Below are 53789 nucleotides of genomic sequence, written 5' to 3'. Positions count from 1 at the left end.
GCCCGAGGAGCTCCCTCCCTGGCGGGTGGGAGCTCCTCGGGCACCTTGTGCCCCAGCCCTCTTAGAACAGCGAGTGCAGGAGCTTGTTCGGCGAACCTGTAAGAGGGTTCTGGACCTTCCCGCTCGTCGCGTTGTTCACCAGCGCGTTCCGGACCTGGGCCGGGGTCGCGGTCGGGTGAGTAGCGAGGTAGAGCGCTGCCACGCCCGCTGTGTGCGGGGTTGCCATGGACGTGCCCGAGATGGTGTTCGTGGCGGTGTCGTTGTCCTTCCACGCCGACGTGATGTCCACGCCTGGGGCGAACAGGTCCAGGCATGTTCCGTAGTTGGAGAACGACGCGCGGCTGTCCGTCTTGTCCGTCGCGCCGACCGTGATCGCCTCGGGGACACGGGCGGGCGAGTAGTTGCACGCGTTCGCGGGCAGGCCCAGGATCGGAAGCCCGTTGCCCGCGGCGATCGAGTAGCTGACGCCGGAGCCGATCGACTTCTTCACTGCGTTGTCGAGCGAGGCGCTGGCGCTTCCGCCGAGGCTCATGTTGGCGACGGCCGGCTTCTTGGCGTTGGCCGTCACCCAGTCGACGCCCTCGATGACACCGGCAGTGGTGCCTGAGCCGTCGCAGTCCAGGACGCGGACGGCGATCAGCTTGGCGCCCTTGGCGACGCCGTACGTCTTGCCGCCGACCGTGCCCGCCACATGGGTGCCGTGGCCCTGGCAGTCCTGGCCGTTGCGGCCGTCGCCCACTACGTCCTTGCCGACCGCCGCTCGACCGCCGAACTCGCTGTGGGAGGTACGGATTCCGGTGTCGATGATGTACGCGTTCACGTTCGAAGCGGACGTGCTGTGCGCGTATGTTTTGGACAGCGGCAGGCTCCGCTGGTCGACCCGGTCGAGACCCCAGGTTGCGTTGGACTGGGTCTCGTTGAGCCGCACGATCGAGTTCTGCTCGACGTACGCCACGCGCGGGTCGGCCGCGAGCGCCTTCGCCTTCGCCCCTGACAAGGAGGCGGAGAAGCCCTGAAGGACATTGCGGTAGGTGTGCCTGGGGGTGACGCCGAGATCGGCGGCGTCGGTGCTGCCGTCCTTCAGGACGACGATCCAGCTGTTCTGCACAGCGGTTACGGAGGGGGCGAGACGAAGATCGCCAATGATCGCGCCTTGCGCGGTGGGGGAGACGGCGAACTGAAGACCGGTCGCAACGGCGAGCGCGGATATCAGCGCTCCCATGCGACGGGCAGTGACTCTCATCCCGTGCACCTGACCTTTCGTTGACCTGGCTACGGACAAGTACGGTCGTGCATGGTGCCAGGACGGGCGGTTGTGCGAACCAGAGCCCCGTAGTGTGACGTACGACACAAGGTCGCAGCTGGTTAGTAATTACCCCTGAAACAAAGGGATTTGGGCCATCACCATGACGTGTGGATCTTGTGCGTGCGCCTCACCTATCCGAAATGCGGGCCAAGCTGCGCAGGGCCGGATCAGCAATGTTGATCTTCCACGGGCTTGTCATGTCGCCCCGGCGAACTGACGAGTCGCCGGCCTGCCGATCGTCGACTTGGCTCTTTCGGATGTCGTCGATGAGTACCTCCTCGGTGAGGCCGGCAATCTTCAGCGTGAGCTCACCGGCGTGGCTGCGCAGCGAGTGGGCCCACTGATTTCCGGCGCAGTCTCACGAGGCGCAATTGGGCAGCTGCCGCGCCCTGGCCGCGTGCCGGCATGGGCGGCGGACGGACGCTGCGTGCCTGCCTCGGCCGCCACCCGGAGCGCGCCCGCCGTCGAGCCGCCATAAACCTGAGGGGCTTCGCGCAGCAGCCCTTCAGGGCTGGCGAAAACATTGACCGACCAGGAGTCAATGGCGGGTGCTGACGCGCGCGAGCTGACTTGGCCCGTCCCCACTTACGTGCTTCAAACGGCCCCTTCTGGCACTGAGGCGCAGGCGGAATGTGCGCCGGTTCGCTGGGTCTGGCGCTGATCCGGCCCCGAGCTTGCTGCCAGCCCGGCTGGGTGTGCCCCGGGCCGAGCCGTGCGATGGGAGCTGTCCTGGACGCATGGTTCTGCCGGACCCTTCGTCGTCACCTGACCGCCAGCGCGTCCGTCGATGTCGCCGCGGCCTGCACCGTCGGCGAAATCATGTTGAGAATCGGCGCCTACGGTTGGTGGCGGTTGTGCGTCGGCGTAGGGGAGGCGGAGGAGGAGCCCGGGTCGCATCGTTCTCGCTGAGATCGAGGGCTTCGGGGAGTTCGGGGGTGCCTGTATCGGGAAGTCACCCGATTCCGCGTCCCGTGTCGCAGGGTCGTCTCAGGGCGTCACCCTCAGGAACGCAAACGGTGCTAAAAACTAGCTATGAAGGGATTTTTTGGCCTAAAGCATCATGAATCGCATCGTCTCTTCGCTGACCCGGCACGTAATCAAGGTGAGTCCGCAGGCTCATGGCTGCGCTCTTTGCTGAATCTGCGGAGCGCCGCTGGACAGGTGTTCGTTCTGCAGATCGTCATCGTGGCGCTGCTGGTTGCGGCCGCGGTGACGGCCCTGGTGCTCCAGGCAGGGCGCGACAGTACGCGGGAGGCCGAGCGCCAGGCGCTGACAGCGGCAGAGACTTTCGCGAACGCCCCGGGCACAGCCCAGGCATTGAGCAGCCGGGATCCGGCAGCCGTGCTGCAGCCGCGTGCCGAAGCGGCCCGGAAGAGGGCCAACGTGACCTTCATCGTTGTCATGGACACCAGCGGAATTCGCTATACGCACCCCGACCCGAAACGGATCGGGCAGAAGTTCATCGGCACCATCGAACCGTCCTTGGAAGGCGGCACCACCATCGAGCGGGCACGCGGGCTGCCCCTGCCCGAGGGCAGCGGCCCGGTCATCCAGGCGGTGGTGCCGGTGACCGATAGCCGTGGCTCGGTCGTCGGCCTGGTGTCCGCCGGAATCAAGGTCCACAAGGTGACCAGCCTTTCCGCACGGCAGCTGCCGATCATCTTCGGTGCCGGGGCGGCCGCGCTCGCTCTGTCCATCTTGGGGACGGCGCTGGTGGCCAGGCGGCTGCTCAGGCAGACGCACGGCCTGGGCCCGGCGGAGATGACGCGGATGTACGAGCACCACGACGCAGTGCTGCACGCGGTCCGGGAGGGGGTGCTGATCATCGGTGCCGACGGGCGGCTGCTGCTGGCCAACGACGAGGCGCGGCGGCTGCTGGAGCTCCCGGTGGATTCGGAGCAGCGGCAGGTGGCGGAACTGAAGTTGGATGCGGATACGGCTCGGCTGCTGGCATCGGGTGAGCCGACCACAGATGGAGTGCACCGCGCAGGGGATCGGTTGCTGGCGGTCAATATGCGACCCACAGCCCCGTACGGCGGCCCAGCGGGCTGGGTGGTGACGTTGCGGGACACCACAGAGCTGGAAGCCGTCTCCGGGCGGGCGACGGTGGCGCGGGAGCGGCTGACACTCCTGTACGACGCAGGGGTGCGGATCGGCAGCACGCTGGACGTGGTGCGCACCGCGCAGGAGATGGCGGATGTGGCGACCCCGCGGTTCGCCGACATCGTCACCGTCGATCTGCTGGAACCGGTGGCGCGGGGGGAAGAGCCGGCCAGGACGGCGGGTATGCGACGTACGGCAATCAGCGGCGGACCCCAGGAACGGGAGGGGCTCTACCCGGTCGGCGAGCTGATCACATTCTCGAGGGCGGCGCCGCAGGCGCGGGCCCTGGAGGCAGGGCAGGCAGTGCTGGAGAGCGACCTGCGACAAGCGCGAGGGTGGCGGGAACAGGACCCTGACGGGGCCTGCAGGGCACTGGAGCAAGGGGTGCATTCGCTGGTGACGGTGCCGCTCCAGGCGCGTGGTGTGTTGCTGGGAATGACGAACTTCTGGCGCACGGGGGATTCGCCGCCGTTCAAGGAGGAGGACCTTTCCCTGGCGGAGGAGCTGGCAGCGAGGGCGGCCGTGGCAATCGACAACGCCCGCCGCTTCACCCGGGAGCACACGATGGCAGTGACCCTGCAGCGGAGCCTGTTGCCGCACGGGGTACCGGAACAGGACGCGTTGGAGGTGGCGTGGCGGTATCTGCCGGCTGAAGCCGCAGTGGGCGGGGACTGGTTCGATGTCATCCCGCTGCCCGGGGCCCGGGTGGCGCTGGTGGTCGGTGACGTGGTCGGCCACGGATTGCACGCGGCGGCAACGATGGGGCGGCTGCGCACCGCGGTACACAATTTCTCCGCCCTGGACCTACCGCCGGACGAGCTGCTCGGGCGCTTGGACGACCTGGTCAGCCGCATCGACAGCGACGAGAGCACCGGCGACGGCCCGCAGGGCCACACCGAAGCGGTCACGGGGGCGACCTGCCTGTACGCGATCTACGACTCCGTCACGGGAGTGTGCACGACGGCGCGAGCAGGACACCCGGGACCGGCGGTGGTGTATCCGGACGGGACCGTGGCCTATCCGGAAGTGCCGGCTTCGCCGCCTCTCGGCCTGGGCAATCACCCCTTCGAAACCATCGAGTTGCACCTACCCGAGGGCTCACGACTTGTGCTGTTCACCGACGGGCTGATCGAGAACCGCGATCGGGACATCGATGCCGGGCTGGACCTGCTGCGCGGGGCGTTGCAGAGGGCGGGGCACACTCCGGAGGAGACGTGTCAGGCGGCGATCGACACGATGCTGCCGGCGCACCCGGCCGATGACATCGCGCTGTTGGTGGCGCGCACCCGGTTGCTCGATCCGTCGAGGGTGGCGCACTGGGAGGTGTTGCCGGATCCGGCGGCGGTGGCCCCGGTGCGTGCGGAGTGCGGGGCGAAACTGCAGGAGTGGGGACTGGGGGACATCGGGTTCACCACGGAACTCATCCTCAGCGAGCTGATCACCAACGCGATCCGATACGGCTCGCCGCCGATCAGGGTGCGGCTGCTGCACCACCGCAGCCTGATCTGCGAGGTGTCGGACGGATCCAGCACCTCGCCACGTGTGCGAAGGGCGACGACAACGGACGAGGGCGGACGTGGGCTGTTCCTGGTGGCGCAGTTCGCTGAGCGGTGGGGCACGCGGTACACGCCGGGTGGCAAAGTCATCTGGGCTGAACAATCGCTGCACGACGGTGCCGCTGCCACAACGAGCGACACACTCACCGAAGCCCTTCTCGACCAGTTCGACGATCCCACCCTCTGATCCGCGGGAACCAACGGCGCTCCAGCAGGAACTGACCGCATTCGCGGCCGACCTCCTGCAGTCCGCCTCACGCGGTGACCACCCCGAGCTCGCCGAACCGCTCCGACGACTGGCTGCGGCGCTGCACTGACTACGCTTGCACGGCTTTGAGCCTCGGGTGCTGGCGCACTCGAGCCGGAGCCGGTATTTGCCATGGAAACGAAGGCGATGCTGCGCCCCCACGTCTTGGAATGCAAGGGTCAAAGATGGTGTGTCTTTGGCATGACCGGGTGCCGTAACGGCAGCTGACGTCAGCTCACCGGATGGTTTGACTGGCAAGACCCTTCGGTGCCCGTCGCAGGGTCTCCTGCTCGGTCTTCAGTTCCAGGACCCGAGCCCTGAGCTGCATGCTCTTCTCTTCCAATACCGGTCGAGGGCCCCCTGGCCGGGCTGCGACGTCTGCCGGGACTACCAGACACCGTCGATGACCTCTTCGAAGGTGAGGTTCCACTGTGAGTCTTCGCCAGTGAATGGGAGCGGGTCGAACTCGGTGATCTGAGCGCGCGCAGAGCGTATACGCGTTCCTTGAGATCCCCGCCGTCTTCCCCGAGTCCTTGGCGCAGAGCCTCGAACTTGGGTCAGCACCTTCTTTGTCGCGCATCAGCTCTGCGTAGTGGTTGACGGCCTGATCCTGAAGCTCAGTCTTGGTCGACGTTACGACGGTCAGCGCCGAACTGCCGATCACATCGGTTCCAGTACTCCGAACAGCTTGGGACCGCTGGTCTCCAGCGACATCATCTGCTCGGGCAGCTGGCGCAGGGCCCGCTCCCGCTGATCCTTCTTGCCAACCTTCGGGGGCGTGGCAGCGTACTCACCAAGGACCGCTTCGTCCAGGTGCTCCAAAGCGTTCCGGGCGTCTCTCGGCGCCCCGTTCTCCGGCGGTGCGGGTTCTTCGCGCGCCTTGGCCATGCCTTGACACAGCGCTGATAATCGCGGGATGCAACGCGCGATCAACTCCCATATCCAGGCCGGGGCGTCCATGTCCGGTCGGGACCGACTACCGTCTCTGACGGGGCTCCGTTTCTGGGCGGCTCTGCTGGTCGTCCTGTACCACCTGTCCCGTCAGGTCGGGGAGATACCAGGGCTCAGTCAGACCGTCTGGTACGGCCGCAGTGGGGTCACCTTCTTCTTCGTACTGTCCGGGTTCGTCCTGGCCTGGACCTATGACGGGGCGACGGTTCCGGCGAAGGTGTTCCTGTGGCGGCGCTTCGCCCGGATCTGGCCGCTCATGGTGGTCACGAGCGCGGCGTCAGTCGGAGCGTGGCTCTGGCTGGGCAAGGCGGTGTCCGCGAAAGCCGTGGTCGCGAACCTGTTCCTCGTGCACGCCTGGATCCCGGAGACCGTGTTCCTCAAGGGTGCCAACCCCGCCGCCTGGTCCCTCAGTGACGAGGCCTGGTTCTACCTCGTCTTTCCTCTGCTGATAGTTCTCCCGGTCTTCCACTCGGCCCGTGGCCGACGCTGGATCTGGGCGCTGACCTGCGTCGGCGTGGTCGCGGTCTGGCTGAGCGGGGCCCTGGTCACCGATGCGCCCACTCGGGTGTGGCTTCTCGACTACCTGCCCATGACGCGCATGCTCCAGTTCGTGCTCGGGGTCGCCGCGGGTCTCGCCGTGGCCCGCGGCTGGCGGCCCCCCGTCGGCCTGTGGACCGCGGTGGCACTCGTCGCCGCCTGGCACCTGGCGCTGATCCCTTGGTCGCAGTCGGCACCCGATGGGCTTTGGTACGGCGCCATGCACGCCTCGCAACTGCTGGCCACCCCCATCTTCGCACTGCTCGTCGCCGCGGCCGCCCGCGCCGACCTCGACGGCCGCCGCACCGGGCTGACCGGCCGGTGGTCCGTACGCCTCGGCCACTGGTCCTTCGCCTGGTACCTCATCCACGAGATCGTCATCCGCACATGGCTCGGCCTCCATGGCCGACCGGAGGGCCTCCTCGACACCGCACTCGTCTGGCTCGCGGTGATCGCGGTCAGCCAGGCCCTGGCCGGCTGCGCCTACCACTGGGTGGAGCACCCCCTGGAACGGCGGCTGCGGGCAGCGGGCCCCCAGCCCCGCCGTCGCACCGGGCCCCCCGCCGACTCCGCTGCGCACCCACTCGCTCATCCTCGTGCCGCTGAACAGGCGACCAAGGGGACGGTCGGTCCGTAGACCCGTTCTACCGTGACGTCTGCGCGTGCCGGTCCGGGGACGGACTTCAGGGCTGCTCGCAGGCGGTGTCCGTCAGTGATGTCCCGTCTCGATCCGGTCGAGGCCAATGGGCCGGCACGAGCAGACGTCACGGCCGACGGCGATGAGTGCGTAGGGGTCTGGGCCTGCTCGCCAGAGGATCGCCCTTCGCAGTTGACTGACCGGGACCGGCTACACCAACGTCTTGGCGATTCAATGCGCCCCGCCGTCGCCTCCGGCCTGCGGGGAAGATGATGAGGCCCTGCCGGACGAAACGTTCGGCGCGGTCGTCGCTGCCCAGTCCTTCACCGGCGAGGCACGAGCCTGGAGTTCGCTCACGGCATGGACCACGCGGTGGCCTCTCGGTGTGGACCGGAGCCCGCCCTTGCACCTCACTACCTCGCTCGGCGACTGACTGGAACATCAGGCCCGCGATGGGCCTTGTGCCGCTGGCCGCAGCGAATCCACCACGAGATCCAGCAGCCGTCCCGTCAGCTCCGGGCTGTTGTCGGCAGTCGTGGGCAGGAAGACTCCGAGGAGCATCATCGTGACCTCCTTCGGCTCGACATGTGCCCTCAGGGCGCCGGACTCCGCCCCGGCGTCGAGGATCACCGCGATTGCCGCAGTGATCCGTTCCCGGGTGGCCGGCGTCGCCATGGTGCCCTTGCGGCCCAGCTCCTGGCGGAGGTCATGGCGCTGGTGGTGATCGTCAGTCAGATGAAACACCCGGTGCGATCACTCATTGCAGGGCTCCTGTCGCCTCCTTGCGGGCGCCGGGATAGCGCCACCGCTGCTACCACCCTGCTACCTTGTTGTGGTGAGTAGAGACAGGCAGCAGACCCAGCTCCGCTTGGCCCCCGACCTCCTTGCCGCCGGGATAGGCTCCGCAGCCGCCTGGGGGCTGGACTTCAATAGGTACGTGGAGCGGATCATCTCCGAGGGTACGACTGGTGCGCGTTCGGCCGGGATGGTTGCTGCCCAGTGCCTGATCGACACCCACGGGGACTTCCTCGACGGCCTGGAGGCCGATCTCGATGCCCAGTACACCCCTGCGTCGCAGGATCGGGGCGCCGCTGCGTGAGTATGTCTCTGCATGTTGATCTGTCCTGGATCCTGGAAGTCGCCGAACGGGCCGGCCGGTTTGACCCGACTCCTGACGATCTCGGTGTCCCGCTTGCCGCAGTCGCGCGCCATCGGGCGGAACTCCTTGAGCAGCCCGTCTACGGCGGCGCTTATGCCCGCGCCGCCGCCCTCGTCCACACGCTCGGCCGTTGCCGCTGGTTGGAGCGCTCCAATCTCACCGTCGCCAGTGCCGTGGCAGTCATGTACCTCAATGCCAGCGGTGTCCCCGTTGACCCGGACCGCGAGCAACTCGACGCCCTGGCGCGGGAGCTGTACAACCCGCGCTGTACTGTCGCCGGCGTTGCCGAGCAGCTGCGCACCTGGGCCCGGTAGTCCCAGCTCGGACGCCAGGAGCAAGCAACCTGCCGGTGGGTTCTGAAGGTTCATCGATGGTGGTGTGCGCCGGGGTCGTGTTCTGCGACGTGCGTGGCGACCGCGTCGACGCCGGGGCGGCCGCGCCTCTCCAGGGACCGGATGGAGGTGTGGTGTGAGTGGGCCTGCAACGTGGGGTGGAGGTGCCGCCTTCGGCGTCGTGCCCCAGGGCGTTGTAGCGGAGGCGGTGCGGGGTCCAGCGGTCCAGGTCCTTGATGTCCTCGGGAGCCGAGCACGGCCGGTCTCCGGGAAGGTGTCCGGTGTCGGGGTCCCGGTCGGGGCCTTGCGATCGGCCCGAGGGGAACGACGCGATGAGCGCCAACGCCCCCGGTTGCGCAGCTAAGGGGCTGCCCGGGGTGTGGCGGTTGCCGGCTCAGGTGGCGGGCGGGGCTGTCGCGTGCCGCGTCTGTTCGGTCAGGACGGTGGTGGCGCGTTCCAGGAGTTCGCAGAGTGAGGCGTGTTCTGCGGGCGTGAACGCGTTCGTGAGCGCGTCTTCGAGGACGATCACCTCCTGGTAGGCGTGGTCGAACAGCGCCCGGCCCTCATCGGTGAGGGTGGCGATCTGCACCTTGCCGTGCACCGGGGATGTCTCGCGGTGGATGAGTTCCTTGTTCTCCATGTTGGTCAGCACGCTGCTCATGGTCTGCTGCGTCACCCCGCAGGAGCGGGCCAGTTGGGCGCCGGACATGCCGCCTTCACGCGAGAGGATCAACAGCACGGTGTACTGCGTCATGGTCAGCCCGTAGGCGCGCAGTACTGCCTCGTGGTGCGCCATCAGTGCCTGCTCCGACCGCTTGATCCGGGTGCAGAGGTCGTTCTCGATCGGGGCTTCCACGGTGTACTCCTATCCATTGACAGGTTTCTGCGTTGACTCAGGAACCTTACATGCGTACTGTTCTCGATTGTAAGGATACTGAGTCAACGCAGAGGGCTGTAACCATGAAGGCTGTCCTTCTCGACGCCGATGACCGCTATCGGATCGCCGAAGTCGATGAACCCACCCCCGGCCCGGGCCAAGTGGCGATCCGGGTGGCCTACGCCGGCATCCAGTGGGGTGACACGATGGTCAGGGACGGCCACTTCCCCTTACCGCGCCCCTTCGTCCCGGGGTTCGAAGCATCCGGGCACATCATCGCGGTCGGCGCGGGTGTCGACACACATCGTGTCGGTGAGGCCGTCACCGCGCTGACCACCTCGGGCGCCTACGCCGAGGTGGTCCTGGCATCCGCCACGCTCACCTTCGGCATCGGCAGCATGCCGCTGAGAACAGCCGCAGGTCTCGGGTGGGGCGCGCCGACCGCCTACGACTTGGTCAACACCGCCGCGCAAGTGCGGCCCGGCGAAAGCGTGCTGATCCACGCCGCCGCCGGCTCGGTCGGCACACTCGCCGCCCAGTTCGCCCGACTGGCCGGAGCAGACCGGATCATCGGTGTGGTCGGCACTGCCGAAAGGGCCGGCTACGCAGCACAGTTCGGGTACGACCAGCTCCTGCTCCGCGAGGAGTTCCCGGCCAAGTTCGGCGACGAGAAGCCCAACGTCATCCTCGACCCGGTCGGTGGGCCGACCCGCACCGCCGGCCTCGAGCAGCTCGCAGCACACGGCCGGCTGGTGGCATACGGCAATCTCGCCACGTACGAACCCGTCCTGGTCAACGCGAACGACCTTCTCATGCACGGCAAATCGCTCCTGACCTACAACAGCAACCTGCTCAGTCGGACCTACCCCGAGCGGCTCGCCGACAGCGCCCGCCGCGCACTGCGCCTCGTCGCCGAGGGCACTGTCCGCGTGGACATCACCACCGAGTACGCCTTCGGGGACCTGGCTGTGGCCGTGCAGCACCTCGCCGAGGGCGCAACCCATGGCAAGAGCATCCTCCGCGTCGTCTGACAACTCGCGGAAAGCGCCTGAGGCGATCGGCGAAGTCCCCATGGCATCGCCCAGTGTCGGGGTGCTGTGGGGACGGGCATCATTGTCCGGGCGCCAGAAGTACGCGAGGCGTGGCAGCGGTCGCCGCGCGCCGGGATGGTGCACCCTACGGGCTTGGGCGTGTTCTGAAAGTGGGGCACGATGGGGTCGACCGCGTACCGATCGAAAGAAGTCTCGTGGTTGACCCCGTGCTGAAGCACGCCCTGAGCCATCTCCGCTTCGTGAAGTCGCAGCAGCCGTTCAATGCCGACCCCGTGGATTTCGCTGACTGGCGGGAGAGGGTCGCGGGGGCCTTGGACGCGTTGGTCTGCGTGCTCGTCTTCGAAGAGGACCGTGCCAGGGCCCGAGCAGAGGCAGCAGCGGCGCTGGAACAGGCTACAGAGGCGCGTCAGACGCCCCACCGCTTCTTGCCGTCCATGAGCAACCGCCACCCGCAGCAGTCTGATCTCATTTGATGCCTCGGACAGGGCCTACTCGCCGAGGATCCGCTCCCACAGCAGCCCGTCCCGCCAGCTTCCGTCGAGAAGGATCGAGGAGTGCGCGACGCCGTACGGGCTGAACCCGTTGCGGCGCAGCACCCGCTGCGACGGCAGATTCTCCAGATTGGTGGACGCCTCGGCGCGGTGCAGCCCGAGTTCGTCCGTCATCACCCGGAGGGCAAGCCCGACGGCTTGCCCGGCGTGTCCTTGATTCTGGGCGACGCTCGCGATCCAGTATCCGACGGAGCCGCGGCGCAGGTGCGGCTGCGGCAGGATGCCTCCGACGGTGACCTGCCCGATCACCAGGTCGTCGGCGAGCACCACGCCCGGCCAGACCGTGCCGGCCCGGTGTCCGGCCAGCAGGCTGTCGATCCGTTCCGCCTGGCCCTCCGGGGTGAAGAAGCCGGCCGGCTGGGCCGGTTCCCATGGCCGGAAAGCCTCGAAGTCCCGCACCCGATGCGCGGCTATCGGGGCGGCGTCGGTGGGCTCGATCAGACGGATCCTGGTGCTGCTGCTCATGGGCTGATCCTCGTCGTGGCGCGTCGGCTGAGTCGGCCAGCCTATGCGGGGGTGCCCGCGCCGCCGAGACTCACTGCTCGCCGGAGGATCGAGTCGATCGCGCAGCTCGTGTTCTCGCCCAACAAGTCCGGATACTGGGTGTCGAGCCGGCACTGAATACGCCCGAGCCCGCCGCGAAGGCCGCCTCACCGGCAGCGGGACTGATGTCCTGGACCGGATCGGGATGAGCTGGGGAAGACTTCCCGAAGCATCCGGACTCTCTTGACAGCGGTCCCGTGCTGATGGAGCACCTGAGGGCCTGTGACGAGCGGGGCCGCCGCCCCCACCCTTCGTCGGCAGCCTTTGGCTCCAGTGCCGGCGGGGCATTGACCTGGCCACCCGGGCAGGAAGCGGGGCCCCTGAGCCCGGGCTGCTCGTCCGATTTCCGGTCCTGGGGTTTGGTAAATGGTGGAGGCGTAGCTCATGGGGGCGTCTTCGATGAAGAAGCGGGAGTTGCGGTGGAAGAACAGGCGTCCCTCTTCGTGGACGATGCGTTCCTTCGAGAGCCCTCAGCGCGGGGCGGCAGACCGCGCCCGTGGATGACGACGCCGATAGGTGCCTGCCCGGCGCGCAGCCAGTCGTGGCGCGAGCAGTTGAGGACCCTGCCGCGGAGGCCGGTGCCCGTCAGGCAGTTGTTGAGGCCGAGGCCGCCTTCGACCGTGAAGCCCGGGCCCGGCACCAGGGCCCCGCCGCGCTGCCGCGGTTCTCAATCCGCTCGAGCGAAGCCGAGAGCCTGGGGAAGAGCCGTCCGGCCACCCGTGCACGGGAGTTCTGTTTCCCCGGTACGCGAGCCGGCTCCCTGATCGGGATCGGGGAGCCCGCGTGGTCGCTACCTCTGTCTGCTGTTCATGCCTGACGCAGTGCGGAGCGGCCCGCGAAGCGCGCCGAGTGGCCCAACTCCTCTTCGATCCTGATGAGTTGGTTGTACTTCGCGGTGCGGTCGGAGCGGGAGAGCGAGCCGGTCTTGATCTGACCGCAGCCGGTCGCCACCGCCAGATCCGCGATGGTGGTGTCTTCCGTCTCGCCCGAGCGGTGCGACATGACAGCTGTCCAGCCCGCTTGGTGGGCGGTGGTGACCGCGGCCAGCGCCTCGGTCAGGGTCCCGATCTGATTGACCTTGACCAGGACCGAGTTGCCGACGCCGGTGCGGATGCCCTCGCGCAGGAGTGTCTCGTTGGTGCAGAACACGTCGTCGCCGGTGAGCTGGCAGCGGTCGCCGACGCGGGCGGTCAGCTCGCGCCAGCCGTCCAGGTCGTTCTCCGCCATCGGGTCCTCGATGGAGAGGACCGGGTAGGCGTCGATGAGTTTGGCCAGGTAGTCGGCGTTCTGGGAGGGAGTGCGGCGCACTCCCTCGCCCGCGTAGTCGTACACCCCGTCGCGGAAGAACTCCGATGACGCCGGGTCCATGATCAGGCCGATGTCCGTGCCGGGGCGGTAGCCGGTGCGCTCGATGGCGGTCATCACGAAGTCGAGCGCCTCCTCTGCGGTACGCAGCGCGGGTGCGAAGCCACCCTCGTCGCCGACGCCCGTGGAGTGCCCGGCGGCCAGCAGATCGCGGCGCAGGGTGTGGAAGACCTCGCTGCCCATGCGGACGGCTTCGGCGAAGGTGTCCGCGCCCACGGGCGCGATCATGAACTCTTGGAAATCCAGCGGATTGTCGGCGTGGGCGCCGCCGTTGACGATGTTCATCATCGGTAGCGGCAGGAGGTGGGCGTCGGCGCCGCCGAGATAGCGGTAGAGGGGCTGGCGGTGGGCCGCCGCGGTGGCTTTGGCGGCGGCGAGGGAGACGCCGAGGATTGCGTTGGCGCCGAGCCGGGACATCGTGGCGGTGCCGTCGAGGGCGACCAGTGCGGCGTCGAGCCCCGCCTGGTCCGCCGCGTCGCGGCCGTGCACGGACGCCGCGATCTCCCCGTTGACGTGGGCCACCGCGCGGTCGACGCCCTTGCCGTGCCAGCGCGCGGAGTCTCCGTCACGCAGTTCGACGGCCTCCCGGGCGCCGGTGGAGGCGCCGGAAGGGACAGCCGCGCGCCCCAGGGACCCGTCCGCCAGGACGACGTCGACCTCGACCGTGGGGTTGCCCCGGCTGTCGATGATCCGGCGGGCGGTGACGGTCTCGATGGCGGCGTTGACGGTTCCGGCTGTGCTTGCGGACATGGGAGTTCCTTGCCGTTGTCCTATGCCGTGGCCCCGGCTGCGACAGCGCTGGCGCTGAGCCCGACAATCCCAAACCATACAGCAATGCTGCTCAGTTTGGCTGTACAGCATTGCTGTGCAGGTCAGGTACGCAGCTTTGCTGACCAACGGGGTAAAGTGCCCTATGCCCACCTCGGAAGCCGCCGCCATCGCCGCCGAACTGCGCACCGCGATGGGCAAGCTCACCCGGCGCGTCAAACACGAGGACCACATCCCGTTGGGTCAGGTCGCCGTGCTCGGTGCACTCGACCGCGACGGCGCCATGACCACCAGTGACCTCGCCGCCGATCAGCGTGTACGCCCGCAGTCGATGGCCCGGGCGGTGGGGCTGCTCATGGAACAGAACCTGATCACGCGCCGGGCGCACCCCACGGACGGCCGCAAGTCGCTGGTCGAGCTGTCGGACGCGGGCCGGGTCGCGCTCGAGGCGGAGCGTGGTCGCAGGGCTGGTTGGCTCGCGCAGGCCATCGAGGCGGAACTCACGGATGAGGAGCAGGTGTTGCTGGCAAGGAGCGCCGCTCTGCTGGAGCGGCTCGCTACACGCTAGGGGTGTCCGCGAAGTCCCGCCGTGTTTTGCAGACCTGGCACTTCCCGAGCTCTCGGCTCCGCTAAAGGCGGGGGAGGCTTCAATCTGCTGCGTTGTCGGATGGGCCAAGTGCGTCCGGTACGAGGCTGATATTCCGCTTTGTGATTGCACACACTTGACCCCGCGGATCACGCTCTTTGGGCGTACGGCGAGCGTACGGCGGGAGTTCGCGGACACCTCTTGGTGCCCCGAATGGCGTGGTTGCCCTGTCGCGATGCCCGGTGGGCCGGCCCGCTTGTCGGGTGGTGGTGTGACTCAGAGTTCGGTGCCGCGGGACGTGGTGCAGATAGCCCTCCTACCCGGCGGCGATGGCGGGCCGGAGGTGGTGGTCACCGGCATGGGCACCTTCACGAACGCGGGCAGGACGAGGCCGTCACCGCTCATGCTGTTGTCGTGAGACTGTCTGGTCGTGCCAGAGATGACGAGTGGGTTGGAGGCGGCCTTGGCTGAGGCGTCGTCTCCTTCGTGGACGCAACGTGCTCGTGCCGGGCGTGACCTTGCTTCCTTCGCTGATGTTCCTGAGGCTGCGGAAGCGTTGATGGGGCTGCTGCTGGACGTCGAGGACACGGTGGTGCCCCGGCAGACGGCGGAGGCTTTGACCCGGGTGGGGGCGGTGGTCGCCATAAGGCTTATCGCTCTCGCTGTTGCCGAGGCAGACGACAACCAGGCCGACTGGCTGCAGACCGGGGTGCATGACGCGCTCGTGAGACCGGGCGGTGTGCCGGGCTTCGCAGCGGCCTACGGGAAGCTCGCCCGGGACCCGGAAGAGGCTGTCCGTCGGGGGGCCGCAGATATCTTGGCGTGGGCAGACGGCCCAAGGATTTGATCTGCGTTCGACCTTCCTTCGGGCTGGTTCATGCAGCCGTCGACTGGGGGAGGCGAGGTTCGTAGAAGACGCCGTCGCGGAGCATGGCGAACAGGACGCTGATGCGTTGGCGGGCGAGGCGGAGGAGGGCTTGGGCGTGGGCCTTTCCGCGGTCGCGATGCTTGTCGTAGTAGGTGCGGGAGGCGGGATCGGCGTCCACGCAGGCGAAGGCGGACAGGAACATGGCCCGTTTGAGCTGCTGGTTTCCTCCTCGGGGTACGTGTTCGCCGTGGATCGAGGTCCTGACGACTTCGTTGTCGGGGCGAGCCCGGTGTAGGAGGCGAGGTGGGCGGCGGTGGGGAAGCCGGTGTCGTCGCCGACGGTGACCAGCAGGACGGCGGCGGTCCTGACGCCGACGCCGGGCATCTAGGTCAGGACCCGAGGAATGAGGGTGTGCCTCCAGCAGGGTGTTGATCTTGGTTTCCAGGGCCGGGCGCTGTTCGTGGACAGCGCCGAGGGAGCGGGCCAGGGACGGCACGACGGTGTCGAGGGTGCCGGTCGCGGGCACGATGACGGTCTGTTCGTCGAGGGCGTCGAAGACATCGTCGATCAGCCGGGCGGCCATGTGCGGGGCCTTGGGCCGGATCAGGTCGACGAGCCGGCGGCGGCCGGCTTTCGTAGCGCGGCCGGGGATCCGTGACGTTTCAGTAGCCAGGTGACGGCCTGGTGGTCGAGCGGGGGCCGAGGACGCGTTCCAGGCTGGGGTGGACCTGCGTGAGCAGGTCGCGTATCCGGTTGCTGGTGCGGGTGGCCTCGGCCGCGAGGTCCTGGTCGAAGCCCGCTAGGGCGTGTTTTAGAAGTCCGGCTTCTTCTGCCGCAGTTCCCCAACATGCCTCTGGCCGGGGTCTCGGCACCGCCGAGGCCGATTGAGTGTGCCATCCCGGTCGTGGTACCACTTCATGGTTCGTAAGATGATCACGAGATGTAACAAGGGGTCGGTGGGCATGGCGCTCGGAGAGCTGGTGAAACTGCGGGCCATGGGCCCCGCAGACGCCGAGGCACTGTGGTGCTGGAACCACGACCCCGAGGTCATGCAGTGGATGGACGACACGTATGCCCAGCCGGTGGAGCGCGTCCGCACGTGGCTGGAGGAGCGCCCCCGCAACACATACGGCGACTTGCTCCTTGGCATCGAGGCGCTCGCCGACGACACGCTCATCGGTCTGATCATGCTGCACGATGCGGCCCCGGAGAAGGGCATCGCGAAACTCGATATCTACCTGGGCGAGAAGGCCTACTGGGGCCGCGGCTACGCCACGGATGCAGTGCGGACGATCTGCCGCTACGGCTTCGAAGACATGCGCCTGCACAAGATATCGCTGACCGTGGTCACCGAGAACCATGCCGCGCGCAAGGTCTACGAGAAGGTTGGCTTTGTTGAGGAGGGCCGGCTTCGTCAGGTCTTCCGCCGTGACGGCAAGTGGTACGACATGTTCACGATGGGTCTGCTGGCGAGCGAGCTCCGCTGAGCCCGATTCAGTAGTGGCTCTGCCATGATCCACTCGTGGGGCGTGGAGATTTGACGAACGAGCAATGGGCCAGGCTGGAGCCGTTGTTGCCAGTGGGTAAGAAGCCAGGACGACCTCCGGTTTGGTCCCAACGACAGCTGATTGGCGGCATACAGGCGGACCCGGACCGCGCCCCCTGGCGTGATGTGCCAGCACGCGATGACGAGTGGGAGGCCGCCTACGGCTTGGTCCGGCGCTGGCAACGCGATGGCACCCGGAAGTACGTCCTCACCCGACTCCAGACTAGGGCTGACGCGCGAGGTCTGATTACGTGGGACGTGAGCGTGGACTCCACAGTCGCCCGTGCCCACCAGCATGCAGCCGGGGCCCGTACGGCAGAGGCACCTCCCCGTCCCCGCCAACTCGCAGGGAGGCGAGTAAAAGGTCAGGTCGGCGTGTGAGAGGCTCTGCCCTCAGCGCGCTGTGGGGACGGCGCGAAGGGGAGTGGAAGCGTGTCGATCGATCCTGCGGATTTCGCAGCCCGCCTGCGAGCGGAGCAGAACGCTCCAGGCCGTGAGGAGACGCTTCGGCGGGAGCGGGTAACCCGACGTCGCAAGGCGCTGCTCGGGGCGGGCGCCGGGATCCTGGTGCTCGGGGGCTTCGGTGTCTGGCTCGCGGGCGCCATGGGTGGGCGGCCCGCTGACGAGCCTTTCGCCCCGCGCATGTTGGACGAGGCGATGTGGCCTGACGCCTGGCCGGCCACCACGAACATCCCCTTCCGGGGCTCACCTGCGGCTGCATGGGAGAACGGAGCCGTCGGGATGCGTCTTCCGCAGTCCAAGGCCGTTGCCGGGCTGACCGACCTGGAGGTGTCCACCAGCCTTCGGTCCGTCCGCGATTTTCTCATCGCGACGAACCTCTCCAGCCAAACCCTCTACGGAGCCAAGCCAGTTGGGGCGCTGAACCTCCTTGCGCCAGGTGATCCTGCACGCGGGGAACTCGAGGCAGCCTTCACAGGTTCGGGAACCGGCCGGGGATCGCTTCAGTTCCTCACTCGGTTTGACGGGGACGAGGTGCAGGTGCTGGCGTCTGAGGGAATGGCTAAGACTGACGGCACGATGACGTACGAGGCCACACCGGCGGGCGAGCTATTGGTGAGGGCTGACTACACCTTCGTCTACGCACTGGTGAAGACGAGCGGAGCAAAGCAGATCAACCCGAACGGCTTCGAAGTCGCCAGGGTAGTGGTCCACCGGCAGCTCGACGTCCTCGTCCGTGACGGAAAGCTACGCACACAGGCGCACACGACGGCGGTAGCCAACGACGACTGCACCGCACCAGCCGACGGGTTTATCCACCCGCTCTTCTACGACGACCTGAAGAAGACCAAGAAGTGGGCGTCAGTCGACCCCTACGCCGAGAAGCACACCAATGCCGCAGCCCCAGGCGCCTGCGTGCGCCCGACCCGGACCTGACTTCTGGGTAAACGGGATGCTCCGCAAGGCTACGGGGGCCTTGGCGCTGGATGTGGCGAGCGTGGTGTTCTACGTGTGCGCTGTCGAAGCGGCGTGTGGGTGGAGGGTTCGCGGGCTTCGCTGTCCGACCCGGACGCGAGCTGTCGTCCTCACGTTGGGCGGGGTCTGTGACACGCACGTATGGCGAAGCTCGCCTGTACCACGGCAAGCCTCGCGTTCTGGTTGATGTCTGGCGGGCGCAGGGGGTGGGCCGTTGAGGTGCGTGGTCTGGCCGAAGCGCGGGGTTTTGAAGCCGGCCGGACAACTTTGCGATGGGATGTCGAGAAGCCGCGTGCGGCTCCGTCCCAGGAGTGGACGCGGCCACAATGGGCTGTGCCTCGCCAAGGAGAAGATGATGGCCAAGTACCTGCTGCTCAAGCACTACCGGGGTGCGCCGGCGTCGGTCAACGACGTGCCGATGGACCAGTGGGAGCCGGAGGAGGTTTCGGCTCACGTGCGGTACATGCGTGACTTCGCTGCTCGGCTTGAGGGAACTGGCGAGTTCGTCGACGGTCAGGCGCTCTCCCCGGAGGGTACGTTTGTCCGCTACGACGGCGAGGGGCGGCCGCCGGTGACCGACGGCCCGTTCGCGGAGACCAAGGACCTGATCGCCGGCTGGATGGTGATCGACGTAGAGACCTACGAGCGTGCGCTCGAGCTGGCCGGTGAGCTGTCCGCGGCTCCGGGTGCGGGTGGCAAGCCGATCCATGAGTGGCTCGAGGTGCGCCCGTTCTACGCCGAGCAGCCCACGGCCACCGAGTGAACGAGTCGCTGCTTCGGGAGCTGGTGCCTGCGGTGATCGGTGTTCTCGTCCGTCGCGGGGCCAGCTTCGCGGCGGCCGAGGATGCCGTGCAGGACGCCCTGGTCGAGGCCGTGCGCGGGCGGCCGGGCGACTCCTGCCCGAGCTCTTGGTTCGGTTCGAGCGGGGGAGGCCCGATTCGGGATCCCAAGGGCTGGCTGGTCACGGTGGCCTGGCGCAAGTTCCTCGACGCTGCCCGTGCTGATACCTCCCGGCGGCGGCGAGAGGAGCTGGTCGAGGCCGAGCCCATGCCCGACGGGGGCGAGGCGGTGGATGACACGCTTCAGCTGTACCTTCTGTGCGCGCACCCGTCGCTGACCCCGGCCTCGGCCGTTGCGCTCACGCTGCGCGCGGTCGGCGGTCTGACCACGCGGCAGATCGCGCAGGCCTACCTTGTGCCGGAGGCGACGATGGCCCAGCGGATCAGCAGGGCCAAGCGGACTGTCTCCGGCGTCCGGTTCGACCAGCCCGGTGACGTCGCCACGGTGCTGCGTGTGCTTTACCTGGTCTTCAACGAGGGCTATTCCGGCGATGTCGACCTGGCCGCCGAGGCGATCCGGCTCACTCGTCAACTGGCGGCCAGGGCCAACCATGAGGAGACCGCGGGCCTGCTGGCGCTGATGCTGCTCCATCACGCACGGCGCCCGGCGCGGACCGGCCCCGACGGCAGGCTCGTGCCGCTTGCCGAGCAGGACCGCAGCCTGTGGAACACCCGACTGATCACTGAGGGCGTCGAGGTGCTCCAGACCGCTCTCGCCCGCGACCGCCTGGGAGAATTCCAGGCGCAGGCGGCCATCGCCGCGCTCCACGCCGACGCCCGGACTGCCGAGGAGACCGACTGGGTGCAGATCGTCGAGTGGTACGACGAACTGGTGCGTCTCACCGACAGCCCGGTAGCCCGCCTCAACCGGGCCGTCGCCGTGGGCGAGGCGGACGGCCCGCGGGCCGGCCTGGCCGCCCTGGCGGGGCTCGACCCCTCCCTGCCGCGGCACGCCGCCGTCGCGGCTTACCTGCATGAGCGTGAGGGGGATCCGGTGACCGCAGCACTGCTCTACGCCCGAGCCGCCCGGTCAGCGCCCAACATCCCCGAACGTGACCACCTCACGCGACAGGCCGCCCGGCTCAATGCGCAGCTGCGCGGTTGAGCGGCGGACCGGTCGGTGGTGCCGTCGTGCTGGTACCGGCGATGACTTCGGTCGGGACCATGCCGATGTCACCGCTTCGGCGGGGCACGGGTTGGGCGCGGCGGCGGCACGGGCCGTGCGGGCGGCGTCGGCCAGGAACGCGTGCATGTTCCGGGTCCGCCAAAACCTCGGGGACGTTGAGCCCGCGCGCGAAGACCTTCCTGCCGCGTCTCGGCCTCTGCATGTGGGTTTTGCCGTAGCTGTACGAGAACGGTGCCGTCCAGGCCGGACCGCAGGGCCGGAAACGGCACTCAGCCTTCGATGGGAATGGTCAACCTTCACTGCGGCAGAACAGTCTCACTCGAACGGCGTCGGCTCACCCCTGCTCGGCGGGTGAGCCCGGGGGAGTGCCGTGCCGGGGGTACCCCCGAGTGGGGCTTGCCCGGTCAGCGGGTGTGTGAGCCGGGGCCTGCCTGATCGGCCACCGGACCGGCCACGGTGACCCCGGCCCGTGCAACCGTGACCGGCCACCGGCCGGACGCGTTAGGCCACGGGGGTGAAGCGGGTGGGTCAGGGGACGTCGCCGGCCCAGTCCCACCGGCCGGGGTCACCGCAGCGTGCTTCGTAGTCCGCGCGGCCGCCGGGCCCGAACTGTCCGTGGTTCGTGATCAGCATGGCTCCGGCGGTGCGCTCCTGGGCAGTGAGCCCGGTGACGTCCACGAGCAGACCGTCCAGCGGTCCGCCGACCAGTTCCACGTACTCGCGTCCGGGCTCGGCATAAGGGGCGGGATCGTCGTGGTCGGCTCCGTAGACCCGTCGGCGCAGCTCGTCCATGCGCGCCAGCCTTTCACTCGTACACCTCCCGCGCCCCTCGATCGGGCGGGGTCTCCCAGGTGAAGGGTGCGGCCAAAATCGAACAAGTGCTCTAATGGGCGGATGGAGTCCTTCCCCTTCCCCGACGACCTGGTCCAGACCCAGCAGGCTTGGCTCGCCGTCTACCACGAGCTCGCCGCACCCCGTCCCCGCCGCACCACCGCGCTGCGCCGCCGTCTGCTGGTCCTGTCCGCCCGGGTCCAGTGGCATCCGTTCTGGTCCACCCCGCCCGGCCGTATCCCCGCGGCCCGGGTGGAACTTCGGCGTCTCGCTCACCGGCAGGGGCAGCGCGAGGCGAGAACGGGATGAGCCGGACGGAGGCTCTGTCCGAGCGGTGCGTGGCGGAACTGGAACTCGATGATGCGGTGGCAGCCGTGCCACTGGAATCTCAGACGTCGCCATCAGCGACGTCGACCACCTCGACCTGGAGGACCCGGCCGTTCTCGGGACAAGGCGTACTCGTCCTGCGGCAACCGCGCCCCTGCGCAGGCGCGTTATCAAGGCCGTCATCCCGGAGGGCGGAGGGACGGGACCAGGCCGCCGGCCCGCGAGCACCTCATCGTGGCCACGGCCCGCGAACTCGCCGAGCACAGGGCTGGGACGCGGTCACCACCCGCCGGCTCGCCGAGCGCCACCCACAGCAGCTGCCTCGGTGCCTCTTCGTACGGCAGAGGCACCCGGCGGCGCCGCCTGTCAGACCCCGCCCGTACCGTCGTAAGCAGATCCCGAAGGGGGGGGGCCTTTGCCCGGTTCACCGCACGTTCGTGGCCGGGTGCTCCCAGAGGACGGGCCAGAACGCACGGGACCCGCCCGGCGAGAGTCGCGAGGCGGGTCCCAGGAAGATACAGACTCAGGCGGGGGTGATGTTCTCCGCCTGGGGGCCCTTCTGGCCCTGAGTGACGTCGAAGTTCACCTTCTGCCCTTCCTGGAGCTCACGGAAGCCGGAGCTGGCGATGTTGGAGTAGTGAGCGAAGACGTCGGGGCCGCCGCCGTCCTGCTCGATGAAGCCGAAGCCCTTTTCCGAGTTGAACCACTTCACGGTTCCGCTGGCCATGTTGTCCTCCAAGGGGGACTGAGAGTCGGTTCCCGCACCTTGCGGGAACCGGAGGTGATCGCCCTGGTCCTCAGAGACTTGCTCGAACAGCACAATCGCCCGCGGACATACGCGCGGGCGACTCCATCGGAACCACGACAGCTGACGCTGACGTTACACCGAACTGCGAACTCGGCCCAGCAGCACGCAGGATGAGTACCGGCCCTGCCCACCGGTGCGGCGACACCGACCCGTCCGTCCCGGCGATGCCGGACCCCATGCCGCCCGCCGCACCACCGGCGGGGCGCCCCTCGCGATCTCCGCATGGCAGTCGCAGCCAGTCCTGGCACCGAGCCGGGATGCTCGAGTCAGGCTCCGGAGCGCCAGCCCAGCGCCGGGGCCAGCCTCGTCGCGATGTCGGTGAGTATCTGCTCGTAGTCCTCGTGTTCGAAGGTGAAGGGAAGCGCGAAAGCCACCTCGTCCACCTCACGGAACGCCGCGTGCGCCTGCAGCCGCTCGGCGATCACCTCCGACGTGCCGACCAGATCGGGCGAGAACATCATGCGCGCCGGGCCCTGTGGCGCCGCGGTGCGGGGCAGCCGCTCGGCGGCGTACCGCTCGTACCTGGCCCGCTGCTCGGGTGATGCCGAGTCGGTGGGGACGACGACCAGCCCCTGGGAGACACGGGCAGCCTCCCCGTCGGGGTGGGCCGCGCGGAAGGCGCGGATGTGCGAGAGCTGGATCGTGGCGAAGTCGGCGGGCTCGTCGTCGGGGCCTTCAGCCTTCACGACGCTGCTGGTCAGCAGGTTCATCCCGTGCTCGCCCGCCCACCGGGCCGACCGCAGGCTGCCGCCGCCGTACCACATCCTCCGGTCCAGCCCCGGTGAGTGCGGCTGCACCCGGTCGGAGAAGACTTCGAAGCCCTCCAGGCCGCTGGAGGCGGTGGCGGATCTGCCCCGCACGAGGTCCAGCAGCCGTTCCACCCGCCCGTAGCCGAAGTCCTCGGCGTCCGCGGTCTCCGGATACAGGGCGTCCTTGACCCGGTCGTAAAACATCGGAGGGCCGATGCTGATACCTGAATTGAGGCGGCCGCCGGACAGGACATCAACCGTGGCCAGGTCCTCAGCGAGCCGCAGCGGGTTCTCCCAGCCCAGCGGCGTAACCGCGGTACCGAGTTCGATGCGCCGCGTTCGTTGCGTGGCAGCCGCCAGGACAGCGATGGGAGAGGAAATGCCGAACTGCAGGTGACGATGGCGAACCCAGGCGCTGTCGAAGCCCAGCCGCTCACCCAGCTCGATCAGCTCGAGCGTGGACTCATGCCCCCGGCCCGGGTCGGTCTCGTCGAAAAGTCCGATGGTCAGGAACCCCAGCTTGCGCAGCGGTCGTGATGTGAGTGGCACTCAGCCCTCCAACGTTGGGTCGCTCAGCCCTACGGGCGTGCCAACAGGAAGGCGCACCGCGATGTTCCCCCCGGAGGGGCATCACTCGCGTGCCGCGCGAACCGCTTGTCACGCAGAACGACGCAGAACGCTGCCCCGAACCCGCCCCGCGCTCATGCGCTGAAACCGCAGAGCTCGCCTTTGGAGTTCGAGCTCATGGTGAGAACGGAACCCAACGCCCCCGACCGGCATTTGATCCAGACTGTTCAATGAGGTTCCCGTGCTGTCCGACTGTTGGCCACTCCACGCGGACGAAAGGCACGTCGTCGCCGCTGGGTGGCCGGCCGGGATCTGCGGGGGATTCCGGCCGGCCGTATGCCTTCCTTCTTGGCTACTCCAGGCCGTAGGCCCGGGTGATGGTCTGCACGGTGCGGTTGCCCGCGGAGTCCCACGCCTCCGTCCTGAGGGTCACGAAGCCGTTGGTGTCCGCCTTCTTGGGGTGTCGGAGCTCGATCCGGAAGGAGTTGCTGTCCTTCCGCCGGACCTTGGCCGACGTCCAGGTGACCCCGTCGTCATAGGAGACGGAGACCTTGGCGCCGTCCATCGCAGTGGAGCCGGTCCAGCCCTTGGCACGGCCGGCGTTCACGGTGAATGAGTACGCCTTCTTGGCCGAGGCCTGGTTGAGGGCGTTCAGCGGCATGTCGTAGTCGAGCTGCACCGCCGGCATCGCCTCGCAGACGGTGGGCGCGGGAGAGAACTCGTCGCAGTCCTCGATCGCCATCGTGGTCGGCGCGGCGGAAGCGAAGTTCCACTCGGTGCGGACCTTGCCGCCCGGGGTGGTGCCCAGGGGGTCCTTGGCGCGCGTGAGCTCCTGGACGAACCGGTAGTCGGCCTTCTCGGGGACCATCAGCTTGCTCGTATCGGTGATCAGGTCGCCGTTGCGGTAGTAGGCCCAGCTACTGACCATGCCTGTCGCGCTGTGCCTGGCGTCGCTGTCCCTGGCCAGCACGACCACGCGCGTCCAGACATCGCTGCGGCAGAAGTTGCAGGGCCCTTGGGCTTCCGCGGTCGGGCGTACCGGCGCGGCGAACCAGTGCTCCTGGTACGTCCTGCCCGGCGAGGCGTAGGTGCCGCGCGGGCGGTTCATCACGCCGTCCTGGGATCTCGTGCCGCGGTACACCGACGGCCTGTAGGCCAGATCGGGGCCCGCCAGCACGTAGTCGTCCCTGCTGCCGCCGACGTTGACCAGCTGCATGGCACGAACCGACGACTCCTGGCCCGGGCCGTACGCGTGCAGCGTCTCCTGGCCGAATGTGCGTACCTGGTCGGAATGGAAGGTGTTCCTGACCCTGGCGAAGTCGCCCGTGTCCGCGCTCCTTGCCAGGCTGGAGGGAATCCTGCCGTCCTCGGCAAATGGTGTCGAGTAGCTGTAGCCCGACTCCAGGACGCCGCTCAGGGCGATGTCGACCTTCCCCTCGGCCAGCAGCGAGCGCAGGCTGCGACCGCTGTCGTAGCTGGTGTTGACGACCGGAACGGTCAGATCCCCGGCGACCTCTCCGATGCCCAAGTGCCCCGGGACAGCGGGCGCCACGATCACGGCCTCGGCCCCGGCCGCCGCGACGCGCCGGACCCTGTCGCTCACCGCGGCCGGGTCGACCGCGGAGATGAGCACGGCCTTGCCCTTCACATCGGGTGCGGCAACGTCCTCGGTGGTGCCGGCGTCGGCCAGTCGCAGCTTCCTGGTGCCCTCGAAACGCTGGGCGAACGCCGGCATCGTGATGGGGACGGCGGTACGTTCCGGTCCGGTGACCGAGAGCTGGGCCAGTGGCTGGCGTTGCGTGAGGAAGGTGAACATCTTCAGCGTTCCGGTGGTGGCCGCGGGGCTGGGGACGGCACCGACCTTCCCGTCGGACCCGTTGAGCAGGCCGGCATCGGCGATGAAGCCGCGGTGGCCGCCGGCCCCGTCGTCGCGGGCGAGCTGCGTCATCCAGGCGGCACGCTCCAGCGGCCGCTTCGTACCGGTGATCCTGACGGTGAAGTCGGTCGCGGTGCTGCCCTCGACCGTCCGGGTCTGGTCCTCGTCGGCGATGTCGATGTCGGGCAGGGCGAACAGGTCGACCGCGTACGTCCGCTTCGGGTCGTCAGGGTCCGCGGTGTATATCACCCCCTCGATCGAATAGCGGCCCACCGGCAGCGAGGCCGTCGTACTGTCCGAGCCCTGCAAGGTCGTCTGATGCCAACCGTTGTTGTCCATGCCGTGGGCGGTCAGCGACACGAATCTGGGTGTGTTGCCGAAGCGGTCGGTGATCCTGACCGTGAGGTCGTGTTGCTCGACGTCCATGATGAAGCCGACCGGAGTGTGCACGGATTGTCCGCTGTCGGCGGTGGCGGTGAGGTGCCCGCTGTACTGGCCCGTCTCAAGGGCATTGGGGTCGAGCGCGACGTTGACCTCGGCGCTCCCGGCTGCGGGGACCGTGACCTTTCCGTCGCTCACCTGCGGGCCGGAGACGGTGACTGTGCCGTCCGTGACGGGGATGCCGTCCTTGCCCTTGACCGATGCGGCCAGCGTCAGTGTGGCGGCGGTGGCACCGGTGTTGCGAAGGGTGACCTTGCGGGTCTCTTTCTCGTAGGTACCCGGCTGCCACTCGACGAGACCGAAGTCGGCGGCCCCGGCCAGTTCCAGCTGCGGGTCGAGCGCGGCCGCGACGTCGACACGTCCGTAGCCCTGCTGGTAGACGGTCTGGGTGGCGGACGTCTTCGAATGAGCGGTCAGGGCGTCCTTGACGCGCTGACCCGACCAGTCGGGGTGGCGCTGCTTGAGGATGGCCGCGGCGCCCGAGACGTGCGGGGTGGCCATGGAAGTGCCGTTGGCCGCCGTGTAGTTGGCGTCGACCGGAGTGCCCATGGACGTTCCGGCGCCGCGGGCGGCGACGATGCCGACACCCGGAGCGGTGATCTCCGGCTTGATCGCCATGTCGCCGATGCGCGGGCCTCGGCTGGAGAAGCCCGCCAAGGCATCGGCCTTGTCGACGGCGCCGACGGTGAGTGCCGCGTCGGCGGTGCCCGGAGTGCCGAGGGTGATCTCACCACTGAGGCCGTCGTTGCCGGCCGCGATGACGAACAGCGCGCCCGAGGAAACGCTGAGCGTGTTGACGGCGCTGGTCAAGGGGTCGTCGCCGGGTGTGGTGTCACGGCCTCCGAGGCTCATGCTGACGACGTCGGCGTCCTGGGCGACCGCCCACTCCATTCCGGCCAGGATGCCCGAGAAGGAGCCGGATCCGTCGTTGGCCAGCACCTTGCCGACGACGAGGTCCGCTCCGGGGGCAACACCCTTGTACGCGCCCGCCGAGGCGGCGCCGCTGCCCGCGATGGTCGATGCGACGTGCGTGCCGTGGCCATGGCCGTCCTGCACCGCCTCACCGGAGACAAAGCTCTGACTGGCGACGATCCTCGACTTGATGTCGGCGTGGTTCAGGTCGGCGCCGGTGTCCAGCACAGCGACCTTCACACCTTTGCCGTCGAAGCCCTTGGCCCACGCCTCCGGTGCGCCGATCTGCGGCACACTCCTGTCGAGCGAGACCTTGGCCTTGCCGTCGTACCAGAGCTTGGTGACCCCGGCGGATCCGGAGGTCGCCGTGCCGTCCGCCTTGCCAGGCTCCGGCCTGACCGACCGCCAGAAACTCTTCGCACCCTCCTTGTCGACGTCGACCGCCGTGAGCCCCAGCCTGGGCATCACCTGTGTCCGCGTACTGGCCGGCAGATCCGCGGTGCGCTGCTTCAGCGCGGCGGCGGACGGCGTGCCCCGGAAGTCAAGGATCGCCGGGAGTTCATCGGTTCTCGCGTCGCCGTAGCCGTCCTCGAGCAGCCGCGTGACATTGAACAGTTCACGGTCGACGTTGCCGGAGGCGACGACCGCCAGGGAGTCCTCGGGGTAGACGTAGAGGTCGCCGTCCGGCCCGTTCATGATCTGGAACCGCTCCGAGGAGCCTGTCCCGGAAAGCATGGTCACCGACTGCTTTCCGTCGGCGTCGGTCGTCACGGCAACCTTGTCCCCGGTGATCAGCGTGACCTCCGATGCGGTCGCCGGCGGGTTGGACAACAGGCCGGGGGCATCCCGCGACGGTGACGCCGAGGCCGCGCCCGGCAGGGTCGTCAAAGACAGGGCTATGGCCACGGCCACCGCCCCGCAGACGGCGCCCGAGCGCCGCCGTCCATTGGGAGGAATGTGCATCAACTTCCCTCGCTGTTCGAGAAAATGGCGTGCCAAAGGCCCGAGGCTCGTTCGGCTCGGATGAAAAACACCTAGGCGTTCGTAGCGTTGCCCGCGACACCCAACTTGCCATGACGCGCACCCGTCAAGGACGTGTGCGGTGGCGGCTCTCCGCCAAGGCACAAAGCCGCCATGCCGTCCGGTAGTCAACCAACGGCCTTCGAATACAGACTCGTCGCCGCACCCGGAACCACCCTTCCCCGGGTGCCCGAGGAGTACGTCGATGATCAGACTTTCCATGGGCGGCGGGAGAGCAGGGCTGCTCGCTGCGGGCATCTCGTTGGTGCTGCTCTCGGCAGGGCAGACCGCCGCTGCCGGGAACGCCGCCAATGCAGTGCCCGACACCTTCAAGGGGTCCCCCGCCTCGAGCGCGACCGTCGTGCTTGTCACCGGCGACCGGGTCACCGTCACCGAACTGGGCGGCGGCAAGAAGACCGTCACCGTCGAGCGGGCCAAGGGCGCGACCGGAGCCGTACGCAGCGAGATATCCGACGGCCGGATCACGGTCATCCCCGACGAGGCCCGTCCCTACCTGGCATCCGGTGCCCTGGACAAGCGGCTGTTCGATGTCAGTGGTCTCATCGAGCAGGGCATCACGGACGAGTTGCCACTGATCGTCACGCATGGCAAGGGCGCGCGCGCCGCCACGCCGCGCGGCACCGAGACCGTCCGCGCACTGCCCAGCATCGGGGGCGCGGCGGTGGAGGCGACGGATCCGGCCGCGTTCTGGCGGTCGTTCACCTCGCCCACCACCCGCTCCACGGGTGGGAAGGTGTGGCTGGACGGCCGGGTCGAGGCCACCATGGCCCAGTCCAACGCCCAGATCGGCTCGCCGAAGGCGTGGGAGGCCGGGCTCACTGGCAAAGGCGTGAAGGTTGCCGTCCTCGACACCGGGGCCGACCTCACCCACCCGGACCTGGCCGGCCGAGTTGCCGAGTCCAAGTCCTTCATCGAGGGCCAGGAGGTCGCCGACCGCAACGGCCACGGCACCCATGTCTCGTCCACGGTCGGTGGCAGCGGCGCCGGTTCGGACGGGCTGGAGAAGGGTGTCGCGCCCGGCGCGGACCTCGCTGTCGGCAAGGTGCTCAGCGACGCGGGTTCCGGCACCGAGTCGCAGATCATCGCCGGAATGGAGTGGGCCGCCAAGGACATCGACGCGAAGATCGTGTCGATGAGCCTCGGTTCCTCCGAGGCCAGTGACGGTACCGACCCGATGGCTCAGGCCGTGAACACGCTCAGTGCCGAGACCGGCGCGCTGTTCGTCATCGCTGCCGGCAACCGCGGCGCCCCGGGCACCATCGGCTCGCCCGGCGCCGCCGACTCCGCGCTGACGATCGGCGCCGTCGACTCCGCCGACAAGGCGGCCAGTTTCACCAGCCAGGGCCCCCGCTTCGGCGACCAGGCCCTCAAGCCCGACCTCTCCGCGCCCGGCGTCTCCATCCTCGCCGCCCGCTCCCAGCTGGTTTCCGGCACCGGTCTCTACACCTCGATGAACGGCACGTCGATGGCGACGCCGCACGTCGCCGGTGTCGCCGCGCTGCTCGCCGAGAAGCACCCCGACTGGACCGGCGCGCAGCTGAAGAACGCACTGATGTCCTCGTCGAAGACGCTCTCCGCCTCCTCGTACGCGCTCGGCGCCGGCCGGGTCGACGTGGCCGCGGCGATCACCGCGAACGTCACGGCGACCGGCTCCGCCGACCTCGGCTTCTTCTCCTGGCCGTACGAGGCGAACAAGCCGGTCACCAAGACCGTCACGTACACCAACTCCGGTGACCAGCCGGTCGAGTTGAGCCTCGCCGTCGAGGGCGCGCCCGCAGACGTGGTCGCCCTCGCCGACACCACGCTCACCGTCCCGGCCCACGGCAGCGCGCAGACCACCGTCACCGGTGACGGCGCGAAGGCTCCCGTCGGCAACCTCTCCGGCCGGATCGTCGCCTCGGCGGGCGGCGCCGCCGTCGCCCACACCGCGATCGGCCTGGTCAAGGAGGAGGAGCGCTACACCCTCACCGTCCATGTGAAGAACCGGGACGGCGCCCCGACGCCCGCCAACCTGGGCGTGAAGCGTCTCGCGGAGGGCTCCATCCCCTTCCCGGCGACCGTCGGCGAGTCCGGCACGCTCGAACTGCGGCTGAAGCCCGGCACGTACACGGTGGACACCTTCCTCGACGTGCGCGGCTCCAAGGGCAAGGACTCGCTCGGCCTCGGCCTCCTGACCGACCCCGAGATCGTCCTCGACCGCGACCGCGAGATCACCCTCGACGGGCGCAAGCTCAAGGAGATCCGGGCCGAGGTCGACCGGCGGACCGAGAGCCGTCAGATCCTGATGGAGTTCGACCGCGAGGCGAACGGTGCCTCGTACGGCGCCGCGGTGCAGGTCCCGATCAAGTACGACTCGCTCTTCGCAGCCCCCACCCGCAAGCCCGCCACCGGCACCTTCGAGTACCGGACCGTCTGGCGCCTGGGCAAGCCGATGGTGGAGGCGAGCGTCGGCGGCGACCGGCTCTCCGGCGCCACCATCCAGCCGGGCACGACCCTGCTCGAAGGCCGCTCGCGGCTCGGGCTCGTCGACGTCGGCACGGGCACGGCCGCGGAGTACACGGGCAAGAACGTGAAGGGCAAGGCCGTCCTGGTCCGGGCCGGCGCGCTGACGCCCGTCGAGGTCGCGCAGGTCGCCCAGGACGCGGGCGCCGCCCTCCTGTTCGTCACCGACGACGCGCCCGGCCGGCTGAACACCTGGTTCGGCACGGCGCAGTACGAGGACCGGCCCCTGGCCGTCGCCACCGTCAACGCGGCCGACGGGGCGCGCCTCGCGTCCGCCGCGGCGCGCAAGCAGTCCGTGGATCTGAACGGCACCCGCTTCACGCCGTACACCTACGACCTGTCCGAGGGACACCCGGGCGCGATCCCGTCCGACCTGGTCTTCAGGCCGGATGACGACGAACTGGCAACCGTTCGCTCCACGTTCCACATGCCGACGGGCCGTCAGGAGCTCGGCGGCGAGTTCCGCTACTCGATCACCGACACCTTCCCGATCGGCTTCGGCTTCAAGGAGTACATCTCCTTCCCGACCGAGCGCACCGAGTACGTCTCCACCACTCGCGGCCAGAACTGGCACGAGACGGTCGACCTCGAGGACTCCCTGGAGCAGCGCGGCGGGATCAACTCGTACCGCGGTGACACCCGCACGGACCGCGAGTGGTTCAAGCCGGTCTGGCACCCGTGGCTGGGCACCGGCCTCGGCTGGGGACAGGAGCGGTCGGGCAACAACCTGCAGTTCAACACCCCCGGCTGGGGCGACTCGGGCCCCGATCACACCGGCTTCGGCAACGTGTGGAACGACGACACGATGACCCAGTTCACCGAGGTGTACGTCAACGGCACCCGCGTCGACCGCAAGATGAGCTCCGGCGCCTACGCCCGGAACGTCCCGGCCGAGGAGGCCGAGTTCAAGGTCGTCACCGACACCACGCTGGACCCGGCGCGCTGGCGGCTGTCGACCAAGGGCCACTCCGAGTGGACCTTCCGCTCCAAGGAGACCCCGGTCGGCAGCTGGACCTTCCTCCCGCTGATCAACCTCGGCTTCGACGTCGACACCGACCTGAAGGGCGATGTGCGCGGTGGAAGCCGCCTGCCCGTCGGGATTTCGGCGGAGTACGTGAAGGGCGCGCCGGACACCGGCACGATCGGCGGTGGCACGCTGGAGGCCTCGTACGACGACGGCAAGACCTGGCAGAAGGTGGCCCTCAAGAAGTCGTCGCGTGGAACAGCCTGGACAGGTGAGGTGCGGGTGCCGGACGGCGCGCAGTTCGTCTCCTTCCGGGCGGGCGCGACCGACGACCGCGGCGGCGCGGTCAAGCAGGAGATCATCCGTGCGGTGGGCGTGAAGTAACCGCGATCCCCGGCAGTAGATGAGGAAGGCCCGGTTCCGCGACGAGCGGTTCCGGGTCTTCCTCCTTCCGTGTCGGGCTCCGGATGTTGCGAAGCCGGTACTTGCGGCCGGCGGGTCGGCGCCTGGCCCGCGGGAAGCTCGCCCGGGATCCGCAAGAAGCTGTCCGTCGGGGGGCCGCAGAACGCCTTGGTCTGCGGTTGTGCCCTGTACTCCCTCGTGCGAGTGCGGGAAGCATGGCGTCCGATGGCTGAGGGTCTGGCTGTCCTGCTCTCGTCATGGCGTCAACGGGAAGGCTGGATTGGCCTTCGTGTGGGTTATGGCGCTTCCGGCCTTGGGTGACGATCGAGGAGGCTCAGGGGCCCCTTCGCCCTGGGGCTGGGAAGGCGTAAACGTCGCTTTCCGGATGATCTGCTCGGTCTATCAGTTTGTGTGTCTGTTTGGTTGGTCTCGTTGAGGCCGAAGTACCTGACGCAACGACGAACTGAGAGGCACGTGCATGGCTGATTGGAAGAACATCTCCGGTGGGCTCTCGACGATCTCGGTCGGGTCCAGGACGCACGTCTGGGGTGTGAACAGCAGCGGGCAGATGTACCGGTTCACCGGCCACGACGCGAACCCCTGGGTCGGCATCCCCGGGACCGCGGTGGACATCGGCGTGGGTGCCGACGGCACCGTGTGGCACGTCAACTCCGCAGGTGGCATCTACCGGTACACCGGCGACCAGGGCGCCGTGAACTGGGTCAACGTGACAGGCGGCCTGACCCGGATCTCGGTCGGGTCCAGGACCCATGTCTGGGGCGTGAACGCCAACGGCCAGATCTACCGCTACACCGGCCACGACGCGAACCCCTGGATCGGCATCCCCGGGAGCGCGGTCGATATCGGGGTGGCCGCCGACGGAACTGTGTACCGCGTCGACTCCGCCGGAGCCATCTTCCGCTACACCGGGGACCAGGGATCCACCGACTGGGTCAGCGTCTCGGGCGGCCTGACCCGGATCTCGGCCGGGTCCAGGACCAACGTCTGGGGCGTGAACGGATCCAACCAGATCTACCGCTACACCGGCCATGACGCCAACCCCTGGGTGGGGATTCCCGGGAGCGCGGTCGATATCGGCGCAGCCGCCGACGGCACCGTGTGGTGCGTCAACTCCGCCGGCGCCATCTACCGCTACACCGGCGACCAGCCAAGCTGACCCCCAGCCGCACAGCACGACGAGGGCCCGGCCGAACCGGGCCGGGCCCTCCCCGTCCCCAGCAACACAACAGCGGCTTTGTCGAGCAGTGGTGGCTCCGGCACACGCGGTCGCCCCATCCTCCTTCGTCCGGCCGCACCAGGGCGCTGTCAGCCGGGCCTGATAGCAATAGCGTCATGATCAGCAGTGATGACATAGGAGCCCTCGCTCAGGGCATGACGAGTCGTTTCGTGGGCTTGCTCTGGAGCGAAGAGGACATGCGCCGCCTCCTCGGTGGGCTCGGGTGGCAGTGGGCCGGCGAACCCGGTGCCTCGGCGCGGGCGGTGACTGGTCTCCGAGGCCAGGACGGCAGGCTGGTCCCTGTGGGGCCCGTTGAACGGGCATGGGCTCCGCTGCAGGAATACCTGGAGCTCGTGGTGCCGCTGAGCCGTCCCGCTCCGGATGCGCGTGCACAGGCCGAGGAATTCAGACGGGCGGCCGACGCGGTGCGCACAGTGCTCGGCGACGCGACGTACGTCGGCAGCCATGGCAGCACCGAACCCTACGGACGACGCGAGGGGCGGCCCCTGTGGGGCAGCCCGTTCCTGCGCTGGCGCCACGAGCGGGTGACCCTGGAACTCCGGGCCGGGACCGCCGGACCGGAGCTCGTGCTCCAGCCCAGCGAGCCGTGGGAGTCCTGGTACGCACAGGGTGGGCAGGGATTCGTCGGCGTCCTGGAGGACAGTGGAGCATCACTGGAGCACCCGCGGTGGGAACTCGCCGACGGCTGGGACACCCTGAAAGTCTCGATCGGCGCCTTCCTGCGGACGCTGCCCGCAGTGACGTTGGCGACCGGGATATCCCATAACCTGTCCCTGTACGGACAGGTCGGCGACGACGCGCCCATCATGTTCGACATCGTCTGCGAGGACCGGCTCTACCTCGGGTATTGCGAGTACTTGGTCCAAGAGGCCGCACGCGGCGAGAACGCCGCCAAGCTCGGATGGACCCCCCGCGAACTGCTGCCCACTGGGCACATCCGGCCCGAGAACGACGGCAAACCACCGTGGCGCATCGACGCGGGAGGACTCGGAGACGTAAAGGCCGCGGAGATGGCCGCCCTCATCGTGCGCACCGCCCAGGCCGCCGGCGTCACCGAGGCAACCGGCCTGACCATCGGCGAAGAGGGTACGTACCGTCGGCCGTACAACCTCCACTTCGCGGGAATCCCGCTACGCACCGGCTGACTGTGGGCCAGGGCACGACGACCATGTCCGTGTCCTCAGGCCCATGGACTGCCTGCCCGAGCACGTTCGAGGCCAGATCATCGAAGGACTTGGCCCCATCAGCGACCGGACCGGGCCCATGGCCCCGAGCCGCCCCTCTGGACAGCCCGCCCCTGTCCTTCCAGTACGCCGCCGGCGGGGGAGCGAGGGGCTTGTCGCTCCGCCCATTCCCACAGTCGGACCAGCGTCCCGCAGGTGTCGAATACCTCGTCGCCTGGGAAGGGCCTCCGACAGAGGTAGGAGCAAGGGGCTGGGCAATCCTCATTCTCACTGCCCACGGGCGGTTCTCGCCTACCTGATCGCCAGTCGGACGGGTCACTCACGAAGGCCCGAGCCTATGGCCCAACGGGCTCGAGCCGCAGCCATTGGGTCGGCCAGGGTGCTGGCTCGGCCGGTCCGAACCAGACCCGGACGTCCTCCCCGGTGCGTACGGGCAGACGGGGATAGTCGTTCTCGGCGTGCTCGGTGCGGTGCAGTGCATGGCCCGGCCCCAGGTGCCGGGCGGCGTACGCATCGAAGCCGGGTGCTTCGGTGGGGTGGCAGACGGTTGCGAGCACTTCGCGTGCACCGAGCGGAGGCGTGAAGCCCGGGCCGCGCAGCAGCAGGACGTCGTCGCTGTCGACCATGGTGGCGTTGGCCGCATCGCGGTGCTCCCGCCAGGCCGGGCCGGTGTAGAACGCCTCCAGCGCGCGGCGGCGGTGCGCCATGTCGGGGAAGGCGCGCAGCCAGACGAAGCGGTCGGGGTCGTCCAGGTCGCGGAAACGGCCGCAAACGGTGATGCCGGCCGCCTGCTGGCCGATGACGAACTCGCGCTCGAACAGCTTGATCAGCGTCTCCCGGGCTCCGGGGCGCAGGGTGTATTGACGGAGTTCGGCAATGCTCATTCGCTGACCCGCCCGGTGCGGGTGAGGTCCATGGTCCAGTTGAGCTCCCAGGTGCGGCCCTCGTCGGCTGAGAACTCCTGCTCCCAGCGGGCGGTGTCCAAGCCGAGGCGATGCCAGGTGAAGTGCACCCGGATCGGGCGGCCGTCATAGGTGTCTTCGCCGTGGAAGTCGCCGCGGTCGCCGGTGAAGCCACCGACCACGGGTGGATCAAGCCGGCCCGTCCGGCTGTCGGACCAGTGGATCGACCAGCGTTCCGTCTCCCGGTCGAAGAGCCGCAGGGTCAGGCCCTGGCGGCCGAGGGTCGGAAAGGTGATCTCGTCGATGTTGCCGGCGCCACCGAACAGCGGCCGGACCACCGCGTATCCGGGGAACTCCAGCCAGGTGGCGGAGCCTGAGCCGAGCGGTGCGGTGAGACGGCGGTTGGCCACGTCCCAGGAGCCGTGCAGGAAGTCGAAGTTGTCCATGCGCCGCAGATTAGAGGCGCTCCACTGACATCTTCTGTCAGTGGATACTGGGCGGCATGCGCGCGAGCCGACTGGTCACCCTGCTTCTGCTGCTTCAGAACCGGGGTCGGTTGACGGCACGTCAACTGTCGGAGGAATTGGAGGTTTCCGTCCGCACGGTCTACCGGGACGTCGAGGCGCTCGCCGCCGCAGGCATCCCGCTGTACGGCGACGCCGGTCATGCGGGCGGCTACCGGCTGGTCGACGGCTACCGGACCCGGCTCACCGGACTGACCACGGACGAGGCGCAGGCCGCGTTCCTCGCTGCACTCCCTGGTGCCGCTGCCGAGCTCGGCTTCGGCGAGGCGCTCGCCACCGCCCAGCTCAAGCTGCGGGCCGCCCTTCCGGCGGAGCTGCGCGAGCACGCCGGGCGGATCCAGGAACGGTTCCTGCTCGATGCGCCCGGCTGGTACGGCGACGCCGACCATGCGCCTCACCTGGCCGCGGTCGCCGCGGCGATGTGGGAGCGGCAGAGGGTGGCACTGCGGTACCGGCGCTGGCGGGCGCCGGAGGAGATCGAGCGACGGGTGGAGCCGTACGGGCTCGTCCTCAAGGCCGGCCGCTGGTACCTGGTTGCCGGCGGGCCGTCCGGGATCCGCACCTATCGGGTCGACCAGATCTTCAGAATCCGGCCGCTGGAAGAGGAGTTCGCCATCCCGGACGAGTTCGACCTGGCCGCGCACTGGGACCGCTATCTGACCGATTTCCGAGCGCGACTGCATACCGGGGAGGCTCTGGTGCGGCTTACCCCGCAGGGCGCCCGCCGCCTCGGCGTGACCCCCATGGGTGACGGATGGACGGAGGTTCAGGTGCCTATCGAGTCGATCGACCACGCCCACGGAGAGTTCCTGAGGCTGGGCACCGACATCGAGGTCATGGCACCGGCCGAACTCCGCGATCGCATCGCCGAAACGGCACGAACCCTGGCCACCCGCTACGAGGGGTGACCCGTGGGGAAGAGGCTCTGCCGACCCGGGCACCGGCCACACCCGCACATGAGTGCAAGACCCACTGTGTCTCGGCCGGGTGAGAACTACGGGTGCGCCGTGGATCACGCCCGGTAGAGCGCATACCCCAGATACGTGACGATCGGGTTGCCCTCCGGCTCGAGGACCATGTCGACGAGCTCCGGCAGCTGATCGTCGGTCAGCGTGCCACGTCTGCGCCCGCGCGTGGCGCGCACCAGACTGCGTGCGTCGCGCGGCTTGAACGCGGAGACGTCCTTCGCGGTCAGGCCTGCCCGGTCGAGGGCTTCGGCGAGCTCTGCCGGGCGGCGCAGCCGGTGTGCGACGTAACGGCCGCGGGGCATGATTCGTGTACCCGGGAAGGCTTGGAAGGCGCCGAGGTAGATGAGGCGGGACACGGGGGTGCGGTTCACCGTGTCGTAGACGAAGGCACCGCCGGGGCGCAGCACGCGCGCCGCTTGTGCGAGGACCTCGTCCGGTCTTTCGGTGATTTCGAGGGTGTCGGCGCAGTACACGAGGTCGAAGGAGTCGCCCGGCAGGTCGAGTTCCTCCGCGGGCGTCGTCAAGTACGTGACGCCAGGAACATCGTCCGTGCCCCTGGCGAGGGCCGTCGCGGCGGGGGACGGGTCGGCGGCGACGACTTGGAAGCCGAGCTGGGCGATGCTGCGGGCCAGAAGGCCGCGCCCGCTGCCGATGACGAGCGCCTGGCTGCCGGCGGCCGCGATGCCCAGTTCCCCGAGGGTGCGCCGCAGGTACTCCATGCGTACGGACTGAAGGGTTATGGCCCGGATGTGGCGGCCGTCGATGGCCGAGGCGGAGTCGAGGGCGATGTGCGGGGCGGCGGTCATGGCAGGCTCCCTCGAGGGTCCGGTCAGGTTCCCTGAAGGAACCTAGCATCGAGGACGATCCTGGCTCAGGGCATGGGGGGAAGCTTGCCGACGATCTTGTCGACCCGGTTGCGCGGGCCGACGATGCTGACTGCGCAGTACTCGATGTCTACCAGGTAGGTGGAAGGGCTAGGCAGACGTGCGGACCTGCGACGCCGGTTCTGAACTTAGTTCGCCGGGTGCGAGAGGTTCGAGGGTTTCGGCGGACGTGATGCGCTTGTCGTGGGAAATCCGCGGCATCCGTCCGGAGCGGGGGAAGAACCGCGGCGGCAGACACATGGTGATCATGCCGGTGAGAATCAGTGCGCCGCCGGCCCATGCCACCGGCGAGAGGTGCTCGTGGAGCAGGAGCACGCCGATCAGCGCAGCGGCCAGGGGCTCGGCGAGGCTGAGGGTTCCGGCCGTGGTCGCGCGCACCTGGGTGAGGCCTGTGGTGAACAACCAGTAGGCGAGGGCGGTGGTCGCCACGCCCAGCCAGGCGATCAGGGTGAGGGTGGCGCCCTGCTGCACGGGAGCGGCGCCGTTGACCATCCAGGGTGCCAGGGGGACGGCTCCTGCGAGCAGGGAGAGCGCGGCAAGTCCGGGCAGCTGGGCAGCGGGAGCGACAGCAGCCAGCTTCTTGGCGAAAACGGTGTACAGGCCGTAGCAAATACCGGCCGCCACGGCCAGGAGCAGACCCAGCGCGTCCACCCCCGTGCTCCCCGGCGCCAGCAGCAGGGCGCAGCCGGTGACGGCCGCGGCGGTGCCGGCCGTCCAGACGGCTGTCATCCGTTCCCCGGTGACCCACCGGGCACACAGGCCGATCGCCGCGGGGGCGACGCCCAGGGCGACCACCGTGGCCAGGGCCGCCCCGGTCCGCGCCACCGAGGACAGGAGGGCCGCCTGGAAGACGCCCGTAGCCACTGCGCAGATCAACAGGGGGCGCACCACCGTGCCCGTGGTCAGGGCCCGCACGGTGTTCCGGCGGACGGTGAACATCCCCAGGATCAGCCCGCCCACGACCAGCCGCCAGCCCCCCAGGGCCGTCGGCGTCATGGGGCTGGACGCCAGCACCTGAGCGGGGCCGACCGTGCCCCACAGCACAGCCGCGCCAAGCACCAGCCCCGCACCGAGCAACGGGCCGTTCGTTCGTGTATCCATAGCCAGCGACACTAAGCAAATCCTCAAGCAAGACAGTCAGTGGCCGCACTTCGTACGCCGTAGTGTCGATTTCATGGAACTTGATGCACTGGACCTGGCCCTTCTGCGGGAGCTGCAGAACGATGCACGGCAGACCAACCGCGACCTCGCAGCCAAGACCGGGGTCTCCCCCTCCACATCGCTCGAGCGAGTACGGCTGCTGCGCGAGCGCGGCGTGATCACCGGCTACCACGCCGCCCTGGACCTCGACGCGGCCGGCCGGCCCGTCCAGGCACTCATCTCGGTGCGCATCCGGCCTCCGGCCCGCCCCGTCATCGAGGGGTTCCGGGAATGGGCCGCACGCCTGCCGGAGGTGATCGGCCTGTTCGTCACCTCCGGAACGCACGACTTCCTCCTGCACATCGCCGTCTCCGACGTCGACGGCGTGTACGCCTTCGTCATCGACCGCCTCACCGAACGCAGAGAAGTCGCCGACGTACAGACCACCATGGCCTATGAGCACGTCCAGTCCCGCTGCATCGAGCCGGCAAGCCCCGATCGGCCCCGCTTCTCACGCAGAGCCCGCTGACAGGCCGGCTCTGCTTCGGGCCACCGTGCCGCGAACCACACCCCGCGTGGCGGACTGGGCCCTGGACTCCTCCCACGCCTTGCAGTCGTAACGGTTGTCCGCGGGAGCCGTTCGATCGCGACCATGGCTGCGTCGTCGCCGAGGTTGCCGCCTGCATGGTGCAGAAGGTCTGCGCACAGATACTTCAGGAGTGCCTCGGGGCCGTCCTTGCGCCATGGTGCCGATCCCGAGCGGCGGGGCTGGTTCTTTGGCGTCGAGTGCACGCACATCGCCGGCGCGGAGAAGCAGGGGCGGCGGATGCCCGCAGCTGACGAGGCGAAGCACCGCAGAGGCATGGGGAATGTCCAGCAAGGCCGCCGTGACGAAGTCTCGGCGATGTTTTCGTCCTCGGTCTCGTGCCGGGAGTCGATCTTATGTGCAGCCACACTGGTTTCCAGGCGGGCTACCAGATCGGGCAGGTGCGCCTCCTCGAGGGGCGGAGCTCGGAAGGCGCCCAGAACCCCGGCGGCGCTGCTGATGGCGTCGAGGCCCTCACGCTGAGCTGCCTCGGCTACCGAGCGCAGCTGCACCACCGATCAGCGCGCTGAGACGACAGCCCGATCCACGCCGATTACGCTGGAAAGTACCTTTTACCCCCATCGGCTTCGGCTCCAAGCGCCGAGACGCCGTCCGGAACGGCATCTGGGCGAAGCCTCGCCAGGGAGGCGCAGCGTATGGCTCACGAGCAGATTCCCGGTATTGATCCCACTGTGCGGCCGAGTGGGGACGGGTGCGTGGAGTGCCTGGCAGGCGATGGACCGGGGTGGTGGTTCCACCTGCGGCGCTGCGCGGCGTGCGGGCACATCGGATGTTGTGACTCCTCGCCCTCGCAGCACAGCACAGCGCATGCCCGGGAGGCCGGGCACCCCTTCCTGGTGAGCTTTGAGCCGGGCGAGTCCTGGTTCTGGAACATTGAGACCGACCAGTACTACCAGGGCCCGCCACTGACAGCGCCCACCTCGCACCCGACTTCGCAGCCGACCCCGGGGCCGCGGGACAAAGTTCCGACGGACTGGCAGCTTCACCTGCACTGACCTGGCCGCGACGCTCCGGGACCAACGGGTGATCCTTTTGACATGCTCCGGGCTGCTGGCAGGGTGGTAGATGGGACCAATGTTGGGAGGCTTGACATGGCATCCGGTTCGGCATGGCGTTCCACAGCGCGGCAACTTCCGCTCAGACTCACAGTCGGCGTGTTCTTCCTGAACTCCGGGCTCTCGAAACGCGGTGCGGACGAGGCAACCGCCGCGAGGCTGCAGCAGTTCGCCGCCACTACCTATCCGTCTCTGGGCGCCCACGACACCCAGAAGTTCGTCCGGCTGCTCTCTGCCGGAGAGGTCGCCGTGGCCACCACGCTGCTCCTGCCGGTCATCCCTGCCGCTGTCGCCGGGGTTGTGCTGACGGCATTCTCCGTGGGCACCCTGGGGCTTTATCTACGTACGCCGGGGATGCGACAGGAAGGCAGCCTGCGGCCGACTGAGCAGGGAATCGTACTGGCCAAGGACGTCTGGATGCTGGGCATCGGGCTCTCCCTCATCGCAGAGAGCTTGAAGGAACACCGGTGACGCACCACGAGCACGCCGGCCCCACCGCTGCCGTACACGCTCCGTGACCCGCCATCGGACCTATCTTGGTTGAAGGGGCAATACGGTCAGGGGCGCACATGGCTACGACCAAATGGTTCTTCGAGCCCGGTCATACCGCTGCGGAATTCCGCGCCAGGCACATGATGGTCAGCTACGTGCGCGGGCAGCTCAAGAACATGCACGGGTTGCTGGAGGTCGATCCCGACAAGCCGGAGAAGGCCCGCGTCGAGGCGACGGTCGACGCGAGCCAGGTGTACACGGGTCAGCCCCAGCGCGACGTCCACCTCCGCAGTGGCGATTTCTTCGACGTCGAGCATCACCCGACGTGGACGTTCGTCGGGTCGCGCATTCATCAGGTGAGCGGAACCGAGTTCGAAGTCACCGGAGATCTCACGGTACGTGGCGTGACACGCCCCGTAACCTTCGACGTCACTTACTTGGGGCAGTGGGACACACCTTGGTGGGAGGAGGGGCGGGATCTCGGGCCCAGGCGACGCGCCGGCTTTGCCGCCACGACGCGTATCAATCGAAAGGACTTCGGGGTGAGTTGGAATGACAACGTCGACCGCGGCGGAGTGGTCGTCAGCCCCATGGTCGATGTCATGGTCGACGTCGAGGCCGTCCTCGAGCCTGGTGAAACGGCCGCATGAACTCGACCAACTCGGCTGCGACCGGAAACGACTGAGCCGCGAACGACAGCACCGGGTGTGGCTTGCAAGCTCCTTTGCACAGACAGGGTCACCGAAGCGTGACCGTTCACGGCCCCAGTAGTGGTGGGCTCTCGTATTGAACTGTCGCGTGTTGGCACGTCCCGTTCTGGAATTGCTACTGATCGTGACGTCTGGCGGGGGCGAGGTTGATGTCAGAAGGATCCGGTTGGATTAGCCCGTGACTGTCCATGACGTAGCCCGCCGACTTCCCACCATCGCTGACCTGCGGGACCTGTGCCGCTCGCTTGCGATGCTCGACGCGATCCTGAGCCCGGACTGGGAGAGCCGGTACTACTCCTTCGACGCCACTTGGGCAGAAGGCGAGGAGGTGGCCTCGATGCGCAACGGGTCAGGAGACGAGTACTCCATCGTGTTCTCGGCGGCCGGGGTCTATGCCCGCGGCTTCGGCCACGAATCGCAGATGAGCCCATATGGCCACGATGGCGAGCCCTGGCCGGGAGTGATCGATGACGTTCCCGATGTCTTCAAGCCCTTCGTCAAGGAGCCGACGTTCACCGACGAGGACGGGGTGCCCGTCGTGACGGCCTGCTTGTGGCGGGAGGCGACAGACGATCAGTGGCACCACGGCGCGATCGACTTCCCCTCGAACCATGCCGATCCTGATGGGGCGACGGGTCTGTTCCAACTACTGGTCGACCGCTCACCCGAAGCGTTCCAGCGCTTTGCCGAGGACTATTACGAGGTCTCTGTGGATCTGGAAGCGGTGAGTGACCTGTATGCCTTGCGGCCGCTGGACCAGGAACTCGTTTCGTCGTTGAACGTAGAGGTCACCCTGGCGGACCTGGCCCAAGACATCTCCGAAATCGGTTATCCGCAGGCCCGCTGAGAGCCAATCTGACTGCCCACCAGCACGGCTCTGCCGGTGGGCCTTCGTATTCCGGCGCGGGGACAGGTGCGGCTGGTTCTCCGAGCTGTAGCAGCACTGTGGCGCCGTCGCGGATCACGTCGTCGATGGTGAGCCGGACGATTGCGGCTCACGGGCTGTGCGTAGAGGAGCACGATGACTCCCGCGACACGCAGACGCATCGGTATACCCGCGTCGGTCAGCAGTCGGCCAAGGGCCTCAAGGCGCTCGTCTTCGCTCAGCGCGGTCCGCCGGGAGACCTTCATTGTGGGGATCGAGAGGGAGCGTGAAACAGAGGTACTTGTCGGCAACGGGCAGGACTCCGCACGTCATCAGGCGCTCTTCCAGGTGAGCGGCGGCCCGCCAGGGCCGGAGCTCGTGGAAGGCGTCGTGGGCCAGCGGGATCTTGTGGAGCCGAGCCACCGCAGTAGCTGCGAGGCGTCTCCAGGCTGGCTGCGGCGTATCTACGGCCAGGCCAGCCCGCTCCTGGGCTTGTCCATCGCCACCAGCAGGCCGAACAGGGGTACCAGCGAGGGACGGATGCGACCGGTGCCGTCGTCCGGGAGGACGGTGAGGCGGTCGGTGAGCGTGCAGCCCCGCTCTCTCCTTGTCGGCGCCGGTGTCGGTGTCGGTGTCGGTGTCGGCACGAGGGCGTGGCCTGGCCGGGGGCTGCCGCCGCTGTACGGACGGCTCCCGGCCGGGGGTCACACGGCGGCGTGTTGGGCGTCGGTGGGGGCCTCGGTTTCGATGCCGTGCTGTTCGTCGTCGGGGCGTCCCTGTTTGGGCAGTAGGAAGGTGATCGCGAGGAATGCCACCAGCAGACATGCCTGGACGATCAGCGCGCGGTGGAAGCCGCTCGTGAAGTCACCGGTCTTGGCCTGGGCGAAGAACACTGATCCGAAGAGCGCGACGCCGATGGAGCCGCCGACTGCCTGCACGGCCGACAGTACGCCGGAGGCGGAGCCGATCTCGTTGTCGTCGACCGCGGCGAGGATAAAGCTGAACAGGGCGGCGATCACCATGCCCGCTCCGATACCCGCCACCGCGATACCCGGGGCGATGTCCCAGATCGAGAACGAGGCGGCGTTGAGGCCGTCCAGTTCGAACCACAGCACGGCCGCTCCGACCAGCTGGACCAGCGGGCCGATCTGCAGCACCTTGCGGCCGATCTTGTCGGCGAGGAACGCGCCGCTGACTGCTCCGCCGATCGCGGTGCCGACCGCGAGCGGCAGGTTGCCGAGCCCCGCGTCTCCGGCGGTGAAGTGCTGGCCGATCTGGAGGAACAGGGTGAGCACGAGCTGTGTGCCGATCAGGCCGCCGAAGAACAGGGCGATGCCGCCGAGCCCGACGGTGAAGGCGGGTTTGCGTAGCAGGCCGGGGGTGACCAGCGGTTCATGGCCTGCCGCGGCCGTGCGGCGCTGCTGTACGGCGAACAGAGCGAACCCGATTGCGGAGGCGGCCATGCATAGCCATGTCCAAAGCGGCCAGCCGTCTTCCTGCCCCTGGTTGAGCGGCAGCACCAGCAGGGCGCAGGAGACCACGACCAGAGCCGCGCCGATCATGTCGACTCGCACAGTGCGGTCGCCCGGCTTCTTGGGTACGAACTTCGCGGCGACGATCAGTGCCGCGATGCCGATGGGCAGGTTGACCAGGAACACTGACCGCCAGCCCAGGCCGAAGAAGTCGCCCTCGATGAGGAAGCCGCCGAGGACCGGGCCGATGATGCCGCCCAGGCCGAGGACGGGGCCGAAGATCGCGAAGACCTTGGTGAGTTCGGGCCCGGAAAAGGTCTCGCGCAGCAGGCCAAGGCCCTGGGGCAGGAGCATCGCCCCAGCGGTGCCCTGCAGCAGCCTGAAGGCGATCAGTGACTCGATGTTCGGCGCGACCGCGCAGAGCAGCGAGGTGGCGGTGAAGGCGGTCAGGCCGAGCAGGAACATGCGGCGGCGCCCGTAGCGGTCGCCGAGCCGGCCGCCGAGCACGAGCCCGGCTCCCAGGGTGAGGGCGTAGCCGCCGATCACCCACTGCAGGCCGACGGAACTGGCGCCGAGGGACTCCTCCAGTGCCGGTCCGGCGACGTTGACGATCGACGCGTCCAGGAGATCCATGATCTCCGCGACGATCATCACGACGAGGATCAGCCACCGCCATCGGTGGGGCTCGGTGGTCTCGTCGGTGGTGGGGGACGGGTCACGCATGCTCACTACCTCCATGGTGAAGTAATTCCATCATGAAGGTAAAGTCGTGACGGTAGGTTGTCAAAGCGGGCCGCCGACGCGGACCGTGCGGCAGGAGAGAAAGGTGGCGGGCCTCCATGGACGAAGCGATGAGCGACGGCGTTGCGGCGCAGCGTGAGCGACTGATGGAAGGGCTGAGGATCTACGGCGGCCACTACGCCGAGCTCAGCCGACGATTCGCCGCCTGGCTGGGCCTGCACTCCACCGACGCGACCGCGGTACTGGAGATCGCCGCTGCAGAAGAGCGCGGCACGCTGCTGTCACCGGCGCGGCTGAGCGAGCGCATCTCCCTGTCCACGGGCGCCACCACCGCGCTCCTGAACCGTCTCGAAGCGGCGGGGCACATCACCCGCACCCGCGAACACTCCGACCGGCGCATCGTCTCCCTGCGCAGCGGCGCGCACATCCAGGAACGGGCGGACGAGTTCTTCGGCCCGCTCGCTCGCCGCCTCGACGCTGCGATGTCGCACTACCCGCCGGACCTCCTGGCACGGTTCGAGTCGTTCATGGCCGAGCTGAACTCCACCATGGACGCCCACCTCGCGGAGCGGATCACGGTGACACCACGTTCCCCCGACACTCTTGGTGACGGGCCTCAGTAGTCGGCGTGGTGGTGAACTGCCTTTTTGCGAGCCCAGGAGTGGTGATCCGCGTTCACTCCTCGGTGCCCTCGTCGTCCTGGTCGAGGTGGACGGCGGCCGGGTCCCGCAGAGGTCGCAGGCCCTCGCGCGGCGGGCAGGCGGCAAAGGTGTGGGGCCCAGAAAGTTGAGGTTGGCGTGCTTGGGGGAGAGGCGGACCACGTCCTCGTCCAGGACGTCGTGCTCCCGCGCCTCGGGCGGCAGGCCCCGCAGGTGGGCGACGGCGACGTCGAGATGGCGGGTCGTCCTGGCTCTACAGGTGATCCACCCTGACAAACCCTAGAGCCAGCGTTGTGCCGTCTCGACGCTGTCCCCACCACTGGTGTTGAACGCGATGGAAGCCTGGGGCGCATGACGGTGAATCAGGTTCACGATCTGCTCGAAGAACGGAAGCAGCTGCTCCGTCTTGCGGATTCCGGCACCGACCACCACCACGTCCCAGGCACGCTCGGCCAGCGACGCGACGAGCGTGGGCTCGGCCGACGTGCCGAACGCGATCAGGGTCATGGCCGCTTCGATGTCGTGCTCCGCGAACCGGGCCAGCTCCTTGTCCAGAGCCACACGAAGACCCTCCGCGTCGACGCCCGGTATTGCCTGCGGGTCATAACCAACAACAAGTACGGAAGACATGCAGCCAACCTACTCGCGCTGATGCGCCGGACAGGCCCTAGCACTCGGGATCGGCCCCGGTGCCGGCTAAAGGAGGCCATTTGTAAGGCAAAAATTTGGTCATCCTGCCCCGCCGCTGGAAGGCGGGACGCGCCCTAAGGGTTGTCCCGCAAATGATCTCCGAGTGGGCGTGGGGAGACCGGTGGGCTGTATGGCCCGGTCGTCTATCCGGCAAGGGCGAGGTTGTGCAGGCGAGCGATGCCGAGCATGGCGTGATGTACGCCGTCGCCCTTGAGGCGGCAGTCGCGCAAAATCTTCCAGCCCTTCATGCGGGCGAAGACGTGCTCAACGCGAGCACGGACTTGCTTGTGGGACTTGTTGTGCGCCTGCTTCCAGGCGGGAAGTTGCATGCCTTTGCGGCGCCGGTGGGGCATCACCAGGCCGGTGCCCGGGTAGCCGCCGTCGGCGATCGTCATGGTGCTGCCAACGGCGGCCTTGGCCCCGGATTCTTCCCATGCCTTGCAGTCGGCTCGGTTGCCGGCAAGCGGTCGGCCGACCACAACGACCCTGCGACTGTCTGCGTCGATGACCACCTGGTGGTTGGTGGAGTACCGGTAGTTCTTTGACTGCTCGGCGACCGTGTGGTCGCGGGTGGGCACCGGGGTGCCGTCCACGATCAGCACAGCGTCCTTGCGGAATCTCAGCTTGGGCCGGAGCGCAAGGAGCGGACCGAGTTGGTCAATTATCCGGTCCGCGGCCGACTCCGAGACGCCGAACAGCGGGGCGAGCCGGCGCAGCGTCAAGTTTGTGCGCCAATACGCCGCGACCAGCAGCACACGGTCCTCTAGGGGCAGGCTCCATGGTCGCCCCGCCGCACAGGATCTGCTCCCTCACGACGCAGCGCGTTGACCAACTTGCCGAAGCAACGCGGGTTCAGTCCGGTGAACGGTGCTATCCATGCCAGTTCCGACGCAGTGATCACAGCAGCCATGGCGTGATCATCTCGCGGTGCTCGCCCCGTAGCGCCTGTGATGCTCCTTCGTCAGGGACCCGGCGGGTTGACACGGGGGTGTCGGCCGATCCGAGGCGCTCGGCCTTCTACTCGCCGACCACCCCGTCGATCGCTTCGCGCAGCAGGTCGGCGTGGCCATTGTGACGCGCGTACTCCTCGATCATGTGGGTGAGGACGTAGCGCAGCGAGATAGTCTCGCCTCGGAAAACGACTGTGTCGTCAAGGGAGCTGAAGGACGCCGCGACGGCACGGGCACGGGCGCACTCCTCGCGCCAGAGCCCGAACGCCTCGCCGACATCGGCGTCCTCGACGCGGAACTCAGCGAACGTGCCATCGACCTCGCCGGGCCAAGGCGTCTTAACGTCCTCGGCGTTCACGATGAAGCGAAACCAGCTCCGCTCAACCGAAGCCGCGTGCCGCACCAGGCCCAGGAGCGTGAGCCCCGAGGTCGGCAACACCTTCCGCTTCAACTGCTCGCTGTCCAGACCAGAGCACTTCAGGGCCAGGGTCGCCCGCTGGTAGTCGAGGAACGAGATGAGCGACGCACGGTCGTCGGCCACCTTCGAGGGGTGTATGCGCTGGTCATGGGTCACCGGGCGATCATGGCAAGGATGCGTCTTCGCAGGCCACCCCCGGTCCGAAGAGTGGACACCGACGCCCACTTGCCCCAACACCCCTGAGGCCGGCGATTGATTGCGGGACAACCCTTAGCTGGATCATGAAATTCCGGCGCAACGTCCGCGACTACGAACGCCTCCCACGACATTCAGAAGCTCACCCGGACTGGGAGCTCACCACACCCATGGACCGACGCCTCGCCCGCAATGAGGCAGACAGGCATCGAGTGGCCTGCGCACCGAATTCCGACGCCGTCAGTTGGCGTCCAGGGCCGGGGAGAGCAGCGCGAAGGTCCGGTCGATCAGTTCGGCGGGGTCCTCGGCGCCGGCGCCGTCGCTCCACCTTTGCAGCACGGTATTGAAGGCGGTCAGCGCCATCCCTGCGGCCAACTGCGGGTACAGATCGGTATCCTGGGCGAGTCCCGGGCGACGTGCCAGCTCCGCCGTCAGGTCGTTGTGCCACTGCGCCTGGCGCTCCAGGAAACGCGCGTGCAGCGCGGGCGTACGCAGAATCAGCTGAACAACGCGCAGCGCTCTGTCGGAGTGGTCGACGCAGGCGGAGATGGGGACAGAGACCGCGGCCTTCAGTGCCACGGAGGGCCGCTCCTCGGCGGGGCGTGCCGCCAGCTCCGCGCGGATGCCGGTGCCCATCTCTGTCAGGAACTGGACCACCACGTCCTCCTTGGACGCGAAGTACCGGAAGAAGGTCCGCTTGGACACACCGGCGGTGCTCACGATCTCGTCGACGGTCACCGCGTCGAACCCCTTCAGGGCTAGCAACTGCAGTGCCGCTTCGGTCAGTTCGTCAGAGACGAGCTGACGTTTGCGCTGGGCCAGGGTGACTTCGGGGCGGCTGCTCACCGAACCATGGTAACTCCATGCCGCATATGGCACTCGGTACCTCCTTGACACTAAGTGCCATTGGGGGCGGCGTGTGCCGCATGACACGGAAGCAGCGCTGGACCGCCGCGCAGATCCCGGACCAGACCAAGCGGGTGTTCGCCGTCACCGGAGCCAACAGCGGCCTCGGCCTGGCGACCACCAGGGCGCTCGCCCGCCGGGGCGGGCACGTCATCCTCGCGGTACGCGACGAGGACAAGGGGCACCGGGCGGTCGCAGAGATCACAGCCGAGCAGCCAGGTGCCAGTCTTGAGGTGCGCCGACTCGACCTGGCCGATCTCAACTCGGTCCGCGCCTTCGCCCAACAGGTGCACGCCGACCATGCGCGGCTGGACGTGCTGGTCAACAACGCCGGTGTGATGGCACCGCCTCGAACGCTGAGTGCCCAGGGCCACGAGTTGCAGTTCGCCTGCAACCACCTCGGCCATTTCGAGCTCACCGGATTGCTGCTCGACCTGCTCGAGGACGGTATCGATCCCCGCGTCGTCACGGTGAGTTCGACCAACCACCGTCAGGGGCGCCTCTTCTTCGACGACATCAACGGCCGGCGCGCGTACTCGCCCATGGCCTTCTACAACCAGTCGAAGCTCGCCAACGCCGTCTTCGGACAGGAACTGCAACGACGCCTGACCCAAGCCGGCAGCCCGGTACGCAGCGTGCTTGCCCATCCCGGCTATACCGCCACCAACCTTCAGACCAGCGCGCCAGTCGGCATGGTGAAGCTCTTGTTCGGCCGCATTCTCACCCCGCTCGCACAGGCTCCGGATCAGGGAGCGCTGCCGCAGCTGTTCGCCGCCACGGACCCGAGCGTGGAGGGCGGTCAGTTCATCGGGCCGGACGGCCTGGCCGAACTGCGCGGCGGACCGACACGGGTACAGCCGGCCCCCGCAGCAACCGACGTTGAGACCGGCCGCCGCCTGTGGGAGCTGTCGGAGCAACTGACCGATGCGCGGTTCACGTTCCGAACCGGTTGAGTTGCCTGGTGTGGGCGACGTTCCCTGGTCTCAGTCGCAACGCAAGGCATCTGGACAATTGCGGGAAGATTTTGACACGGTGAGGTGCACAGCCCAGTAATCGAACATGCGGCGTATGCCTCCTGGGGGCCCAGCCATGCCATCCGTTTACCTCGCGCCGGACGTCGCCGCTTTTTATGCCGCGCAGAGCGCTTTCTCCGCCCCCGGCAGTCTCGCCCCGCTCTATGCCGACCTGCCTGATGATCCGAGTCAACTCGCACGGACAGCGCGCGATCTGATGGTTCATCGCTTGGAAGGCAACTTGTTCTGCCATGTCATCCCGCAGGATCGCCTGCACAACGACGCCGAGACGCGTTACCTCGACGCCATCCTGGGGATCATCGTCGAGCGGAATGACGCCCCGCTGACGCAGCGGCGCGCGGTCGGTGACCGCTTCGTCGGAGTCTGCCGCGACCTTGCGCTGCTGCATTGCTCGTTCCTGCGCCAGGCGGGCATACCCGCGCGCCTGCGGTCCGGCTTCGCCGACTACTTCAGCTCGGACGGATTCCACGGTGACCATGTGGTCACAGAGTACTGGGACAAGGAGCGGGGCTGGCTGCTCGCCGATCCGCAGCTGGCCGACCCGTTGGTCAGCGACACGTTCAAGGTGGACTTCGACCCGATGGACGTGCCGCGGGACCGCTTTCTGGTCGCGGGCAAGGCGTGGCAGGCCATCCGAACTGGCGAGGCGGACCCGAAGACCTTCGGGCTCCACTCCCCGGAAGAGGGGCCGATGTTCGGGGAGTGGTTCGTGGCGCACGACATCCGGATCGACCTTGCGGCGCTGAACAAGGTGGAGACGCTGCTGTGGGACACCTGGGGGACGGGAACGGGCGGCAACAGGGAGATGACGGACGCGATCCGTGAGCTGTACGACCAGGCCTCGCTGGTGGTGCGCGACGACGTTCCCTTCGTTGCTGCACGGAAACTGTTCGCGGAGCGCGAGGAATTGCGGACGCCGAAGGCGGTGCTGTCGTTGGCGCCGTTCAACGGTCCGCGCGAAGTCACACTCCGATAATGCCGCAGGTGGCGGTGATGTACTTCCGAACGATTGCCCACCCGCTGGATGGCCTGGACGACCGAACGCTGGGACCAAGTGGTCGGCTCCGGAAGTCTTTCGGGATTGGCTCCGGAGCCGGTGCCTTGCGCAGTGTCCTGCTCAGATGCCGGGGGCGGTGAGGCGGAGCTGGCAGGCGCAGTCGAGGGCGTCTTCGGGGCTGCCGGCGAAGCCGCCGGTGGGCAGTAGGGAGTCTTCGTAGCGGTCGCTGCCGGCCTAGTAGTAGGGGGCGAAGCCCCACCTGCTGGCAGTTCCGCCGTAGCGCAGGCGCATCGCCGATAGCCCCGACCGCCGCCGAGCGTGAACGCCTGAAGAGGATGGCCTACGGCCACAAGGCCGAGCACCGGCTGCGGATGCGCGCGCAGGTGGTGCTGCATGCGGCGCGCGGAGACTCCAATGCGCGCATCGCCCGCGAGACGGGCCTGCACCTGGACATCGTCCGCTGCTGGCGGGGCCGGTTCGCCGAGCAGGGCCTGGCCGGGCTGGCCGATCGCAAGTGCTCGGGTCGCCCGCCCGCGTTCACACCGCTGCAGACCGCCCAGGCCAAGGCCCTGGCCTGCGGCACACCGCCGATCACCACGAAGAATCCTCCGCCGCCCCGGCAGCATGATCAACCCCGAAGGACTTACGGAGCCGGCCTCTTAGTGCCCCGCGTGTGCGTGCGGTGTACGCACCTTGCTCGCCTTCTCACCCTTCTCGACGACCACGAACTGCCCCATCATCCCCAGGTCCTCGTGGTACAGCAGATGGCAGTGGTACATGTACGGAGTGTCCGGGTCCGCCGGCCCGTCGAAGCGCATCGCCAGCTTCACCGTTGTGTTCCCCGGGACGAAGACCGTGTCTTTCGCGCCGCGCAGCTCGGCCGGCGGCTCCTTGCCGTCCACCTCCAGCACCCGGAACTGCACATCGTGGATGTGGAAGTTGTGCGGCGTGCTGTGCTCGTTGCGCACGGTCCAGGTCTCCGCGGTGCCGCGGGTGATCGTCTCGTCGATCCGGCCCATCTGCATCGTCCTGCCGTTGATGCCGGAGGTCCGCAGCCCGAAGAACCGTCCGCGTACCGAGTCCGCCCCGTCCGGAACCTCCAGCTCGCCCAGCTCGGCGGGCAGTTCGGGAGAGGCACGCAGGGTCTTCTTCGCCCGCAGCTCCAGCACGTCGAAGGAGTCGTCGCCGCCCGCGAAACGCTTTGACCAGGAGTCCCCGTAGGAGTCGTTCGGAAAGCTACGCAGAGTGGCCTTCTCGCCCGGCTTCATCCGCACCACGATCTCGGCCCGCTCACCCGGCGACATCCGGATCCGGCGCATCCGGGTCGTCTTCTCCAGCAGCCCGCCGTCCGTCCCGACGAGCGCGAACTCCCGGTCGTCGGAGAAGCCGAAGTCGTATATGCGCGCGGTCGAGGCATTGAGCAGCCGCAACCGTACGAGCTCGTCGCCGACCTCTTTGTACGGATCGAGGGTGCCGTTGGCCATCGTCCGGTTCCCGAGGAACCCGGTGTCCGACAGCATTTTGTGTCCGTGGTCAAACTTCGCCCCGTCGAACTTTACGTCCTGGACGATGACCGGCAGATCGTCGACTCCGTACTTCCTGGGCAGTGCGAGACGGTCGGACTTCTCGTCGTGAAGGAGGAACATCCCGGCCAGCCCCCGCTGCACATGCTTCTCCGTCTTGCCGTGCGGATGCGGGTGATACCAGAGGGTCGCGGCCGGCTGATTCACGGTCCACCGTGGGGCCCAGGTCGCGCCGGGGGCGACCATCTGGTGCGGACCACCGTCCATCTCCGCGGGCAGGTGCATCCCGTGCCAGTGCACGGTGGACTCCTCTCCCAGCGCGTTCTTGATCTTCACCTGGACCTTCTCGCCGCGCTTGGCGCGCAGCGTCGGCCCCAGGTGATCCCCGTTGAAGCCCCAGGTCGGCGTCTTCTGCCCGGTCCTGAACTCCTTCTCCCCGGCCCGCATGGTCAGTTCGAAGACCCGGGTCCCGTCGCTCTTCACCGTCGATTTCGCCAGCGGCGGCACCGCCAGCTCGTTGCTGAAGTCGGTTGAACCGACGGTGGATACCTTCGCGTCGGAGTACAACCACAGGGCGCCGCCGCCGAGCGCGAGGCCGATGAGGACAGCAATCGCCGTGAGAGTGATGAGGACGGGCTTGAGGCGAGACATGACTCCAGCCTCCGGCGGGCGCTCGCGCCCGACATCGGGGATGGCCCCCAGCAGCCCCCCAAGCAACTCCTACGGTTCCTCGGGGATTTCCCGTATGCATCACTGAGTGCCGTGCTTGGTGGCGACGGAGTAACTTTCGATATCTGTGGTTCGGTTGAGGTGGTTCAGACTGCGTGAGCTTCCTCGCCGCCCCGGCACCTGACAGGGCACCGCACCCGGTGCCGGCTCCGGAGTCAACCCCGAAGGACTTCCGGCAGGTCTCGCGGTGGCGGCCGCCTTGGAAGTCGTATCGAAATGACTTCGGGCGTCTCAGCAGATGGGTGTGCATCCGAAGGCGTGGAAGCGTCGCGGACGTCGTGGCGGATCTCCTGACGGATCCGCGGGCGGCCGACAGGTGCGGATAGGTGATCGCACGTTCGCAGGGCGCGTTTGTCGGCCAGGACGGCGAGGTGCAGGGTCAACTGAATCTACTCAGCGGGGGCGGGCGGTGCTTCGGGTGTTCGGCGATCCATGTCCATGCGGCCCACGTGCCGTGTCACGCCCGGTGGTGCCTGCGCTTCACGCCCGTCCCCCGGCACGTCATCCGTCCGCGGCGTCCTCGTCCTCCCAACGCAGCAGGTCGCCCGGCTGACACTTGAGCACCTCGCAGAGCGCGGCGAGCGTCGCAAAGCGCACCGCCTTGGCGCGGCCGTTCTTGAGTACCGCCAGGTTGGCGGGCGTGATCCCTACGCGGTCCGCGAGCTCGCCCACGGACATCTTCCGCCTGGCCAGCATCACGTCGATGTCGACGGCGATCGGCATCAGATCACCTCGTCCAACTCGGCCTGCATCTGCGCCGCTTCGACGTCGCGCGCGACGGCCTGGGCGAGCAGTATCCGCAGCACGAGCACGATGAGAGCGACCCCCAGGATGGCCACGCCAACCCCGCCCATGATGACGGTGACGCCCGGGTCGTCCCGCTGGCCGGGCGCATTGAGGACCGTGACCGCGAACCACACGAGAGCAGCCGCCACGATCGCGCCGATCATGACGTCCACGTACCGGAAGGCGGCGTGGGAGAACACGGTTCCGCGTCGCACCATCGTCACCAGCCGCCATACGCAGACCAGGGCGACCTGGGCCGACGCGATGCCCAGGATCGTGATCACGCGCAGCGGGGTC

48 protein-coding genes and 4 pseudogenes are annotated in these 53789 nt (G+C 68.2%); 27 read left to right on the top strand and 25 right to left on the bottom strand.

What is annotated here, in order from left to right:
* Positions 1 to 61: 61 nt before the first annotated feature.
* On the bottom strand, positions 62 to 1243 hold the full coding sequence (locus ACFWFI_RS08125) for a S8 family peptidase (protein ID WP_387386990.1): 1182 nt from the start codon (positions 1241 to 1243) through the stop codon (positions 62 to 64).
* A gap of 1224 nt (positions 1244 to 2467) precedes the next feature.
* On the opposite strand from ACFWFI_RS08125, the gene ACFWFI_RS08120 reads away from it, so the two are divergent.
* Complete coding sequence (locus ACFWFI_RS08120) at positions 2468 to 5152, top strand: SpoIIE family protein phosphatase (RefSeq protein WP_387386988.1); 2685 nt, start codon at positions 2468 to 2470, stop codon at positions 5150 to 5152.
* Positions 5153 to 5872: 720 nt separating this feature from the next.
* Here the strand turns inward: ACFWFI_RS08120 and ACFWFI_RS08115 are convergent.
* A complete protein-coding gene (locus ACFWFI_RS08115; protein WP_387386985.1) occupies positions 5873 to 6100 on the bottom strand; it encodes a hypothetical protein in 228 nt (75 codons plus the stop codon).
* A gap of 28 nt (positions 6101 to 6128) precedes the next feature.
* Here ACFWFI_RS08115 and ACFWFI_RS08110 point away from each other — a divergent pair, with 28 nt between their 5' ends.
* The gene (locus tag ACFWFI_RS08110) at positions 6129 to 7337 is read left to right on the top strand and encodes an acyltransferase family protein (protein WP_387386983.1); all 1209 of its coding nucleotides are present in this window, start codon (positions 6129 to 6131) and stop codon (positions 7335 to 7337) included.
* Positions 7338 to 7778: 441 nt separating this feature from the next.
* Here the strand turns inward: ACFWFI_RS08110 and ACFWFI_RS08105 are convergent, their stop codons facing one another.
* Complete coding sequence (locus ACFWFI_RS08105) at positions 7779 to 8081, bottom strand: SbtR family transcriptional regulator (protein WP_387386980.1); 303 nt, start codon at positions 8079 to 8081, stop codon at positions 7779 to 7781.
* 91 nt (positions 8082 to 8172) lie between these two features.
* Between ACFWFI_RS08105 and ACFWFI_RS08100 the strand changes: the two genes are divergently transcribed.
* Together ACFWFI_RS08100 and ACFWFI_RS08095 are read left to right on the top strand one after the other, a co-directional pair.
* Positions 8173 to 8436: a hypothetical protein gene (locus ACFWFI_RS08100; RefSeq protein WP_387386978.1), complete on the top strand. Its 264-nt coding sequence runs from the start codon at positions 8173 to 8175 to the stop codon at positions 8434 to 8436.
* Between the two features lie 2 nt (positions 8437 to 8438).
* Positions 8439 to 8810, top strand: coding sequence for a fic family toxin-antitoxin system, toxin component (locus ACFWFI_RS08095; protein WP_387386997.1), 372 nt, complete (start codon positions 8439 to 8441; stop codon positions 8808 to 8810).
* Between the two features lie 412 nt (positions 8811 to 9222).
* Here the strand turns inward: ACFWFI_RS08095 and ACFWFI_RS08090 are convergent, their stop codons facing one another.
* Positions 9223 to 9684, bottom strand: a complete 462-nt coding sequence (locus ACFWFI_RS08090) for a MarR family winged helix-turn-helix transcriptional regulator (RefSeq protein WP_387386976.1) — start codon at positions 9682 to 9684, stop codon at positions 9223 to 9225.
* 104 nt (positions 9685 to 9788) lie between these two features.
* On the opposite strand from ACFWFI_RS08090, the gene ACFWFI_RS08085 reads away from it, so the two are divergent.
* Entirely contained in the window at positions 9789 to 10736 is a 948-nt protein-coding gene (locus ACFWFI_RS08085) for a quinone oxidoreductase family protein (RefSeq protein ID WP_387386974.1), read from the top strand.
* A 110-nt stretch (positions 10737 to 10846) separates the two neighbouring features.
* Entirely contained in the window at positions 10847 to 11230 is a 384-nt protein-coding gene (locus tag ACFWFI_RS08080) for a hypothetical protein (RefSeq protein ID WP_387386971.1), read from the top strand.
* 15 nt (positions 11231 to 11245) lie between these two features.
* Here ACFWFI_RS08080 and ACFWFI_RS08075 read toward each other — a convergent pair whose 3' ends face one another.
* Both ACFWFI_RS08075 and eno read right to left on the bottom strand, forming a co-directional pair.
* The gene (locus ACFWFI_RS08075) at positions 11246 to 11773 is read right to left on the bottom strand and encodes a GNAT family N-acetyltransferase (RefSeq protein WP_387386970.1); all 528 of its coding nucleotides are present in this window, start codon (positions 11771 to 11773) and stop codon (positions 11246 to 11248) included.
* Positions 11774 to 12658: 885 nt separating this feature from the next.
* On the bottom strand, positions 12659 to 13966 hold the full coding sequence (eno, locus tag ACFWFI_RS08070; protein WP_387386968.1) for a phosphopyruvate hydratase: 1308 nt from the start codon (positions 13964 to 13966) through the stop codon (positions 12659 to 12661).
* A 163-nt stretch (positions 13967 to 14129) separates the two neighbouring features.
* Between eno and ACFWFI_RS08065 the strand changes: the two genes are divergently transcribed.
* Positions 14130 to 14552, top strand: a complete 423-nt coding sequence (locus ACFWFI_RS08065) for a MarR family winged helix-turn-helix transcriptional regulator (RefSeq protein WP_387386966.1) — start codon at positions 14130 to 14132, stop codon at positions 14550 to 14552.
* Positions 14553 to 15129: 577 nt separating this feature from the next.
* Complete coding sequence (locus ACFWFI_RS08060; protein ID WP_387386963.1) at positions 15130 to 15417, top strand: hypothetical protein; 288 nt, start codon at positions 15130 to 15132, stop codon at positions 15415 to 15417.
* Between the two features lie 28 nt (positions 15418 to 15445).
* On the opposite strand, the pseudogene ACFWFI_RS08055 reads toward ACFWFI_RS08060, so the two are convergent.
* A pseudogene (locus ACFWFI_RS08055) lies at positions 15446 to 16241 on the bottom strand (transposase); the annotation flags it as partial.
* Positions 16242 to 16367: 126 nt separating this feature from the next.
* Between ACFWFI_RS08055 and ACFWFI_RS08050 the strand changes: the two are divergent.
* From ACFWFI_RS08050 to ACFWFI_RS08030, 5 genes are all read left to right on the top strand, one after another.
* Positions 16368 to 16925 carry a GNAT family N-acetyltransferase gene (locus ACFWFI_RS08050; RefSeq protein ID WP_387386961.1) on the top strand — a complete coding sequence of 186 codons (558 nt, stop codon included), beginning with the start codon at positions 16368 to 16370 and terminating at the stop codon, positions 16923 to 16925.
* A gap of 35 nt (positions 16926 to 16960) precedes the next feature.
* Positions 16961 to 17365, top strand: a complete 405-nt coding sequence (locus ACFWFI_RS08045; protein WP_387386959.1) for a transposase — start codon at positions 16961 to 16963, stop codon at positions 17363 to 17365.
* 51 nt (positions 17366 to 17416) lie between these two features.
* The gene (locus tag ACFWFI_RS08040; RefSeq protein ID WP_387386957.1) at positions 17417 to 18379 is read left to right on the top strand and encodes a hypothetical protein; all 963 of its coding nucleotides are present in this window, start codon (positions 17417 to 17419) and stop codon (positions 18377 to 18379) included.
* A gap of 394 nt (positions 18380 to 18773) precedes the next feature.
* Complete coding sequence (locus ACFWFI_RS08035; RefSeq protein WP_387386994.1) at positions 18774 to 19181, top strand: YciI family protein; 408 nt, start codon at positions 18774 to 18776, stop codon at positions 19179 to 19181.
* Positions 19178 to 20362 (top strand): RNA polymerase sigma factor, encoded by a 1185-nt coding sequence (locus ACFWFI_RS08030; RefSeq protein WP_387386955.1) that lies wholly within the window; start codon positions 19178 to 19180, stop codon positions 20360 to 20362. The genes ACFWFI_RS08035 and ACFWFI_RS08030 overlap by 4 nt, the downstream gene beginning before the upstream one ends.
* 549 nt (positions 20363 to 20911) lie before the next feature.
* Here the strand turns inward: ACFWFI_RS08030 and ACFWFI_RS08025 are convergent.
* Positions 20912 to 21175 carry a hypothetical protein gene (locus ACFWFI_RS08025; RefSeq protein WP_387386953.1) on the bottom strand — a complete coding sequence of 88 codons (264 nt, stop codon included), beginning with the start codon at positions 21173 to 21175 and terminating at the stop codon, positions 20912 to 20914.
* A gap of 102 nt (positions 21176 to 21277) precedes the next feature.
* On the opposite strand from ACFWFI_RS08025, the gene ACFWFI_RS08020 reads away from it, so the two are divergent.
* Positions 21278 to 21523: a hypothetical protein gene (locus ACFWFI_RS08020; RefSeq protein WP_387386951.1), complete on the top strand. Its 246-nt coding sequence runs from the start codon at positions 21278 to 21280 to the stop codon at positions 21521 to 21523.
* A gap of 541 nt (positions 21524 to 22064) precedes the next feature.
* Here ACFWFI_RS08020 and ACFWFI_RS08015 read toward each other — a convergent pair.
* From ACFWFI_RS08015 to ACFWFI_RS08005, 3 genes are all read right to left on the bottom strand, one after another.
* A complete protein-coding gene (locus ACFWFI_RS08015; RefSeq protein WP_010982331.1) occupies positions 22065 to 22268 on the bottom strand; it encodes a cold-shock protein in 204 nt (67 codons plus the stop codon).
* 347 nt (positions 22269 to 22615) lie between these two features.
* A complete protein-coding gene (locus ACFWFI_RS08010) occupies positions 22616 to 23647 on the bottom strand; it encodes an LLM class flavin-dependent oxidoreductase (RefSeq protein WP_387386949.1) in 1032 nt (343 codons plus the stop codon).
* A 370-nt stretch (positions 23648 to 24017) separates the two neighbouring features.
* Positions 24018 to 27857, bottom strand: coding sequence for a S8 family serine peptidase (locus tag ACFWFI_RS08005; RefSeq protein WP_387386946.1), 3840 nt, complete (start codon positions 27855 to 27857; stop codon positions 24018 to 24020).
* A 262-nt stretch (positions 27858 to 28119) separates the two neighbouring features.
* On the opposite strand from ACFWFI_RS08005, the gene ACFWFI_RS08000 reads away from it, so the two are divergent.
* The 3 genes from ACFWFI_RS08000 (at position 28120) to ACFWFI_RS07990 (ending at position 34206) form a co-directional block, all read left to right on the top strand.
* On the top strand, positions 28120 to 31785 hold the full coding sequence (locus tag ACFWFI_RS08000) for a S8 family serine peptidase (protein ID WP_387386943.1): 3666 nt from the start codon (positions 28120 to 28122) through the stop codon (positions 31783 to 31785).
* A gap of 496 nt (positions 31786 to 32281) precedes the next feature.
* Positions 32282 to 32980: a tectonin domain-containing protein gene (locus tag ACFWFI_RS07995; RefSeq protein ID WP_387386941.1), complete on the top strand. Its 699-nt coding sequence runs from the start codon at positions 32282 to 32284 to the stop codon at positions 32978 to 32980.
* Between the two features lie 176 nt (positions 32981 to 33156).
* Complete coding sequence (locus ACFWFI_RS07990; protein ID WP_387386938.1) at positions 33157 to 34206, top strand: hypothetical protein; 1050 nt, start codon at positions 33157 to 33159, stop codon at positions 34204 to 34206.
* Between the two features lie 374 nt (positions 34207 to 34580).
* On the opposite strand, the gene ACFWFI_RS07985 is transcribed toward ACFWFI_RS07990, so the two are convergent.
* Positions 34581 to 35129, bottom strand: coding sequence for an NIPSNAP family protein (locus ACFWFI_RS07985; RefSeq protein ID WP_387386936.1), 549 nt, complete (start codon positions 35127 to 35129; stop codon positions 34581 to 34583).
* The gene (locus ACFWFI_RS07980) at positions 35126 to 35593 is read right to left on the bottom strand and encodes a hypothetical protein (protein WP_387386933.1); all 468 of its coding nucleotides are present in this window, start codon (positions 35591 to 35593) and stop codon (positions 35126 to 35128) included. The genes ACFWFI_RS07985 and ACFWFI_RS07980 overlap by 4 nt, the downstream gene beginning before the upstream one ends.
* A gap of 56 nt (positions 35594 to 35649) precedes the next feature.
* Here ACFWFI_RS07980 and ACFWFI_RS07975 point away from each other — a divergent pair, with 56 nt between their 5' ends.
* Positions 35650 to 36579, top strand: coding sequence for a helix-turn-helix transcriptional regulator (locus ACFWFI_RS07975; protein WP_387386931.1), 930 nt, complete (start codon positions 35650 to 35652; stop codon positions 36577 to 36579).
* Between the two features lie 104 nt (positions 36580 to 36683).
* Here the strand turns inward: ACFWFI_RS07975 and ACFWFI_RS07970 are convergent, their stop codons facing one another.
* Together ACFWFI_RS07970 and ACFWFI_RS07965 are read right to left on the bottom strand one after the other, a co-directional pair.
* The gene (locus tag ACFWFI_RS07970) at positions 36684 to 37445 is read right to left on the bottom strand and encodes a class I SAM-dependent methyltransferase (RefSeq protein ID WP_387386928.1); all 762 of its coding nucleotides are present in this window, start codon (positions 37443 to 37445) and stop codon (positions 36684 to 36686) included.
* A 168-nt stretch (positions 37446 to 37613) separates the two neighbouring features.
* Complete coding sequence (locus ACFWFI_RS07965) at positions 37614 to 38624, bottom strand: DMT family transporter (RefSeq protein WP_387386925.1); 1011 nt, start codon at positions 38622 to 38624, stop codon at positions 37614 to 37616.
* Positions 38625 to 38697: 73 nt separating this feature from the next.
* On the opposite strand from ACFWFI_RS07965, the gene ACFWFI_RS07960 reads away from it, so the two are divergent.
* On the top strand, positions 38698 to 39192 hold the full coding sequence (locus tag ACFWFI_RS07960; RefSeq protein WP_387386922.1) for an Lrp/AsnC family transcriptional regulator: 495 nt from the start codon (positions 38698 to 38700) through the stop codon (positions 39190 to 39192).
* Here ACFWFI_RS07960 and ACFWFI_RS07955 read toward each other — a convergent pair.
* A pseudogene (locus ACFWFI_RS07955) lies at positions 39175 to 39555 on the bottom strand (SpoIIE family protein phosphatase); the annotation flags it as partial. The gene ACFWFI_RS07960 and the pseudogene ACFWFI_RS07955 overlap by 18 nt on opposite strands.
* 350 nt (positions 39556 to 39905) lie before the next feature.
* Between ACFWFI_RS07955 and ACFWFI_RS07950 the strand changes: the two are divergent.
* From ACFWFI_RS07950 to ACFWFI_RS07935, 4 genes are all read left to right on the top strand, one after another.
* Positions 39906 to 40265, top strand: a complete 360-nt coding sequence (locus ACFWFI_RS07950) for a UBP-type zinc finger domain-containing protein (RefSeq protein ID WP_387386920.1) — start codon at positions 39906 to 39908, stop codon at positions 40263 to 40265.
* Positions 40266 to 40424: 159 nt separating this feature from the next.
* Complete coding sequence (locus tag ACFWFI_RS07945; RefSeq protein ID WP_387386917.1) at positions 40425 to 40796, top strand: hypothetical protein; 372 nt, start codon at positions 40425 to 40427, stop codon at positions 40794 to 40796.
* Between the two features lie 98 nt (positions 40797 to 40894).
* Positions 40895 to 41467, top strand: coding sequence for a YceI family protein (locus tag ACFWFI_RS07940; protein WP_387386915.1), 573 nt, complete (start codon positions 40895 to 40897; stop codon positions 41465 to 41467).
* 238 nt (positions 41468 to 41705) lie between these two features.
* Positions 41706 to 42374: a hypothetical protein gene (locus ACFWFI_RS07935; protein WP_387386913.1), complete on the top strand. Its 669-nt coding sequence runs from the start codon at positions 41706 to 41708 to the stop codon at positions 42372 to 42374.
* A gap of 482 nt (positions 42375 to 42856) precedes the next feature.
* Here the strand turns inward: ACFWFI_RS07935 and ACFWFI_RS07930 are convergent, their stop codons facing one another.
* Positions 42857 to 43039: a hypothetical protein gene (locus ACFWFI_RS07930; RefSeq protein ID WP_387386910.1), complete on the bottom strand. Its 183-nt coding sequence runs from the start codon at positions 43037 to 43039 to the stop codon at positions 42857 to 42859.
* Positions 43040 to 43096: 57 nt separating this feature from the next.
* Complete coding sequence (locus ACFWFI_RS07925; protein WP_387386907.1) at positions 43097 to 44587, bottom strand: MFS transporter; 1491 nt, start codon at positions 44585 to 44587, stop codon at positions 43097 to 43099.
* A 116-nt stretch (positions 44588 to 44703) separates the two neighbouring features.
* Between ACFWFI_RS07925 and ACFWFI_RS07920 the strand changes: the two genes are divergently transcribed.
* The gene (locus tag ACFWFI_RS07920; protein WP_387386905.1) at positions 44704 to 45228 is read left to right on the top strand and encodes a MarR family winged helix-turn-helix transcriptional regulator; all 525 of its coding nucleotides are present in this window, start codon (positions 44704 to 44706) and stop codon (positions 45226 to 45228) included.
* A gap of 315 nt (positions 45229 to 45543) precedes the next feature.
* On the opposite strand, the gene ACFWFI_RS07915 is transcribed toward ACFWFI_RS07920, so the two are convergent.
* The 4 genes and pseudogenes from ACFWFI_RS07915 to ACFWFI_RS07900 form a co-directional block, all read right to left on the bottom strand.
* Positions 45544 to 45894 carry a hypothetical protein gene (locus tag ACFWFI_RS07915; RefSeq protein ID WP_387386903.1) on the bottom strand — a complete coding sequence of 117 codons (351 nt, stop codon included), beginning with the start codon at positions 45892 to 45894 and terminating at the stop codon, positions 45544 to 45546.
* Between the two features lie 203 nt (positions 45895 to 46097).
* Positions 46098 to 46864: pseudogene (locus ACFWFI_RS07910) on the bottom strand (transposase).
* A 107-nt stretch (positions 46865 to 46971) separates the two neighbouring features.
* Positions 46972 to 47478, bottom strand: a complete 507-nt coding sequence (locus ACFWFI_RS07905; RefSeq protein WP_387386901.1) for a DinB family protein — start codon at positions 47476 to 47478, stop codon at positions 46972 to 46974.
* Positions 47479 to 47757: 279 nt separating this feature from the next.
* Positions 47758 to 48363, bottom strand: coding sequence for a TetR family transcriptional regulator (locus tag ACFWFI_RS07900; RefSeq protein WP_387386899.1), 606 nt, complete (start codon positions 48361 to 48363; stop codon positions 47758 to 47760).
* 80 nt (positions 48364 to 48443) lie between these two features.
* Here ACFWFI_RS07900 and ACFWFI_RS07895 point away from each other — a divergent pair, with 80 nt between their 5' ends.
* From ACFWFI_RS07895 to ACFWFI_RS07885, 3 genes and pseudogenes are all read left to right on the top strand, one after another.
* On the top strand, positions 48444 to 49376 hold the full coding sequence (locus ACFWFI_RS07895; RefSeq protein ID WP_387386993.1) for an oxidoreductase: 933 nt from the start codon (positions 48444 to 48446) through the stop codon (positions 49374 to 49376).
* A 136-nt stretch (positions 49377 to 49512) separates the two neighbouring features.
* Complete coding sequence (locus tag ACFWFI_RS07890) at positions 49513 to 50433, top strand: transglutaminase-like domain-containing protein (RefSeq protein WP_387386896.1); 921 nt, start codon at positions 49513 to 49515, stop codon at positions 50431 to 50433.
* A gap of 356 nt (positions 50434 to 50789) precedes the next feature.
* Positions 50790 to 51038, top strand: a pseudogene (locus ACFWFI_RS07885) (helix-turn-helix domain-containing protein); the annotation flags it as partial.
* Positions 51039 to 51113: 75 nt separating this feature from the next.
* Here ACFWFI_RS07885 and ACFWFI_RS07880 read toward each other — a convergent pair.
* The 3 genes from ACFWFI_RS07880 to ACFWFI_RS07870 all read right to left on the bottom strand — a co-directional run.
* On the bottom strand, positions 51114 to 52628 hold the full coding sequence (locus tag ACFWFI_RS07880) for a multicopper oxidase family protein (RefSeq protein WP_387386893.1): 1515 nt from the start codon (positions 52626 to 52628) through the stop codon (positions 51114 to 51116).
* Between the two features lie 579 nt (positions 52629 to 53207).
* Positions 53208 to 53429 (bottom strand): helix-turn-helix domain-containing protein, encoded by a 222-nt coding sequence (locus tag ACFWFI_RS07875; protein WP_387386891.1) that lies wholly within the window; start codon positions 53427 to 53429, stop codon positions 53208 to 53210.
* On the bottom strand, positions 53429 to 53789 hold a 361-nt coding region (locus ACFWFI_RS07870), incomplete at its 5' end, for a DUF2975 domain-containing protein (protein ID WP_387386889.1). The genes ACFWFI_RS07875 and ACFWFI_RS07870, both read right to left, overlap by 1 nt.

The sequence above is a fragment of the Streptomyces sp. NPDC060209 genome, assembly GCF_042728155.1.
GTDB lineage: Bacteria > Actinomycetota > Actinomycetes > Streptomycetales > Streptomycetaceae > Streptomyces.
The sequence above is the reverse complement of the archived record's forward strand: the minus strand, read 5'-3'. Positions and strand labels throughout refer to the sequence as shown.

Bases quoted from the DNA above. Each gene is read 5' to 3' on its own strand.
- ACFWFI_RS07980 (WP_387386933.1), bottom strand. From the start codon at position 35,593: ATGGACAACTTCGACTTCCTGCACGGCTCCTGGGACGTGGCCAACCGC.
- ACFWFI_RS08095 (WP_387386997.1), top strand. From the start codon at position 8,439: ATGTCTCTGCATGTTGATCTGTCCTGGATCCTGGAAGTCGCCGAACGG.
- ACFWFI_RS08005 (WP_387386946.1), bottom strand. From the start codon at position 27,857: ATGCACATTCCTCCCAATGGACGGCGGCGCTCGGGCGCCGTCTGCGGG.
- ACFWFI_RS07990 (WP_387386938.1), top strand. From the start codon at position 33,157: ATGATCAGCAGTGATGACATAGGAGCCCTCGCTCAGGGCATGACGAGT.
- ACFWFI_RS08050 (WP_387386961.1), top strand. From the start codon at position 16,368: ATGATCACGAGATGTAACAAGGGGTCGGTGGGCATGGCGCTCGGAGAG.
- ACFWFI_RS07880 (WP_387386893.1), bottom strand. From the start codon at position 52,628: ATGTCTCGCCTCAAGCCCGTCCTCATCACTCTCACGGCGATTGCTGTC.
- ACFWFI_RS07970 (WP_387386928.1), bottom strand. From the start codon at position 37,445: ATGACCGCCGCCCCGCACATCGCCCTCGACTCCGCCTCGGCCATCGAC.
- ACFWFI_RS08060 (WP_387386963.1), top strand. From the start codon at position 15,130: ATGGGGCTGCTGCTGGACGTCGAGGACACGGTGGTGCCCCGGCAGACG.
- ACFWFI_RS08015 (WP_010982331.1), bottom strand. From the start codon at position 22,268: ATGGCCAGCGGAACCGTGAAGTGGTTCAACTCGGAAAAGGGCTTCGGC.
- ACFWFI_RS07915 (WP_387386903.1), bottom strand. From the start codon at position 45,894: ATGTCTTCCGTACTTGTTGTTGGTTATGACCCGCAGGCAATACCGGGC.
- ACFWFI_RS08110 (WP_387386983.1), top strand. From the start codon at position 6,129: ATGCAACGCGCGATCAACTCCCATATCCAGGCCGGGGCGTCCATGTCC.
- ACFWFI_RS08020 (WP_387386951.1), top strand. From the start codon at position 21,278: ATGGAGTCCTTCCCCTTCCCCGACGACCTGGTCCAGACCCAGCAGGCT.
- ACFWFI_RS07895 (WP_387386993.1), top strand. From the start codon at position 48,444: ATGACACGGAAGCAGCGCTGGACCGCCGCGCAGATCCCGGACCAGACC.
- ACFWFI_RS07875 (WP_387386891.1), bottom strand. From the start codon at position 53,429: ATGCCGATCGCCGTCGACATCGACGTGATGCTGGCCAGGCGGAAGATG.
- ACFWFI_RS07975 (WP_387386931.1), top strand. From the start codon at position 35,650: ATGCGCGCGAGCCGACTGGTCACCCTGCTTCTGCTGCTTCAGAACCGG.
- ACFWFI_RS08075 (WP_387386970.1), bottom strand. From the start codon at position 11,773: ATGAGCAGCAGCACCAGGATCCGTCTGATCGAGCCCACCGACGCCGCC.
- ACFWFI_RS07965 (WP_387386925.1), bottom strand. From the start codon at position 38,624: ATGGATACACGAACGAACGGCCCGTTGCTCGGTGCGGGGCTGGTGCTT.
- ACFWFI_RS07995 (WP_387386941.1), top strand. From the start codon at position 32,282: ATGGCTGATTGGAAGAACATCTCCGGTGGGCTCTCGACGATCTCGGTC.
- ACFWFI_RS08085 (WP_387386974.1), top strand. From the start codon at position 9,789: ATGAAGGCTGTCCTTCTCGACGCCGATGACCGCTATCGGATCGCCGAA.
- ACFWFI_RS07920 (WP_387386905.1), top strand. From the start codon at position 44,704: ATGGACGAAGCGATGAGCGACGGCGTTGCGGCGCAGCGTGAGCGACTG.
- ACFWFI_RS08065 (WP_387386966.1), top strand. From the start codon at position 14,130: ATGCCCACCTCGGAAGCCGCCGCCATCGCCGCCGAACTGCGCACCGCG.
- ACFWFI_RS07985 (WP_387386936.1), bottom strand. From the start codon at position 35,129: ATGAGCATTGCCGAACTCCGTCAATACACCCTGCGCCCCGGAGCCCGG.
- ACFWFI_RS07925 (WP_387386907.1), bottom strand. From the start codon at position 44,587: ATGCGTGACCCGTCCCCCACCACCGACGAGACCACCGAGCCCCACCGA.
- ACFWFI_RS07960 (WP_387386922.1), top strand. From the start codon at position 38,698: ATGGAACTTGATGCACTGGACCTGGCCCTTCTGCGGGAGCTGCAGAAC.
- ACFWFI_RS08125 (WP_387386990.1), bottom strand. From the start codon at position 1,243: ATGAGAGTCACTGCCCGTCGCATGGGAGCGCTGATATCCGCGCTCGCC.
- ACFWFI_RS08025 (WP_387386953.1), bottom strand. From the start codon at position 21,175: ATGGACGAGCTGCGCCGACGGGTCTACGGAGCCGACCACGACGATCCC.
- ACFWFI_RS08115 (WP_387386985.1), bottom strand. From the start codon at position 6,100: ATGGCCAAGGCGCGCGAAGAACCCGCACCGCCGGAGAACGGGGCGCCG.
- ACFWFI_RS08000 (WP_387386943.1), top strand. From the start codon at position 28,120: ATGATCAGACTTTCCATGGGCGGCGGGAGAGCAGGGCTGCTCGCTGCG.
- ACFWFI_RS07950 (WP_387386920.1), top strand. From the start codon at position 39,906: ATGGCTCACGAGCAGATTCCCGGTATTGATCCCACTGTGCGGCCGAGT.
- ACFWFI_RS07940 (WP_387386915.1), top strand. From the start codon at position 40,895: ATGGCTACGACCAAATGGTTCTTCGAGCCCGGTCATACCGCTGCGGAA.
- eno (WP_387386968.1), bottom strand. From the start codon at position 13,966: ATGTCCGCAAGCACAGCCGGAACCGTCAACGCCGCCATCGAGACCGTC.
- ACFWFI_RS08035 (WP_387386994.1), top strand. From the start codon at position 18,774: ATGGCCAAGTACCTGCTGCTCAAGCACTACCGGGGTGCGCCGGCGTCG.
- ACFWFI_RS07890 (WP_387386896.1), top strand. From the start codon at position 49,513: ATGCCATCCGTTTACCTCGCGCCGGACGTCGCCGCTTTTTATGCCGCG.